Origin of the sequence: Oceanicella actignis, assembly GCF_900111545.1 — a bacterium.
GTDB classification, from domain to species: domain Bacteria; phylum Pseudomonadota; class Alphaproteobacteria; order Rhodobacterales; family Rhodobacteraceae; genus Oceanicella; species Oceanicella actignis.
In genome coordinates, this window is sequence record NZ_FOHL01000005.1 from 57,478 (window position 1) to 113,269 (window position 55,792).

The following is a 55,792-nucleotide window of genomic DNA, read 5'->3' on the forward strand; positions in this document are numbered from 1 at the left end:
CGATCGCCGCCAAACAGGGAGAGAGACATGAAACGCACCTTCGTCATGGCCGGGGCGCTGGCCCTTGCGGCGCTGACCATGCCGGCCAAGGCCGACAAGCTGGACGACATCATCGCCTCGGGCACGCTGCGCTGCGCGGTGGTGCTGGACTTCCCGCCCATGGGCTTTCGCGACGAGAACAACCAGCCCGTGGGCTTCGACGTGGACTATTGCCGCGACCTGGCAAAGGCGCTGGGCGTCGAGGCCGAGATCGTCGAGACGACCTTCCCCGAGCGCATCCCCGCGCTGATGTCGGGCCGGGTGGACGTGGCCGTGGCCTCGACTTCGGACACGCTCGAGCGCGCCAAGACCGTGGGCTTCACCATTCCCTACTACGCCTTCGAGAACGCCGTGGTCGCCAACGAGAAGTCCGGCATCGAAAGCTGGGAGGACATGAAGGGCAAGACCATCGGCGCGACCGCCGGCACCTATGAGGCGATCTGGATCGAGGGCCGCCTGAAGGAGTGGGGCGCGGGCGAGTTCCGTCCCTATCAGAACCAGGCCGACGTCTTCCTGGCGCTGAGCCAGGGCCAGATCGACGCCACCGTCTCGACCGTCGAGGTGGCCGAGGCCAACGTCAAGTCCGGCAAGTTCCCCGGCATCAGGATCGTGGACAAGGCGCCCATGGTGCCCGACTATGTCGGCCTGATCACGCTGCGCGAGGAATACGGCCTGATCAACTACATGAACCTGTTCATCAACCAGCAGGTGCGCACCGGCCGCTATCAGGAGCTTTACCGCAAGTGGGTGGGCGACGGCGAGCCGGCCGATCTGACCGTCAAGGGCGTCTATCGCTGAGGCCGGGCGCGGGGCGCGGCGCAAGCCCGCCCCGCGACGGCGCCGGCGACGGCCGGGCGGCGCGCGCCTTTTGGGGGCCGGCCCCGGCGGCCCGGCGTTCGGGCGGCGGGCCGGCCCGGCCTCCGGTTCCGGGCGGCGGCGCGGCCGGGGCGGCTCCTTGGCGGGCCGCCTTCGCAGGCCCGGGGCGCAAGGCGCCGACGGGCGTCCGCGGACGGACGCGGGGGATCGCGCCAAGCGCGCCGCCGCGGGGCAGGAGGGGAACATGTTCAACTACACATTCCGCTGGAACCAGGCGCTGAACTCGCTGCCCCAGATGCTCGAGGGCGCGCTGGTGACGATGGAGATCGCCATCCTCTCGATGGTCATCGGCATCGCCATCGCCATCGTGCTGACGCTGTTCCGGCTGTCGCCGCTGCGGCCCCTGCGCGCCGTGGCGGCGGTCTGGGTCGAGATCGCGCGCAACACGCCCGCGCTGTTCCAGATCTACATGGTGCATTTCGGGCTGGGCAGCTTCGGCATCCACCTGACGCCCTATCTGTCGCTGCTGATCGGCATCGCCTACAACAACGCGGGCTACCTGACCGAGAACTTCCGCGGCGCCCTGTCCGCGATCCCCGAGACGCAGACCCGCGCGGCGCGCTCGCTGGGGATGACCTCGCTGCAGGCGTTCCGCCACGTCGTCATGCCGCAGATGCTGCGCATCGCCTTCCTGCCCATGACGAACCAGATGGTGTGGGCGATCCTGATGACCTCGCTGGGCGCGGTGGTGGCCATGAACTCGGACCTTTACGGCGTGGCCAACGACCTGAACGCGCGCACCTTCCGCACCTTCGAGATCTTCGCGATCGCGGCCGTGATCTTCTACCTGATCACCAAGACGATCACCATCTCGGCCCGGCTGCTGGCCGCGCGCCTGTTCCGCTACTGACGGGGGCCGGGATGTTCGACACCGCACTGACCGTCAACGACCTGCTGTTCCTGGCCCGCGGCGCGGGCATGACGCTGCTGGTCACCGCCATCGCCGTGGGGCTGGGCACCTTGATGGGGATCGTCTTCGGCGTCGTCCGATACCAGGTCGGCCCGTGGTGGGGCGCGCCGCTGACCTTCTTTCTGGACATCTTCCGCTCGATTCCGCTGCTGATCCAGCTGGTGCTGGCCAACGCCTTCGTCACCACCGTGCTCGGCTTTCGCGTGTCGGGCTTCACGGTGGCCTGCGGGGTGCTGTCGCTCTACACCGCGGCCTATTGCGCCGAGATCGTGCGCGGCGGCATCGAGGCCGTGCCGCAGACCGTGCGCCGGGCCGCGCGCTCGCTGGGCATGAGCTGGGGGCAGGACATGACCTACATCGTCCTGCCGCTGGCCACGCGCGTGGCGCTGCCCTCGTGGATCGGCCTGGCGCTGGGCGTGATGAAGGACACCTCGCTGGTCTTCGTCGTCCAGGTGGTCGAGCTGCTCAAGTCCACGCAGATCCTGATCACCCGCTTGCAGGAGCCGCTGTTCCTGCTGCTGATCTGCGGTCTGTTCTACTTCCTCATCTCCTTCCCGATCGCCCGGTTCGGCGGGTACCTGGAAAAGAAATGGCTGGCCAATGATTGAGATCGAGAACGTCCGCAAATCCTTCGGCTCGCTCGAGGTGCTCAAGGGCGTCTCGCTGACCGTGCCCAAGGGCGAGGTGCTCACCGTCATCGGCGGTTCGGGGTCGGGCAAGTCCACGCTGCTGACCTGCATCAACGGGCTCGAGCCCATCGACTCGGGCCGCATCCTGGTCGACGGCGTCGAGGTGCACGCCAAGGGCACGGATCTGAACCGCCTGCGGCGCAAGATCGGCATCGTCTTTCAGCAGTGGAACGCCTTCCCGCATCTGACGGTGCTCGAGAACGTGATGCTCGCCCAGCGCAAGGTGCTGGGCCGCTCGCGCGCCGAGGCCGAGGCCGAGGCCGTGCGCCAGCTCAAGCATGTGGGGCTGGGCGACAAGCTGTCGGTCTATCCCTCGCGCCTGTCGGGCGGCCAGCAGCAGCGCATGGCCATCGCCCGCGCGCTGGCCATGTCGCCCGACTACATGCTGTTCGACGAGGTGACCTCGGCGCTCGATCCGCAGCTGGTGGGCGAGGTGCTGGACACGCTGCGCATGCTGGCGGCCGAGGGCATGACGATGATCTGCGTCACGCACGAGATGAAGTTCGCGCGCGAGGTCTCGGACCGCGTGGCCTTCTTCCACCAGGGCGTGATCGCCGAGATCGCCCCGCCCGAAGAGCTGTTCGGCGCGCCCCGAACGCCCGAGCTGCAGAAGTTCCTGGCGGCGACGGTCTGAGCGGGCCATGTCCGATCGTCCCGACGTGATCGTGGCGGGGGCGGGCGTCGTCGGCCTGTCGGCGGCGCTGGCCATGCAGGCGCGCGGGCTGCGCGTGGCGGTGCTGGACCGCGATGGGCCGGCCGCCGGCGCCTCGGCGGGCAATGCGGGGGCCTTCGCCTTCACCGACATCCTGCCGCTGGCCTCGCCCGGCATCCTGCGCAAGGCGCCGCGCTGGCTGCTCGACCCGCTTGGGCCGCTCAGCATTCCGCCGGCCTACGCGCTGCGCATCGCGCCCTGGCTGCTGCGCTTCTGGCGCGCCTGCGCGCCGGCGCGCGTGGCGGCCTCGACCGCGGCGCAGACGGCGCTGATGGACCTGTCGCGCGCCGAGCTCGAACCCTTTCTGGCCGCCACGGGCACGGCCGGGATGCTGCGCCGCGAGGGCAATCTTCAGGTCTACGAATCCGAGGCCGAGTTCCGCGCCAGCCTGCCCGGCTGGCAGGCGCGGGCCGAGCACGGGATCGAGTTCCGCCACATGGACCGCGACGAGATGGCCGCCCTGCAGCCGGGCCTGTCGCCGCGGCTCGTGAAGGGCACCTTCACGCCGGGCTGGCGCTCGATCGAGGACCCGCTGCGCTACACCCTGGCGCTGGCCGAGCGCTTCGTCGCCCAGGGCGGCGAGCTGGCGCGGGCCGAGGTCGCGGCGCTGGTCCCGCGCGAGGACGGGGTCGAGCTGCGCCTGCGGGGCGGCGGCGCGCGGCGCGCGGGCATGGCGGTGGTGGCGGCGGGGGCGCATTCGCACCAGATCGCCCGCACCCTGGGCGAGCGCATTCCCCTCGAGACCGAGCGCGGCTACAACACCACCCTGCCGCCGGGGGCGTTCGATCTGCGCACCCAGATCACCTTCGGCGGCCATGGCTTCGTGGTCACGCGCCTGTCCTGCGGCATCCGTGTGGGCGGCGCGGTCGAGCTGGGCGGGCTGCGCCTGCCGCCCAACTGGCGCAGGGCCGACGCCATGCTGCGCAAGGCCGCCGAGTTGCTGCCCGGCCTTGCGACCGAGGGCGGGACGCGCTGGATGGGCATGCGCCCCTCGCTGCCCGACAGCCTGCCGGCCATCGGCCGCGCGCGCGCCACGCCGCGCGTCATCTACGCCTTCGGCCACGGGCATCTGGGGCTGACGCAGTCGGCGGGCACGGCGCGCATCGTCGCCGACCTGGCGACCGGCGCGCGGCCGCCCATCGACATCGCCCCCTATTCCCCGCAACGTTTCTGAGGACGTCCATGGCCTCTAACGCCTTCTTCTGCATCGACGGCCATACATGCGGCAATCCCGTGCGGCTGGTCGCCGGCGGCGGCCCGCGGCTCGAGGGCGCGGACATGCTGGCGCGACGCGCCCATTTCCTGCGCGACTACGACTGGATCCGCACGGGGCTGATGTTCGAGCCGCGCGGGCACGACATGATGTCGGGCGCGATCCTCTACCCGCCCACGCGCCCCGATTGCGACGTGGCGGTGCTGTTCATCGAGACCTCGGGCTGCCTGCCCATGTGCGGGCACGGCACGATCGGCACGGTGACGCTGGGCGTCGAGCACGGCCTGATCGCCCCGCGCAGGCCGGGGCGGCTGTCGCTCGACACGCCGGCGGGCAAGGTCGAGGTCGAATACCGCCAGGAGGGGCGCTTCGTCGAAGAGGTGCGCCTGACCAACGTGCCCGCCTTTCTCTACGCCGAGGGGCTGAGCGCCCATGTCGAGGGTCTGGGCGAGATCGTCGTGGACGTGGCCTATGGCGGCAACTTCTACGCCATCGTCGAGCCGCAGAGGAACTACCGCGACATGGCCGACTTCACCGCCGGCCAGCTGGTCGAGCTGTCGCCGAGGCTGCGCGCGGCGCTGAACGAGAAATACGAGTTCGTCCACCCCGAGGATCCGCGCATCTGCGGGCTGACCCACATCCTGTGGACCGGCGCCCCGACGCGCCCCGACGCCGACGCGCGCAACGCGGTGTTCTACGGCGACAAGGCCATCGACCGCAGCCCCTGCGGCACCGGCACCTCGGCGCGCATGGCGCAGCTGGCCGCGCGCGGGCGCCTGCGTCCGGGCGACGAGTTCCGCCACGAAAGCATCATCGGCTCGGTCTTTCACGGCCGCGTCGAGGCGCCGGCCGAGGCGGGGGGCCGCACGGCCATCATCCCCTCGATCGCGGGCTGGGCGCGGATGACCGGGCTCAACACCATCTTCATCGACGATCGCGACCCCTTCGCGCATGGCTTCGTGGTCCGATGAGGGGGCGGGTCGTTCTTCCCGGCCGGGCCGAGGGCGAGGTGCTGGCCTCGGACGAGCCGCTCAGCTTCTGGGGCGGGGTCGATCCGGCCGCGGGCCGGGTGATCGACGTGCGCCATCCGCTGGCGGGGCGCGAGCTGGCGGGGCGGGTGCTGGCGCTGCCGGGCACGCGCGGCTCGTGCACCGGCTCGGGGGTGCTGCTGGACATGGCGCTGGGCGGGCGGGCGCCGGCGGCGCTGGTCTTTCGCGACGAAGAGGACGTGGCGACGCTGGGCGCGCTGGTCGCGGCCCAGCTGTTCGACCGCCCGCTGCCGGTGCTGCGCCTTGACGCCGAGGCCTTCGCCCGCCTGTCGCGCGCCCGCCGCGCCGTCATCGGCCCCGACGCGATCGAGACCGATCTGGGCGCCGTGCCGCTGGACCCGCCCGCCGCCGACCTGCTCGAGCTGAGCGCCGAGGACCGTGCCATGCTCGACGGCGCGCACGGACCGGCGGCGGCGCTGGCCATGCGCATTCTGCGCGCCATGGCCGCCAATCAGGGCGCCGAGCGGCTGATCGACGTGGCTCAGGCCCATATCGACGGGTGCATCTACGCCAGCCCCGCCAATCTGACCTTCGCCGAGCGCATGCTCGAGCTGGGCGCGCGCGTGCGCATTCCCACGACCATGAACGCCATCTCGGTCGATCACGCCAACTGGCGCGCGCAGGGCGTGGCGCCCGATTTCGGCGGCCCGGCCCAGCGGCTGGCCGACGCCTATGTGCGCATGGGCTGCCGGCCCAGCTTCACCTGCGCGCCCTATCTGCTGGAGGACGCGCCGCGGCCCGGCCAGGCCGTCGGCTGGTCGGAATCGAACGCCGTCATCTACGCCAACTCGGTTCTGGGCGCGCGCACGGCCAAGCATCCCGATTTCCTCGATCTGTGCATCGCGCTGACCGGGCGCGCGCCCCTGTCGGGCCCGTATCTCGAGCGCAACCGCCTGGCGCGGCGGGTCATCGAGGTCGAGCTGCCGGACGGGATCGACGACGCCTTCTGGCCCTTGCTGGGCTGGCTGGCGGGCAGGCTCTCGCCCGACCGCATTCCGCTCTTGCGGGGGCTGGCGGCGGCCAGGCCGGGGCCCGAGGCGCTCAAGGCGCTGTGCGCGGCCTTCGGCGCGACCTCGGGCGCGCCCATGCTGCATGTCGAGGGCGTCACCCCCGAGGCGCATCTGCTCGATCCCGACGCCGACCGCGCGCGCATCGACCGCGCGGCGCTGCGCGAGGGCTGGCGGGCGCTGAACCGCGGCCCCGAGCAGATCGACCTGGTGGCCGTCGGCAGCCCGCACGCCTCGGCCGAGGAATGCCGCGCCCTGGCCGATCTGATGCAGGGGCGCAAGGCGCGCGTTCCGCTGATCGTCACGCTCGGGCGCGGGGTGTTGGAGACCATCCGCGCCGAGGGCGTGCTGGCGCGGCTCGAGGCGGCGGGGGCGCGGGTCATTCCCGATCTGTGCTGGTGCTCGATCGTCGAGCCGGTCTTTCCGCCCGAGGCGCGCGCCGTCATGACCAATTCGGGCAAATACGCCCATTACGGCCCCGGCCTGTCGGGGCGGGCGGTGCGCTTCGGCGCGCTGGCCGCCTGCGCCGAGGCCGCCGCCACGGGGCGCGCGCCCCGCGATCTTCCCTCCTGGCTGAGCTGAGGCGCCATGCGGTCGAACAGGATCATCCACGTCATCTCCGCCCATGCCGAGGGCGAGGTCGGCGACGTCATCGTCGGCGGGGTCGCCCCGCCGCCGGGCGAGACGCTGTGGGCGCAGTCGCGCTGGATCGCGCGCGACGAGGCGCTGCGCAACTTCGTGCTCAACGAGCCGCGCGGCGGGGTGTTCCGCCATGTGAACCTGCTGGTTCCGCCCAGGGACCCGCGCGCGGACGCCGCCTTCATCATCATGGAGCCCGAAGACACGCCGCCCATGTCCGGCTCGAACGCGATCTGCGTGGCGACGGTGCTGCTGGATTCGGGCATCCTGCCCATGACCGAGCCCGAAACGCGCCTGACGCTCGAGGCGCCGGGGGGGCTGGTGCATGTGCGCGCCCAGTGCCGCGGCGGCAAGGCCGAGCGCATCTTCGTGCGCAACGTGCCCAGCTTCGCCGCCCGGCTCGACGCCGCGCTCGAGGTCGAGGGGCTGGGCGCGCTGACGGTCGACACGGCCTATGGGGGCGACAGCTTCGTGATCGTAGACGCGCGCGCGCTGGGCTTCGCGCTGCGCGCGGACGAGGCGCGCGACATCTCGGCGCTGGGCATGCGCATCACCCGCGCCGCCAACGAGCAGCTGGGCTTCGCGCATCCGCTCAATCCCGATTGGGATCATGTCTCGTTCTGCCTTTTCGCCGGTCCGATCGAACGGCGCGGGCGCGAGCTACGCGCCGGTTCGGCGGTGGCGATCCGCCCGGGCAAGGTCGACCGCTCGCCCACCGGAACGGGGGTGTCGGCGCGCATGGCGACGCTGCATGCGCGCGGCCTGATGGGCCCCGAGGACCGCCTGACGGCGGTTTCGCTGATCGGCTCGACCTTCTCGGGCCGCATCGTCGAGACCGGCGCGGTCGGCCCGCTGCCCGCCATCATCCCGGAGATCTCGGGCCGGGCGTGGATCACGGGCACGCATCAGCACATGCTCGACCCCGACGACCCCTGGCCGCAGGGCTATCGGCTGAGCGACACCTGGGGCGCGGGCTGAGCGCGGCGGCCCGGTCCGGGGCCGCCCCGACGCATCGGCCAGCCATGGGGGCGCCGTCCGCGGGGGGCGGGGGGATGCGGCGCAGCCCGACGCCCCGCGCCGCCATGGGGCGGGCCTCGCGGGTCGGGGGGCGGGTTTGGCGGGCGGGCGGTCGCGCGGGTTTGGCGGGCGGTTGGACGCGCGGGCGAGAAGGCGCGCTCAGCGCCGCGACAGGCGCCTGCGCCCTGCGCGTTCGTAGCGGCGGGCCAGGCGCTCGGGGTCGGCGCCGGCAAGGTAGAGCGCCAGCGTGCTCAGATTGATCCAGCCGCGCCGCAGCCAGCCGTCGCGCAGATAGCGCGCCGCGCTGGTGGTCGCCCCGGCGTCGAGCGGGCGCATGCGCAGCCGCCGCGCAAGGGCCACGTCCTCCATCAGCGCCACGGGCGGATGCCCGCCCGCGGCGCGATAGACCTGCGCGCGCACCAGGAGCCCCTGATCGCCATAGGGCAGACCGAACAGCCGCGCGCGCAGGTTGGCCCATCCGGCGGTCCAGCGCGCGGCGGCGCCCGGCGCGTCGAAGCGCAGGCGGAACCAGCCGGCCGCGTCGGGATGCGCGCGCATGTGGCGGCGCGCCGCCGCGCTCCAGCCGGGATCGAGCACCGTGTCGGCGTGCAGGAACAGCAGCCACGCGCCCCGCGCCGCCTGCGCCCCCGCGGCCAGCTGGCGCCCGCGCCCGCGGGGCGCCGCGACCAGCCGCGCGCCGATCTCCTCGGCCAGCCAGGCGATGTCGTCCTCCGAGCCGCCGTCGGCGATGACGAGCTCGGCGATCAGCCCCTCGCGCAGGCCCTCGGTCAGGGAGGCCAGCGTCGGACCCAGCCCCGCGGCGGCGTTGAGCGTCGGGATGACGACCGAGATGGGCGCGGGCATGGTTGCGCTCCTGCCTTGGATCGCGCCGCGTTTGCGGCGGCGAAAGCCTCGATAACAGGATGCGCCGCGCCGCGCGACGGCTATATTGCCCGCCATGCGGCGCGGCCCCGACGCGGCCGCCGCCGGAACGTCGGAAGAGAGGTCGCAAGATGAACGAAACGGTCGAGGAACGCGCCCCCGCGGCGCCCGCCGGCCTGCGCGGCCGCGTCGCGCCCGAGCGCGCGGTGCTTCGGATCGATGGGGATGATCCGCGCGGATTCCTGCAGGGCCTGGCGACCAACGACATGCGCAGGCTCGAAAGGGGGCCGGTCTATGCGGCGCTGCTGACCCCGCAGGGCAAGTATCTGTTCGACTTCATCGTCACCCCCGCCCCCGAGGGCGACGGCGTGCTGCTGGACCTGGCCGCCGACCGCGCGCCGGCGCTGGCGGCGCGGCTGGGCATGTATCGCCTGCGGCGCAAGCTGACCATCGCGCCGGCCGATCTGCAGGTCGTGCAGCTGTGGGGCGAGGGGTGGGAGCGCGCGCCCGGCGTCCTGCCCGATCCGCGCCATCCGGGGCTCGGCGGCCGCGTGCTGACCGCCGAGCCCGAGGCCGCGCTGGCCGGCGCGGCGCAAGCCGACGCGCAAGAGCGGCTGGCGCTGCGCGTGGCGCTGGGCGTGCCCGCTTCGGGCGTCGATCTGATCCCGGAAGAGACCTACATCCTCGAGGCCGGCTTCGAGCGCCTGAACGGCGTCGATTTCCGCAAGGGCTGCTATGTGGGGCAGGAGATCGTGGCGCGCATGAAGCACAAGACGCAGCTGCGCAAGGGGCTGGCGCGCGTCGCGCTCGAGGGCGCGGCCGCCCCCGGCGCCGAGCTCACGACCGAGGACGGGCGCGCCGCCGGGCGTCTGGGATCGGTGGCGGGGAAGGTTGCGCTGGCCCATCTGCGCTTCGACCGGGCCGAGGATCCGCTGCGCGCGGGGGCGGCGCGGGCGCGGCTGCTCGAACGGCTGGTTCCGGGCGAATAAGCCCGCGCTTACGCCCCGTTTGCGGCCGCGCAGAAGGCGCGGCGGGCGCGCTCCTGCGCGGCCTGGCCCCGTTCTTGCGGGCTTTGGCGCATAAGCGCGGGCTTGCGGCGGCGGGCGCAAGCCGCGCGCCTATTCCCGGCGCGTCCGGCCCGCGCCATGTGTGGCGGGCCGGCGCGGACGGTCCGCGCCGAGGCGACCGGAACCAAGGAGAGACCCCATGCGCAAACTTGCGATCGCCGCTCTGGCCATGACGCTGGCCGCGCCCGCTCTGGCCGAAGTCCCGAGCATGGACACGATGCTGGGCAAGACCGAGCAGGAGGTCCGCCAGACCCTGACCTCGATGGGCTTCGAGGTGCGCAAGCTCGAGCGCGAGGACGGCATGATCGAGGCCTACTTCGTCGGCCAGGGCAAGATGGGCGAGGTCTACGTCAACCCGCAGACCGGCAAGCCGGCCAAGCTGAAGATGAAATGAGGCAGGCCATGGCCGTGTCCGACCTTTCCGCAAGCGGGCGCCACGGCGCCCGCGAGATCCGGGTCTGGGACCCGCTGGTGCGCATCATCCACTGGTCGGTGGCGCTGGCGGCGCTGATCAACTCGTTCCTCGACGGCGAGGCGCTGCTGCACCACTGGCTGGGCTATGCGGCGGCGGGGCTGGTGGCGCTGCGCATGGTGTGGGGCGTCGTGGGGCCGCGGCCGGCGCGGTTCTCGTCCTTTCCGCCCAGCCTGTCGGCGGCGCGCGCGCATCTGGCCGAGCTGGCGGCGGGGACGCGGCGCGTCCATCTGTCTCATAACCCGCTCGGCGCGCTGATGGTCTGCAATCTCTGGGCGACCCTGGCCGCCCTGGCGGCGACCGGCTACATGATGGGAACGATGACGTTCTTCGGCGTCGAATGGGTCGAGGAGCTGCACGAAGCGGCCTGGAGCTGGCTCATGATCTCGGTGGCGCTGCATGTGGGGGGCGTGATCTTCGAAACCTGGCGCACGGGCGTGCCGCTGGTGCGGGCGATGATCGACGGGCGCAAGCGCATTCCCGAGGGGTTCGAGGCCGAATGATCGGCGCATGGCGACGCGCGGATCGGCGAGAGCGGCGGGCGGCGACGCTGGCCGCGATCATCGCCGCGCAGGCCCTGTGCGCCATGTTCTTCATCGGCGACGTGATCGTGGATTACGGTGAAACCGGCCATCTGGACGAGGTGCACTTGGCCGTCGAGGCCTTCGCCGCCCTGGCGCTGAGCGGCGGCGTCGCCTTCCAGATGGTCGAGCTGCGCCGCCTTCTGGCCCGCATGGACAGCATGGAGACCGGCCTGCGCGCCGCGCGCGGCGAGATGGCGCAGCTGGTCGAGGGCTTTTTCGACCGCTGGGGCCTGACCGCCGCCGAGCGCGAGGTGGCGATGCTGCTGCTCAAGGGGTTCGACAACGAAAGCGTGGCCGAGATCCGTGGCACGGCCAAGGGCACGGTCCGCGCCCAGACGGCGGCCATCTACGCCAAGGCGGGGGTGGACGGGCGCGCGCAGCTCATCAGCCTGTTTCTCGAAGAGCTTCTGGCCGACCCCCAACCCCAGTCCCGACCCGCGCCCGGCGTCCGCTGAGGGGCGCGCGAGGTCAGCCGCCGGCGGCGCGCTCTTCGGCCAGCAGCGCGGCCAGCCCGGCGCGGTAGTCGGGATAGGCCAGCTCGACGCCCAGCTCCTCGCGGATGCGCCGGTTCGAGGTGCGCTTGCTTTCGGCGTAGAAGCTGCGCGCCATGGGGGTCATCTCGGCGGTCTCGAAATCCTCGGCCGGGGGCAGGGGCGCGCCCAGCAGCCGCGCGGCCTCGGCGATGACGTCCTCGGGCGGGGCGGGCAGGTCGTCGCACACATTGTAGGCGGCGCCGGGCGAGGGGCGGGCCATCGAGGCCTCGAGCGTGCGCGCCACATCCTCGACATGGATGCGCGAGAACACCTGCCCCGGCTTGACGATCCGCCGCGCCTTGCCCGCGCGCACCTTGGCGAAGGGGCCGCGGCCGGGGCCGTATATGCCCGCCAGGCGAAAGATGTGCAGCGGCAGGCCGCGCTCGCGCCAAAGGGCGCTCCATGCGTCCTCGGCCGCCACGCGCAGCGCGCCGCGGGCGGTCGAGGGGCGGCGCTCGGCGCGTTCGTCGATCCATGCGCCGCCGCGGTCGCCATAGACGCCGGTGGTGGACAGATAGCCGACCCAGGCGAAGTCCCCCGCGCGCGCGGCGATTGGCGCGCGCAGCCGCGCCAGCACGGGGTCGCCCTCTTCGGGAGTCGGCGCGGCCGAGATCAGCAGATGCGTCGCCTGCGACAGCGCCTCGAGCGCCGGGGCGGGGTCGTCGCCGGGCCAGAGCAGGGGCTCGACGCCGCTTGCGGCCAGGGCGCGGGCCTTGTCGGGGCTGCGCGTCGCGCCGATCACGCGCCAGCCGCGCGCCAGCAGGCGCGGCGCCAGATGGGCGGCGCAATAGCCATGGCCAAGGGTCAGCATCACGGGCATTTGCGCGGGTCTCCTCCAACGGCTACGGTCCGGCCCGGAACATAGAGCGGAGCGCAAGCGAATGCGACACATCACCCGAAGGCGCCGGGCGGCGGCGCCGGCCGCCGCGCTGGCGGCGGCGCTGGCCGCCGGGCTGGCCGCCGCGCCGGCGGCGTGGGCCGAGGGGCGGGCGCCCGCATCGGCGCAGGCCCCCGCGGGGCAGGGAGCCCCCGCGCGCGTGCGCGACTACGCGGCGTGCGTGGCGCTGCTCGACGCCGATCCGGCCGCCGCGCGCGAGGCCGCGGCCGAGTGGCGGCGCTTCGGCGGCGGCGCCCAGGCGGGCATCTGCGAGGCGCTGGCCCTGTCGGCGCTGGGCGCCCAGGCCACGGCCGCCCGGCTGCTCGATCAGCTGGCCGCCGAAGAGGCCGGGTCCGCGCCGCCCGAGCGGCTGCGCGCCATGCGGGCGCTGGCGGCCGATCTGTGGCTGGCCGCGCGGCGGCCCGAACAGGCGCTGGCCTCGCTTGCGGCGGCGCTGGACGTGGCGCCGGGCGATCCGGCCCTGCTGGCCGCGCGCGCGCAGGCGCGGGCGATGACGCAGGACTGGGCCGGCGCGCGCGCCGATCTGGACGCCGCCCTGCGCGCCGCGCCCGGCGCGCCGGCGCTGCTCGTCGCGCGCGCCCAGGCGCGGGCGGCGCTGGGCGACGCGGCCGGCGCGCTGGCCGACGCCGAGGCCGCGCTGGCCGCCGCGCCCGAGGACACGCAGGCCTGGCTCGAGGCCGGTCGTGCGCTCGAGGCGCTGGGCCGGCGCGACGCGGCGCGCGAGCGATACCTGGGCGCCATCGCCCGCGACCGCCAGGGGCCGACCGGCGCCGCGGCGCGCCGCGCCTTGCAGCTGATGGAGGCCGGGGGCTGAAGGGGCGCCCGGGCGCTCAGCCTTGCCCGAGGCCGCATGCGGGGGCGCAGGCGGCGCGCCATTCGTCCAGCACCTGCGGGTCGCGTTCGTCCGGCGGGGGGCCGAGTTCGGCCAGCGCCCGCGCTCCCACAAGCCGGCCCAGCGCCCATACCGCCGCGCCGCGCACCAGGGGGTCGGCGTCGCCGAGCAGGGCGCGCGCGCTGTCCGCCAGGGCCCGATCGCCGGAATTGCCGATGGCGACGAGCACGTTGCGCACGAAGCGTCCGCGTCCGATGCGCTTGACCGGCGAGCCCGAGAACACCTCGCGGAAGGCGCCGTCATCCAGCGCCGCCAGCTCGGCCAGGCGCGGGCGCGTCAGCTCGGGCCGGTGCAGATAGCCGATCTCGGCCGCGGCGCCGGCGAACTTGTTCCACGGGCAGACCGCCAGGCAGTCGTCGCAGCCATAGATGCGGTTGCCCAGAAGCGGGCGCATGGGGCGCGGGATGGGGCCCTTCAGCTCGATGGTCAGATAAGAGATGCAGCGCCGCGCATCGAGCTGGAACGGCGCCGGAAAGGCCGCGGTCGGGCACACGTCGAGGCATCGCCGGCACGAGCCGCAGCTTTGGGGCGCGGGCGCGTCGGCGGGCAGCTCGAGCGTGGTGAAGATCGCGCCGAGGAAGAACCAGCTGCCCAGCTCGCGGCTGACAAGGTTGGTGTGCTTGCCCTGCCAGCCCAGCCCGGCGGCGGCGGCGAGCGGCTTTTCCATCACGGGGGCCGTGTCGACGAAAACCTTGATCTGGCCGCCCGCGCGCTCGATCAGCCAGCGGCCCAGGCGCTTGAGCCGCTTCTTGACCAGGTCGTGATAATCCTTGCCGCGCGCATAGCACGACACCACCCCAAGCTCGGGCCGCGTCAGCGGCGCCCAGGGCGCGGGGTCGGGCTGGTAGGGCTCGGCCAGCATGACGACCGAGCGCGCCTCGGGCCACAGCGCCGCCGCCGAGCCGCGCCACGCCGCGCGCTCGGCCATCCACGCCATCTCGCCATGGCGGCCCGCGGCCAGAAAGGCGCGCAGCCGCTCGGCCGCTTCGGGAACCGCGTCGGGGCGGCACACGCCCATGGCGGCGAAACCCTCGGCGCGGGCCTGCGCGCGCAGCGCCTCGGCCAGCGCGCGGGCGTCGGCGGCGGGCGCGGGCTGGGCCGCGGTCATGGCGCGGCGGCCCGCATGGGGGCGCGGCGGGTGCTCATGCTTCAGCTTGCGGGCGCGGGCGGTCAGAAATCAAGGTCGGCGTAATGGGGCGGCGGCGGAAAGCCCGACATCAGGTCCGACAGCAGCGGGCGGAAGGCGGGGCGCGACTTGACGCGGGCATACCACTCGCGCGCGGGCAGGCTGTGGTCCCAGTTCACGTCGCCGATGTAGTCAAGGCAGCTCAGATGCGCGGCGGCGGCGAAGTCGGCCACGGTCAGCTCGTCGCCGGCCAGCCATTTGCGCTTCTCGGCCAGCCAGCCGATGTATTCGAGGTGGATGGTCAGGTTGCGCAGCCCGGCGCGAATGCGCGCGCTGTCGGGATGCCCGCCGCCGCGCAGCTTCTTCATCACGCGCTCTTCGAGCAGGTTGGCGGTCACCTCGCGATGCATCTTGTCGTCGAACCAGGCGACCAGGCGGCGGGCCTCGGCGCGTTCGGCCGGGCTGCGGGGCAGCAGCGGGCGCTCGGGGCGCGTCTCTTCGAGGTACTCGAAGATGGCCGCGCTGTCGGCGACGACGGTTCCGTCGTCATCGACGAAGACGGGGGTCTGGCCGGCGGGGTTGAGGCGCAGGAAGTCCAGGTCCCGGGTCCAGGGGGTCTCCTCGGCCAGCACGGCCTCGATGCGCTTCTCGGCCAGAACCAGGCGGATCTTGCGGCAGAAGGGAGAGAGGGGCTGGTGGTGCAGACGTCGCATGGCGTGAGCGGACTCTCGTTGGGAGACGCCGGGGCGAGGCCCGGTTCGCGCCGGACCCTGCCCGAGCGCGCGGCGCGATGCAACAGCCGGGGCGCAGGGGCGGCCCGCGAAGCTTCGGCGCAGACCCTTGGCGCGGCGGCCTGCGCCGGGATGAGCGGCGTGGTGCGGAGGCGGGGCGGGGGCGGGGGACGACGCGGGGGCGGGGCGACGGCCCGGCGGCGCGGCCGCCGCCTTCGCGCCGGGCGGGCGGCGTCGTAGGCGTCGTGGGCGGCGCGATGCGGCCGTTGCGGGGCCTGTCGCGGGGGCGGCGCGGGGCGGGGGCGACGGCCCGGCGGCGCGATGCGACCATTGCTGCGCCTGTCGCGGAGGCGGCGTGGGGGCCTGCGCCGCCATGGCGGCGCGGAGGCGGCTGCGCGGCGGGCGTCAGCCATGCGCGCCGGCGCGCAGGATCGCGGCCGCGCGCCGAACGTCCCAGCCGCCGTCGCGCGATGTCAGCCTGGCGAGGGCGGCGCGCACCGCGCCGGCGGTTGCCGGGCGCGGGTCGGCCTCGGCCATGTCGCAGGCGATGCGCAGCGCGATGGTCGCCGCCTGCGTGCGCCGCGCCGCGCCAAGCGCCCGCCCACGAAGGCGCCGGGCCGCCTTCCCGTCGCCCTGCGCCGCCGCAAGGCGCGCGCGCATGCGCAGGACCTCGGCGCAGGTCCAGGTCTCTTCGGTGCGGGCCTCGGCCTTTTGCGCCTCGGCAAGCGCGATCTGCGCCGCGGGCAGGTCGCCCGCGCGAAGATGCGCCTCGGCCAGCACCGAGTTCAGCAGCGGAACGTAGTTGAACGGGTTCGCGGCGCGGAACTCGGCCACGCGCGACGCCAGATCGGCCATCTGCGCGGCGGCGGGGGCGTCGGGCTGCAGGCACAGCCCGCCGGCGAAAGGAAACAGCCGCGCGGCGGCGCGCATCACGCGAATGCCGTGCTTCTCGGACAGCGCGACGCCCTCGGCGGCGAGCTCGGCCATCTCGGCTCCTTGCCGCGCCAGCGCCCCCCACATGACCCTGAACGAGATCGCCTGCGCCAGCGAATGGGCGTGGTCGATGGCGCGCGCATGCGCGATCGCCCAGGCGCCCATCCGGCGCGCGCCGCGCAGATCGCCGCCGATCCACAGCGACATCGCCAGCAGGGCGGCGCAGATCTCGGCGTGATCGTATCCGTGCGCGTGCGCCAGCGGCAGATGCGCGTCGCGCTCATACTGCGCCAGCGCCCGCTCAAGCCTGCGCCGGGCCGTGGCCTGATCGCCCCGGTGCAGGGCCACCGCGCCGATCGCGCGCCCGCCGATCATGCGGAAGTCGTCGTCTGCGCATCGCTCGGCCGCCTTGCTAAGGGCCTTCGCGAAGCTGTCCGCGCGGCGATAGTCGGCGCGCACGAGCGCGTGGGAGTAAAGGCCGTTGAGCGCCAGAAGCTCGGCCTTCGCGTCGCCGACCGCGCGCGCAAGCGCGACCGCCTGCCGGCCCAGCTCGGCGCTGCGGTCCGACGCGATCCCGAAGCGCGAACGCTCGACCGCGGCCAGGCCCGCCACCGCGCGCAGCCGGTCGCGGTCGACCTCGGGCCCGGCGGGCAGCCGCGCCAGGGCGTCCATCGCCATGTCGAGATGGCGCCCCGCCTCGGGCAGGGCCGAGCGCACAAGGTATCCCAGCCCCGCTTCGAGCGCATGCCGCGCGGCGTTGGCCCAGTCGCGGCCGGCAAGCGCATGCCGGGCCAGAATGTCGGGTCGATGGGGCGCGCCGCCCTCGCGCGCAAGCGCGCGATAGACCGCCAGGTGCAGCCTTTCTCGCGCCGGTCCGGCGAGCCGCTCGAGGACCACGTCCCGGCACACCTGATGGCGGAACGCGATCGTCTCGCGGCCGTGGGCGAGGGTGCGCTCGATCAGCCCGGCCCGGTCGAGCGCGGCAAGCGCGGCGTCGACCGTGCCTGCGTCGGCGCGCAGGATTCGCCCCAGCAAGGCGGGATCGGCCGGCGCCCCCAGCGCCGCCAGCGCCTCGATCGCCTCGCGGCCCGCGCTCAGGGCGTCGAGCCGCATGGCGACCGATTCGTAGATCGTGTGCGGAACCTCGACCGCGTCCGCCAGCTCGGCAAGCCGGCGCCGGCGCAGCGCGTGGCCCAATGATTCGAGCATCAACGGATTGCCGTCCGAGCGGCGAAGGATGTGCTCTCGGACCGACTGGGGAATCGGCGCGCCGGACAGCGCGCGATCGAGCAGAAGATTGGCGGCGTCCTCGGGCAGGGGCGGCAGGGCAAGCGCCCGATCGCGGCCCTGATCGAAGCCGGGCGGGGGGGCGTCGTCGCGTGTGACGACGATCATCAGGAACCGACTCCCCTCGAGCTGCGCTTGCCGGGCGGCGCGGCTCAGCAGCGCGCGGGTGGCGTCGTCGGCCCATTGCGCGTTCTCCAGAACCGCCGCCGTCGGCCGGTCGTCGCCCGCGACGATCCAGCGGGCGAGCAGATCGAGGATGGCGGCGCGCTCGTCCGCGCCCGATCCGGCGTCGCCTTCGGGCGCGGCGGCCAACCCCACGAAGCGCGCCGTGCGTTCGGCGCTCTCGGGGGCGGCGCCCAGAAGGGCGGCGAGCGCGGCGGGCGGCGGGTCGGGGCCGGTCAGCTCGGCCAGGGCCTCGGCCACCGGCCGCAGGGGCGAGTGCGTCGCCATCGCGCTGGCCCGAAGGCGGATGACGCGGGCCGAGGGGCCGACCTCGCGCGTCAGGAAGTGCTGGACCAGGGCGGATTTTCCGATCCCCGGGCCGCCATGGATGGTCAGCGTCGCCGGATGCCCGCGCCGCGCGCGCCGCCACAGCTTGCGCAAGAGCGCCGTTTCCGCCGCGCGATCGAGCAGCGCGACCGGCCGATCCGCCGCCGGGGCGGACATGCCGACGACGCGAAACACCTCGGCCGGCTCGGAAAAGCCCCGCAGGCGGACCGATCGCGGCGCGCCGTATGCCACCGCCGCCGCGGTCAGCTCGCGCGTGGCGCGGTCGACGATGATGGCGTTGGGCCGCGCCAGGGCCTGAAGTCGGGCGGCCCGGTTCACCGCCGGTCCGACCAGGTGGACGCCGCCGGGGGCGTCCTCGCCCCGTTCCCCGACCAGGGCCTGACCCGAGGCGATGCCGATCCGGGTGGCGATGCGCACGGGCGCGCGCCCGGCGAAGGTCACGGGCGCGCGCGCCAGCGCGCCTTGCAGCTCGGACGCCGCCGCAACGCAGCGTTCGGCGAACCCCTCGACGACGCGAGGATAGCCGAACAGCAGCACCAGCCCGTCGCCTTGCGACATGGCCAGGTGGCCGTCATGGCGCGCCGCGATCCGTTGCGCGGTCTGGCAATAGCGCTGAAGGACGATCTGCATCCGGTCGATGCCCAGCTCTTCGCCCAGGCGCGTCGCGCCCACCATGTCGCAGAACAATACGCTCAACCTGCGCAGCTGGACGGCGCCCGCAAGCGCGTCGTCCCGGGGCGGCGCGCCGCCTTCGGCGCGCGCGCCAAGCTCGGCCACGGCCCTGAGCAGGCGCTTGCGCTCTCCGAGGTTGAGGCCAAGCCCCTTGAGGTCCTCCTCGTCGAGCAGCGGCAGCACGGACATGTCCACATCCTCGGCCGCCAGCCGGTCGCGCAGCCGCTCGAGGCCGATGCGGGAAAGAAACTCGGACAGCCGTCCAGGCCCCTGGGTCACGTCGCCGATCCTTTCCACTCCGCGCGGCCTGGGCCGGATGCACGAGCGTCATCCTAGCACGAGAGCGGCCGCGCGCGGACCGCAAAGGCGCCGATCCGCGCCGCCGGAAGGCGCGGGGAGCGGGGGCGGGGGCCTGGGCGCGCGTGGGCCGGCCCGGGCGCGCCGCGTCGCGCGCCCAGCCTGCGCGTGTCGGGCGTGTGCGGCGCGGGCGCCCGGCGCCGATGCGCCGCGCGCGGCCCTCAGGCGGCCTTCGTCGCGGGGCCCGCGGCGTCGAGCCGTCCGGCGGCGATCGCCGACAGCGCAATCATGAGCGTCGCCGTCCCCAGCATCAGCGCCAGCCCGCCGACCTGGTAGGTGAGCCCGGAGAGGGCGGTTCCAAGCAGCCGTCCCGCCGCGTTCGCCATGTAGTAGAAGCCCACATCCATCGTCACCCGTTCGGTCCTCGAAAAGGCCAGGATCAGGTAGGAATGCAGCGCCGAGTTGATCGCGAAGATCGCGCCGAACGCCAGCAGCCCCACCGCCAGCGCGGCGGTGAACCAGGGCTGCGGCCCGTCCGCGGCCAGCGCCGCGGCGGTCAGCGCGCCGGGGATGACCGCCAGCGCCCAGGCCCAGCCGCGCGCTCCGGCGATCAGTTCGCGCTCGGAGCGCTCGCCCGCGCGCAACAGCCCGGGCGCCAGGGCCTGCATCGCGCCATAGAGAACGACCCACAGCGCCATGAAGGCCCCGACCGTGAAGAAGGCCGCGCGCGCGCCCTCGGCCGAGCCGTCCGAAAGCGCGGCGTGAAAATGGATCGGCACGCCGACCACGAACCACACGTCCCGCGCGCCGAACAGGAACACCCGCGCCGCCGACAGCCGGTTGACGTTCGCCGAGGTGGAGAAGATCTCGGCGAATTTCGCCCCCTTGCGCCCCCTTGGCAGGTTCGGCGGCATGGCCGCCAGCGTGGCCGCAAGGATCGCCGCCAGCGCCGCCGCCATCCCCAGCACGGCCCCCGCGAAGCCGACCGTGGCCAGCAGCGACGCGCCCAGCGCAAAGCCCAGCCCCTTGACCGCGTTCTTCGACCCCGTGAGGATCGCCGTCCAGCGGAACAGGGCGCCCCGCGCGTCCGGCGCAAGGATCTTGACCGCCGATTTCGAGGACATCTTGGCAAGATCCTTGGCCACGCCGCTCACCCCCTGCACGAGCATGACGAAGGCGACCGAAGGCCCCACGCCCCATGCCGGGTCGAGCTGCGCCAGCGCCGCAAGCGCCGCGACCTGAAGCGCCAGCCCCGCGTAAAGCGTCGAGGCCAGACCGAAGCGCGCCGCGATCCAGCCGGCGGACAGATTGGCCGCCATGCCCGCGATCTCGTAAAGCAGGAACAGATAGGCCAGCTGGACCGGCGTGAAGCCGAGCGTGTGAAAATGCAGCAGCACCAGCATGCGCAGCGCGCCGTCGGTCAGCATGAACGCCCAGTAGGCCGCGGTGACGGCGACATAGGCGCCCAGGCCCCGAGGGCGCGCGCTCACAGCGACGCTCCGACCATCAGCGCCACGTCCACGAGGCGGTGGGCATAGCCCATCTCGTTGTCATACCAGGCGAAGACCTTCGCCTGCGTGCCGTCCACGACCATGGTCGAGGGCCCATCCACGACGCCCGAGCGCGTGTCGTTGACGAAATCGGCCGAGACGAGCGGGCGCTCCTCATAGCCCAGAACGCCCCGCAGCGGGCCCTCGGCGGCGGCCTTGAACAGCGCGTTGACCTCTTCGGCCGTCGTCGGCCGGCGCAGCTCGAACACGCAATCCGCCAGCGAGGCGTTCAGAAGCGGCACGCGCACCGCATGGCCGTTCAGGCGGCCTTCGAGCTCGGGATAGATCAGCGTGATCGCCGTCGCCGAACCCGTGGTGGTCGGGATCAGCGAGTTGAGCGCCGAGCGCGCGCGGCGCAGGTCCTTGGCGGGCCGGTCGGCGATGGTCTGGGAGTTGGTCGCGTCATGGATCGTCGTCATGGAGCCATGACGGATGCCGATCGCCTCGTGCAGAACCTTGACCACCGGCGCAAGGCAGTTGGTGGTGCAGCTGGCCGCCGTCACGATGCGGTGGCGCGCGGGGTCGTAGCTGCGGTGATTGACGCCGTAGACGATGTTCGCCGCCTCGTCGTCCTTCACCGGCGCCGAGACGACCACCTTCCTGACCCCCGCGTCGAAACAGGGCGCCAGCCGGGCCGCCGTCCTGAAGGCGCCGGTGCAGTCGATGAGGACGTCCACGCCCGCGAGCGGCAGCGCCCCGAGCTCGCGCGCGCCGACGAAGGGCAGCCGCACGCCGTCGATGGTCACGCTTTCGCCGTCATGGGCGAAGCGGGCGTTCCATCGGCCATGGACGGTGTCGAACTCGAGCAGATGCGCGTGCATCGCCGGATCGCCCGCCGCATCGTTGATCCAGGCGATCCGGGCGCCCCTTTCAAGAAGCGCCCGCAGGGCCAGCTTGCCGATGCGGCCAAGGCCGTTGAGAGCGTAGACGGTCATGCGTGCGTCTCCTTGCGGCCGGTCGCGGCGGCCGCTCCTTGCGAGTGAAGCCTGCCCGGCGCATCGCGCCCGCCGGCCCGTCGGGCCCGGCCGGGCCGCGCGCGGCGGGGCGGGGACGGCGCCTGGCGCTGGCGGCGGCTCATGTCCGGTTTCCCTTGCAGATGCGGATCATGGGCGCGGTCCGCCCGCGCGGACTTGCGCCGCCGCATCACTGAGCCGATTCGTGTGACAGTCGCAATCGCGCCGCGCCCGCCGCCGGCGCCCGGGCGCGGGCGGATGGCTCGGCGGGCGCCGCGCTCCCGCCCCTGGCGGCGAGGGCGCGGCGCGGGTTGGCGGCGGCGCGGTCCTGGCGCTCCGCGCGCAGGGCCCCGGCCTGCGATCCGCCGCGACGGGGGCGGGGCGGCGGGGCAGGCCGGCGGGGCGGTCGGCGGGGAGGAGCGTCGGCCCGCCGAAGGACCTGCCGCGCGCTCGGCGCGCGTTCGCCGCGCTGGGGCGCGGCTCCGGTCGGCTGGACGATGCGCGGCGCCGGCCCGCGCCTTCGGCGCGCGCATGGGCGCGGGCCGAGCACGCGCGCGGGCCTGCGCAGGCTGCCGGCGCCTTCGGCGCGGGCATGGGCGCGGGTCGGCCGCGCTTCGCCGCGACAGGCCGGGGCGCGGCGGCCGGCCCCGGCGGCGGGTCACGCGGCGGCGAAGGCGTCGCGGTAGCGCTCGCGCAGCAGGTTCTTCTGCACCTTCCCCATGGTGTTGCGCGGCAGCTCGTCCACGAAGACGTATTCGCGCGGGTGCTTGAAGCGCGCCAGCGCCGCGCGCACGGCCTGCTCCAGCGCCGCGCGCTCGGGCCTGGCGCCCTTTTCGGGCACGATCACCGCCAGCGGGGTTTCGCCGAAATCCGGGTGCGGCACGCCGATGACGGCGCTTTCCTTCACCCCCGGCTGGGCGTCGAGCACAAGCTCGATCTCCTTGGGATAGATGTTGTAGCCGCCCGAGATGATCAGGTCCTTGTTGCGCCCGACGATGTGGATGTAGCCGTCGGAATCGACCATGCCCAGATCGCCCGTGATGAAGAACCCGTCCTCGCGCAGCTCCTGCGCGGTCTTCTCGGGCATGCGCCAGTAGCCCTTGAACACGTTCGGCCCGCGCACCTCGATCTGGCCGATCTCGCCGGGGGGCAGCTCGGCGCCCGTCTCGGGATCGGTGATCCTGATCTCGACCCCCGGCAGCGGAAAGCCGACCGTTCCGGCCCGGCGCTCGCCGTCATAGGGGTTCGAGGTGTTCATGTTCGTCTCGGTCATGCCGTAGCGCTCGAGAATCCGATGCCCCGTGCGCTCTTCGAAGGCGCGGTGCGTCTCGGCCAGAAGCGGCGCCGAGCCCGAGACGAACAGGCGCATGTGCGCCACCAGCTCGCGCGTCAGGCGCGGATCGTCCAGAAGGCGCGTGTAGAAGGTCGGCACGCCCATCATGGCCGTCGCGCGGGGCAGGTTCTCGATGATCTGGTCGATGTCGAACCGGGGCAGGAAGATCATGCTCGCGCCCGCGGCCAGCACGACGTTCGTCGCCACGAAAAGCCCGTGGGTGTGGAAGATCGGCAGCGCATGCAGCAGAACGTCGCGCTCGGTGAAGCGCCAGACCTCGGTCAGGGTCAGCGCGCTGGACAGAAGGTTGCCCTGCGTCAGCATCGCCCCCTTCGAGCGGCCCGTCGTGCCCGAGGTGTAGAGCAGGGCGGCCAGGTCGTCCTCGTCGCGGTCGACGGTGGCGAAGCGGTCGCTCCGGCCGGCGGCGCGCTCGGTCAGCGAGCCGCTTCCGTCGGCGGCCAGCGTCTCGAGCCGCGCGCCCAGACGCCGGGCCATCGCGCCGATCTCGTCCTTGCGGGCCGGGTCGCAGACGATCAGCCCCGCGCCGCTGTTCTCGATGAAGTAGCTCAGCTCGTCCGAGGTGTAGGCGGTGTTGAGCGGCAGGAACACAAGCCCCGCCCGCACGCAGGCGGCGTAGAGCATCAGCGCCTCGGGCGACTTCTCGACCTGCGCCGCGACCCGGTCGCCCGGCGCAAGCCCCATCTCGGTCATGGCGCCCGCGATCTGCGCGCTGCGGCTCAGGAACCGGGCGTAGCTGATCTCGCGCCCGTCGGGCAGGCGGATGAACGGCTTGGTCTTGCCTTCGTGGATGGCGAAGAGGCGGTCGTAAAGCGGGTTGGCCATGGCGTCATCGTTCCTCGGTGGGGCTGATCTGGGCGCGCTCGGCAAGCGCGCGGACTTCGGCGCTTGCGCGAACCTCGCGCCGGGCGACGAAAGCCTCGTGATTCTGCGCGACCTTGCCAAGGTCATACAGGTAGTTGACCATCGCGCCGCCCGATTGCGCGCGTCCCTTGGGCGAGACGTCGGCATCGGCGTGAACGGCGTGCACGATCGCGCCGTTGCCCAGGTGAAAGCGCGCGACGGGGTCGAAGGGCATGCCGTCGCGCCCCTTGGCGTTGAGCAGATACCACGCGGCCAGCCTGCGCATGCGCTCGGGGTCGGCGGGATCCCACGCGACGCCCTCGCGCTCGAGCCACTCGACCAGCCGCGGGATCGGCGAGAGCGTCACGAAGGTCGAAAGCTGCGGCAGGTCGGCGGCAAGGTCGGCCGCCACCTGCTTGATCAGCGAGTTGCCGAACGAAATCCCCGACAGGCCCTTCTGGCAGTTCGAGATCGAGTAGAAGACCGCCGCGTCGGCCTCTTCGGCGGGCAGCGGCGGGCGGTCCTCGGCCAGAAGCGCCTGGATCGAGCTGGGAACGCCGCGCGTCAGCGCCACCTCGACGAAGATCAGCGGCTCGTCCGGCATGGCGGGGTGAAAGAAGGCGTAGCAGCGCCGGTCCTCGGGCTGAAGGCGGCGGCGCAGATCGTCCCAGCTGTCGATGGCGTGCACCGCCTCGTAGGCGATGATCTTCTCGAGGATGTGCGCCGGGCTTTCCCAGCTGATCCTGCGCAGCACCAGAAAGCCGCGGTTGAACCACGAGGCGAACAGGTGGCGGAAGTCCTGGTCCAGCGCCTCGAGCGGCGGATCGCCGCGCCCCAGCCGCAGAAGGTCGGCGCGCATGCGCACAAGGCGCGTCGTCGCCCCCGGCGCCTGGTTGAGCCGGCGGATCAGCTCCTGGCGCGGCGGCTCGGCGGCGGCGGCGAAGGCCTGGTAGGTGTCGCGGGCGGGGCGCGCCTCGTAGCCCTCGAGCGCGGCGCGCACGGCCCGCGGGTCGATGTCCATCGTGCGCGCGACCTCGGACAGGAAGTCGCGCCGGCCCGCGTCGTCGAGCGCCTCGTAGCGGGCCAGAACGGCCTCGGCCAGCGCCAGCCCCGACGCCTCGCCCGCCGAGCCCAGCAGCGCATGGGCCAGCTCGGGCAGGGGCCGGTCCTCGAAGCGGGGCCGCACGCGCTCGCCGCGCTGGCGGCGCTCGAAGACGGTGGCCAGAAGATCGGCCAGCCGGGTCATTGCGCCGGCCCCATCACCGCGTCGGGCAGCCAGGTGGCCAGGCCCGGAAAGAGGCACAGCAGGATGATGGCCAGCACCATGCACCCCACATAGGGCAGCGAGCCGACCAGGATGGTGCGCAGCGAGATGTCGGGCGCGATGCCGTTGATGACATACAGGTTCAGCCCCACGGGCGGCGAGATCAGCCCGATCTCCATGTTGATCGTCAGCACCACGGCGAACCAGATCGGATCGAAGCCGGCGGTGGTGATGATCGGCAGCAGGATCGGCGCCGCCATCAGGATCACCGCCACGGGCGGCAGGAAGAAGCCCGCGACCAGCAGGAACAGGTTGACCGCGCCCATCAGCACCCAGCGGTTCACCTCCAGCGTGCCGATCCACTGGGCGATGGACTGGGTGATGAACAGGGCGCTGAGCATGTAGGAGAACACGCCCGCGGCGGCGATGATGAACAGGATCATCACGCTTTCGCGCGTGCTGTCGCGCAGCACCGCCCAGATCGCGCGCGGGTCCCACATGCGATAGATGACGATGGCGATCAGAAGGCACAGCAGCGCCCCCACCGCCGCCGTCTCGGACGGCGTCGCGACGCCGCCATACATGGCGTAGAGGACGCCCATGATGATGGCGACGAAGGGCAGCACGCGCGGCAGGATCTCGAAGCGCTCGGCCCACGAATAGCTGCGCGGGGCCAGCCGCGCCGCGTCGCCCGAGGCCCAGGTCGAGTAGAGCGACCAGGCCATGAACAGCGCCACCAGCAGCAGCCCCGGAACGACGCCGGCAAGGAACAGGCGGCCGATCGAGGTCTCGGTCGCGATGCCGTAGACGATCATCGTCACCGAAGGCGGGATCAGGATGCCCAGCGTGCCCCCCGCCGCGATCGAGCCGGCGGCCACGCCGTCGGGATAGCCGCGCTTGCGCATCTCGGGAATGCCCATCTTGCCGATGGCCGCGCAGGTGGCCGGGCTTGAGCCCGACATGGCGGCGAACAGCGCGCAGGCGCCCAGATTCGACATCACCAGCCCGCCGGGCACCCTGGTCAGCCAGCGCTCGAGCGCCTCGTAAAGGTCCGCGCCCGCCCGCGTGGACGAGATCGCCGCGCCCATGATGATGAACATCGGGATCGACAGCAGCGCAAAGTTGTCGAGCTTGCCGAAGAAGATCTCGGGCATCAGCTCGAGCGAGCGCGCGCCGTCGAAGATCATGAGGAACGCCGCCGACACGATCAGCAGCCCCAGCGCCACCGAGACCCCCGAGAACAGCACCAGGATGGTCGCGGCGGCCACGAGGGCGCCCAGAAGCAACGGATCCATCAGGCGGCCTCCAGTCCGAAGGGCTTGTCGTCGCCGGCGATCAGCGCCGCCAGATCCGCCGTCAGCTGCAGCAGCAGCAGCCCGAAGCCCACCGGCAGCGACAGGTAGGGAATCCACAGCCGCACGCCCCAGACCGTGTCCGAGCGCCAGCCGCGCTCCCACGCCACGTGCCAGTATTCGAAGCCGTGGAACAGCATCAGGGCGACGATGGCGATCGAGCCGATCGAGGTCGCCACCGCCAGCGCGAAGCGCGCCCGGCGGGGCAGGGCCAGCGGAACGAGGTCGACGTTGACATGCCCGCGCAGCAGCTGGACGTAGGGCAGGCCGACGAGCGTCGCGGCGACGACCAGGTAAACCACCGCCTCGGTTTGCCAGACGGTCGAGCCGTTCAGGACGAAGCGGATGAAGATCATCTGACAGGTGATGGCCACCGCGGCCAGGATCATGCCGGCGGCGCACCAGCCGGCGGCTTGCGAGATCGCCGCCACGACGCGCACGAAGGCCATGGGCGAGGGGGCGCGGGGCTGGGTGGACGGAGTTGCGGTCATGCGATGCTCCGGGGCGTGGAATGGGTTTGCGCAGGCGCCGGGGCGCCGAAGGCGACGACGGGGCGGCGCGCAGGCGCGGCCGCCCCGCCTCGCGTCACCGGATCACTCGACCGACAGGGCCAGATCCAGCAGCCGCTGGCCGTCGGGAACCTCCTCGACGAAGGCCTTGTAGGAGGTCCGGCGGGCGATCTCGCGCCATGCCTCGAAATCCTCGGGCGTCATCTCGGCGATCTCGACGCCCGCCTTGCGGAAGACCTCGACCGACTCGGCGTCCTGCTTCTTGGCCTCTTCAAGGTAGAAGGCCTCGGCCTTGGCGGCGGCGTCGCGCAGGGCCTTCCGCTGCTCGGGCGTCAGGCTTTCGAAGGTGGACTTGTTCATCAGGAGCGGCTGATACATGAACCACAGCGCCACGTCGCCCGCGGGGGTGTAGCAGCTGGCCACCTCGTAGATGCGATAGCTGACGAAGGACGAGGACGAGGTGTTCGCGCCGTCGAGAACGCCGGTCTGGAAGGCGTTGTAGATCTCGGACGAGGCCATGGACGCGATCGAGGCGCCCGCGCCCGCCAGCATCTGCTCGAACGACTTGCCCGCGGCGCGCATCTGCAGGCCCTTCACGTCCTCGGGGCCGGTGATGCACTTGTCCTTGCCCGCGAAGCCGCCCGCCAGATAGCCGTGGACCAGGACCATGACGTCGTCCTCGGCCATCTTCTTCTCCAGCTCCTTCATGAAGGGCGAGCGGACGAGGCGCGCGGCGTGGTCGTGGTTCTTCACCAGCCCCGGCATCAGGGTCAGGTTGTAGGCCGGCTGCTGGCCGGCGGCGTAGGCCAGCGGCAGCACGGTCATGTCGAGCTGGCCGCGCGAAAGCGGCTTGTATTGCTCGCGCGGCTTGAACAGGCTTTTCGAGCCGTAGATCTTGATCTCGAGCCCGACATTCGCCTTGGCGACCTCGTCGGCGACCATCTGCGCCACCCTGTGGCGCACGTCCTGGTTCGACCATTGATGCGACAGGCGCAGCTCGCGCGCCTCGGCGGCGCCGAGCGCGACGGCGGCGGCCGTCGCGGCCGCGAACGCCGTTGCAACGAACGATTTCATGGCTTTCCTCCCATGTGGCTTCGGTTCCGGTCCGCCGGTTCTGCGCCGGCTCGGGGGGCAGCATAGGGGCCGCGTGTTTTCCTGGTCAACTTTTTTGTATACAAGAACGCCGGGATTGCGTTCCAGAGGGTGGGATGATAGCCTTTTCCGCATGCAGGAAAGACGCGCCGACATCATCGCCCGCGAGCTCGAGGAGCGGATCTTCGACGGAACCCTTCCGGCCGGCGCGCGGCTGGACGAGGTGCGTCTGGCCGAGCATTTCGGCGTCTCGCGCACGCCGCTGCGCGAGGCCCTTCAGGGGCTGGCGCGCTCGGGTCTGGTCGAGCTGGTGCCCCGGCGCGGCGCCTTCGTGCGCAAGCTCGGCCCGGTCGAGCTCATGGAGATGTTCGAGGTCATGGCCGAGCTCGAGGTGGTGTGCGGGCGCCTTGCGGCCAAGCGCATCTCCGAGGCGGCGCTGGACGAGCTTCGGGCGGCCAACGCCCGCTGCCGCGCCGCGGTCGAGGCTGGCGATCCCGAGGCCTACTACGCCGGGAACGAGCGCTTTCACGGCATCATCTACCGCGAGTCCGGCAACGGCTTTCTCGAGGGCGAGACCCGCGCGCTGCACCGGCGCCTCAAGCCCTTTCGGCGCCGGCAGCTGCGGCTGCGCGGGCGCATGGCGCAGTCGATGCAGGAGCACGAGGCCATTCTGGCGGCGCTCGAGGCGGGCGACGAGGCGATGGCCGCCGAAGCCCTGCGCGGCCATGTGGCGATCCAGGGCGAGAAGTTCTTCTGCCTCATGTCCAGCCTGAAGCCCGCCGCGGCGGAGTGACCCGCGCGCGTCGCCGCGGGCGGGCGGCGTGCGCGTCCGTCAGACGCCGCGCCCCGCGGCCGAGGGGACGCCGCCCGCGGCCTTGCGCCCGCGCCGGGCCGGCCCCGGCTGCGCCCGACGCCGGCGCGCGGCGCGCCCGAGGGCGCGACGAGCCGCTCCGGCGGCGCATGAGCGGCGCGCGGGGGCGGGGGTCACTCGTCCTCGTCCTGGCGGATCAGCTTGATCGTGCCCTGCTTGGCCAGGGTCAGGATCGCCTGGATGACCTCGCCCTGCGCGGCCTCGCCTTCCTTCTGGCGGATGTCGTCCATCATCTCCATGTCCTCGATCAGACGCTCGGACAGGCGCTTGGGGATGTTGTTGAGGATGAAGTCGGCGGCGGGGTCCTGCGCCGCGCGCGCGGTCTTGAGCGCGGCCAGCAGGACGGGCTCGTCGACCGCCTTGACGATCTGCGCCACGTCGCGCGCCGCCACGCGGTCGGCGATGTCGGCGAAGGTGAACATCAGCTTCTGCACTTCCTGCGCCAGCTTGGCGTCGGTCTCCTCCATGTGCTTGAGGAGCGCTTCGCGCACCTCGCCGCCCACATGGTTCATGAGGTTGGCGATCACCTCGGTCGGCTTGCGCACGCCCTGCGTGCGCTCGGCGGCCACGACCACGTCGCGCTCGATGATGGCCGAGACGATCTCGAGCGCCCTGGGTTCGATGCGCGGCGCGCGGCCCATGCGCAGAACCACCTCGCGCGCCAGCGCATCCTCGAGCCGCTCGAGGATGCGCGCGGCCTGAACCGAGCGCAGCTTGGACAGGATGACGGCGATGACCTGCGGATGCTCGGTGTGCAGCCAGTTGGCCAGCTGCGGATCGGGCGTGTCGCCAAGCCGCGTCCACAGCGAGCGGCCGCCCTTGCCGCTCAGATCCTCCATGATGCGCGCCACGCCGTCGGGGCCCACGACCTTGACCAGGAAATTGCGCGCCGCCTCGGCGCCGCCGCGCAAGGTCAGCTCGTCGCCGACCAGGGCCAGGAATTCCTCCAGCACCTCGACGACCTGGTGGTGGGGCACCTGATCGATGCGCGAGACGGTGCGCGCGAACAGGCGCACGCCGTCGTCGCCCATGGCGCCCAGAATTTCCTTGGCCGTCTCGGGGCCGAGCGCCACCAGCACCACCGCCGCCTTCTCGGCCAGCGTCAGGGGGCGCGCCGGCAGGGCGGGGCGCGCGGCGACGGCCACCTCGGCGCGGGGGGCGACGGCGGGCAGGTTGGCGGTCTGGGCGGCAGCCTCGCTCATTGGCCATAACCTCGGACAAGCGCGCCGGCCAGCAGCGACCATCCGTCGGCGACCACGAAGAAGGCCAGCTTGAACGGAAGCGACACCACGGCCGGCGGAACCATCATCATGCCCATCGCCATCAGGATCGAGGCGACGGCCAGGTCGATCAGCAGGAAGGGAAGGAAGACGAGGAAGCCGATCTCGAAGGCGCGCTGCATCTCGCTCAGCAGAAAGGCCGGCGCAAGGATCGACAGCGGCGCCGGATCGGCGGGCGGCGCGGCCTCGCGCCCCGGCGCGACCGCGGCCATCTCGGCCAGCGTCTGGGGGTCCACGCGCGCCTCCATGAAGACGCGGAAGGGCGCAAGGGTGCGCTCGAAGGCCGTTTGCGCGTCGATCTGCTGCGCGAACAGGGGTTCGAGCCCCTGGGTCCATGCGTCGACGAAGACCGGCTCCATCACGAAATAGGTCAGGAACAGCGCCAGGCTGACGATCATCATGCTGGGCGGCGCCTGCTGCACGCCGATGGCCTGCCGCAGGATCGACAGAACCGTGACGATGAAGGGAAAGCAGGTGGCCATCACCGCGATGGCCGGGGCCAGGCTGAGCAGCGTCACCAGCCCGAACAGCTGGACCGCGCGCAGCGTCAGCGAGCCTTCGCCGCCGAGGTCGATCGAGACCTGCTGCGCGGCGGCCGGCGCGGCGATCAGAACCGCCGCCGCCAGCGCGCACAGCGCGGCCGCTCGCCTGACCCGTTCAGACGCCATTCGACAGATCCGCCACCTCGGTCAGCCGCACGGCGAGGCGGCCGCTGTTGTCGTCCATCTCCTGCAGCTCGCCGCGCGCGATCAGCTTCTCGCCGATATAGATCTCGACGGGGTCCTCGATGCTGCTGTCCAGCGGCAGCACCGAATCGCGGCGCAGGTTCACCAGCTCGGAGATCAACGGGCGCGCCTTGCCGACCGAGACCACGACCTCGATCGGGACGCTGAGCACCGCCGCGGCCTTGGACGGCCTGGCGGCGGGCTGGGGGGATTCCTCTTGCGCGGCGGCGACGTCCTCAGCCATTGGCCTTCATCTCCTTGCGGGGTTGGAAATGCGCATCGATCGCGGCGTGCGCCTCGGCGATGCAGGTGTCGAGGTCGATCTTGTCCACGCCCTCGTCCCACTCGACGAGGGCCGAAATGGGCGACAGCTCGGGGTCGGCGGTCAGTTCGGCCTTGACGCCGGCGTAATCCAGCGCCTCGCGCACATTCTGCTCCTGGGCGGGGGCGACGCGGATGCGCAGGGGCGACTGCGGGACGCGGCGCAGCGCGTCGGCCGCGACGCGGGCGACCTCGTCCGCCAGGCCAAGCCGCGCGAAGGCCGGCGCGACCGCGGTCAGAAGGGCGTTGGCGACGCGCTCGAGCCCGGCCGCCGCCTCTTCCTGGGCGCGGGCGCGGATCAGCTCGACGTCGCCGGCGCGCTCGGCGATCTCGGCCAGAAGCAGGCGCATCTCGGCGAAGAAGTCGGCCTCGGCGCGGGCGACGCCTTCCTCGAAGCCGGCGGCGCGCCCCTCGCCGCGGGCGGCGGCGATCATCGCGTCGAGCTCGGCGCGCGTCATGGGCGGGGCCATCTCCTGCGCGCCGGCGGGCTGGGGCGGCGGGGCGGCGGGGCGCGGCGCCTCGCGCACGACCGACAGCGCCGGACCCGAGGCGGCCCTGGCCTCTCGGGCGGCCTCGAGGTCGGCGTCGAAGCTTTCCCACTTCAGGGCATGTCCGCTCATGCGCGTTCTCCTTCGGCTTCGGCGGTTTCAAGCCAGCTGCGCAGAACCAGCGTGGCGTCCTCCTTGCGCGCCTCGACGGTCTTGCGCAGGGCCTCGACATGGTCGACGGCCACGTTGCGCGCGTCGATCACCTCGCCCGCCGCTTCGAGCGAGCCGGCGACGTCGGGCGTCTGTCCGGGCAGGGCGGGGGCGTTCTGCTCGTTCCCGGACGGGTTGATTTCGGTCAGCCTCGGCTGGGCCGGGGCCGTGATCATCGGGCGCAGCACCAGCAGTCCGAGCGCCAGCGCAACGGCGCTGAGCACGCCCAGCTGGATCAGGGTCATGGCGTTGGCGGCCAGGAAGTCGACCGCGTCGGCCTCGGCCGCCACGCCCTGCTCGGCGGGGCGGGCGAACTCCATGCTCTCGATCGAGACCACGTCGCCGCGCGAGGGGTCGAAGCCCACCGCCGTCTGCACGAGCTCGCGCAGGGCGTCGAGCTCTTCCTTCGGGCGCGGCGTCCACACCTCCTGCCCGTCGGGGCCGACGGTGCGGATGCCGTCCACCAGGACCGCGACCGAGATGCGGGTGACGGCGCCGGGCGCGGTCACGCGCTCGCGCAGGACTTCCGAGACGTCGTAGTTCATGCGCTCGCGCGTGGTGGCGGCGTTGCGCTTGGACTGCCCGCCGCCATTCGCGTCGCCGTCGGGCAGGTTCGAGGCGACGGTGACGTTGGCGGTCGTCCCGGTCTCGGATTCGTTCGTCTCTTCGGTGTCGGAATGGATGGCGACGCGGCTCTGGGGGTCGAGCACGCGCTCGGTGACCTTCTCGGATTCGGTGCGGGTCTCGACCGACACCTCGACCACCGCCGCGCCTTCGCCCACGCGCGCGGCCAGAAGGCGCTCGACATTGGCCTTGAGGATGGCGGCCTTTTCCTCGGCGATCGAGCCGGCGCCCTGCGCGGGCGCGTCCTTGCCCGGCGCCAGGATGACGCCGCCCTCGGCGTCGACCACGGTGACCGCTTCGGGCTGCAGGCCGGCCACGGCCGAGGACACCAGATGCCGGATCGCCTGCGCCTGCGGCTTGCCCAGCACGCCCGAGCGCATGGCCACCGTCACCGAGGCCGTGGGCTCGACGCGGCGCTCGAAGGGCTTGCGGGCGGGGTTGGCGATGTGCACGCGCGCGCGCCGCACGCCGGGCAGGGCCAGGATGGTGCGCGCCAGCTCGCCCTCCTTCGCGCGCCAATAGGCGGCGTCGAACATCTCGGAGGTGGTGCCGAAGCCGGACAGATCGTCGAGCAGCTCGTAGCCCGCCGCGCCGCCCGAGGGCCGGCCTTCGGCGGCCAGCGACATGCGCAGGCGGTCGCGCTCGGATTCGGGCACGTAGATGGCGTCGCCGCGCACCTCGTAGGCGACGCCGCGCGATTCGAGCGCGGTGACCACTTCGCCCGCGGCGCCGGGCTCGAGCCCGGCATAGAGCAGCGCCATGGCCGGCTGCGAGGCGATGCGCAGCAGCCCCGCCACGGCGATGATCGCCGCGATGGCCGCCAGTCCCGCGACCAGCCTTTTGCCGGGGTCCATGCCCCGCAGTGTCTGGATCAGGTTCACGCCGTTCTCTCGCCTTGCGTATCCGGGTGGTTACGGATCGGCCTTTCTGGCCTATGCGCAGCTTTGGCCCCGCAGGCTTAAGATTTGGTTATCGCGTTGAGAAACCTTCGGCCGCCTCGGCGCGCCGCCGCAGGTCGCCGGGGTCGAGCCGGGCGCCGATCCGCGCGGCCTCGTCGGCGATCATCGCGGCCAGTTCGGACTTGAAGCGCCCGGGGCCGAAGCCCATGGCGTGGGCGCGGATCGGGTCGGGGTCCATGCGCGCGCCATGATCGCGCTCGAAGCGCAGAACCGCTTCGGCCAGCGATTCGGGGGTCTGCTCGTTGAAGAACAGTCCCGTGCGCCCCTCGACCACCGTGTCCAGGGCGCCGCCCCCGCGATAGGCGATGACGGGGCGCCCGCACGCCATGGCCTCGAGCGGGACGATGCCGAAATCCTCGACCCCCGGGAAGATCAGCGCCTTGCACGAGCGGTAGAGCGCCGCCATCCGCGACGCGGGCACGCGGCCAAGGAATCGCGTGCGCGGGCCTGCCATGGCCTCGAGGCGGCCGCGTTCGGGGCCGTCGCCCGCCACCGTCAGCGGCAGGTCCAGCGCGCGGAACGCCTGCACGGCGATGTCGGCGCGCTTGTAGGGGACCAGCTCGGACAGGAACAGGTAGCCCGCCTCGCCCTCGGGCGGGCCGGGGGCGTAGGCCTCGAGGTCCACCGGCGGATGGATGACGCGCGACTCGCGCCCCCAGCAGCGGCGGATGCGGCGCTGGATGAAGCGGGAATTGGCCGCGATGGCGTCCACGCGCGCCGCGCTGGCCGCATCCCACAGGCGCAGGCGCGGCGCGGCGGCGGCGAAGACCGCCCGCCCCAGCGGCCCCAGCGCCGCGCGGTATGCGTGATGCTGGTCCCAGATGTAGCGCATGGGCGAGTGGCAATAGCACAGATGCAGCGCGTCCGGCGGCGCGATCACGCCCTTGGCCGGGCCCGATTCGCTGGACAGCACAAGGTCGTAGCCGCTCAGGTCCAGCTCCTCGAGCGCGCGGGGCATGAGCGGCAGATAGCGTTGATAGGCCCGCCGGGCGCCGGGAAGGCGCGCGATGAAGGTTTCGCGGATGCGGTGGGCGCGCAGGCGCGGGCTGATGTTCTGCGCAATGCAGACATGGGTGAAGATGTCGGCCTCGGGAAACAGCTCGCAGATGCGCTCGAGCACCCGCTCGCCGCCGCGCATTCCGACCAGCCAGTAGTGAATGACGGCGACCTTCACGGGCGCCTCCTTGCGCGCATTCGCCGGCTCAAAGCCCCGTCGGCCGGAGCAACACCCGCACGGTGCGCCGCAACAGCCGAAGGTCGAGCGCCAGGCTGACCCGGCGGCTGTAGTCGAGGTCGATGGCGACGCGCTCGGCATAGCCCGTCCGGTTGCGCGGCCCGGTCTGCCACAGCCCGGTCAGACCCGGGCGCAGGGGCAGGTAGGCCTCGGGGGCGGCGGCGTAGTGGACCATTTCCTCGGCGGTGACGGGGCGCGGGCCGACCAGGCTCATGTCGCCGCGCAGCACGTTCCACAGCTGCGGCAGCTCGTCGAGCGAGGTCTTGCGCAAGAAGCGCCCGAGCGGCGTCACGCGCGGGTCGGGGTCGAGCTTGCCGCGCTCGCGCCAGCGCCGCGCCGCCTCGGGGTCGGCCCGCAGCAGGCGTTCGAGCGCCACGTCCGCGTCGGGGCGCATGGTGCGGATCTTCCAGCAGCGGAACGGGCGCCCGGCCCGGCCGATGCGCGCATGTCCGAAGAAGGGCGCGCCGCCGTCCGCCGCCGTGGCCAGCGCCAGCAGCGCGATGACGGGCAGCGCCACGGGCAGCATCAGCAGAACCAGCGCGATGTCGAGCGGGCGCTTGAGCCGGCGGGCGTAGAAGCCGTGGGCCCCTCCGCGCAGGATGGCCAGGCGCATGTTCGGCGCGGCGGAGGTGCGGGGGGCGTTCGCAAACGGCATCGGCAAAAATCTCGACTCGAAAAGACCGGACGCGCGCGCGGCGTCGCCTTGGACGAGCATATCAGCCCAAATTCACATAAAATTCAACGCAAATGACGGTTAACCGCGGCGGCGACGGCGGCGGCGGGCGCGAAATCTTGGCCCGGAGCGCCGCCGGCGCTTAACAGGACTTGCCCGCGATGCTATGCCCGAAAGCCGATGGTCGGCGTGCGCCGGGGCGCGGCGCGTCAAGGGCAGGGAGCGACGAGATGAAGAAGGCCGTGTTGCTTGCGGCGTTGGCGGCGGCGGGATGCGGGGCCGTATACACCTCGCCCGCGGTGCACGAGACGGGCGCCGGGCTGGCGTTGGGCGCCGCGTCGGATCTGGATGTGCGCGTGGTGCCGCTGACCCATGCCGCCGTGGTCGAGGCGAACATGAGCCCCTACGCGCCCCCGCGCCTGCCCGACGCCTTCCGGCCCCGCCCGGGCGCGCAGGCGCCGGCGCTGGGGCCGGTGGATGCGCGCATGCCGGAACTGCCCGCGCCGCAAGCGGCGGGCGCCGCAGGCGCCGAAGCGGCCGCAGAGGATCTGCCCGCCCTCGCCACCCAGCCCGCGCCCCCGCCCGGGCGCCCGGCGCTGCGCCTGCCGCCTGCCGCGCCGCCCGAGCCCTACCGCATCGGCGTGGCCGACGTGATCCTGCTGTCGGCCGACACCTCGAACGCCACGCTCGATCAGGTGCCCGGGCTGATCGCCGCGCAGACCAAGCGCCAGGGCTACATCGTCCAGGACGACGGCGCGGTGGCGATCCCCGATGTCGGGCGCGTGCGCATCGCGGGCCTGACGCTGGAGGAAGCCGAGGCGGCCATCTTCCAGGCCCTCGTCGAGAAGCGCTTCGATCCCTCGTTCAGCCTCGAGATCGCCGAGTTCAACTCGCAGCGCGTCAGCATCGGCGGCGCGGTGCGCGAGCCGCGCATCGCCCCCATCACCCTCAAGCCGCTGCGCCTGTCCGAGGCGCTGCAGATGGCCGGGGGCGTGAACGCCGACGGCGACTACGTCGTGATCCGCCTGTTCCGCGACGGCGAGGTCTATCAGATTCCCTTCGACCGGCTTTACGACCGCGACGGGCTCAACGACGTGACGCTGCGCGACGGCGACAGCGTGTTCGTCGACCTGTCCTACGACGTCGAGCAGGCGCGCGCCTATTTCTCCGAGCAGCTGCGCCGGCGCGAGGCCGAGCTGCGCGAGCGCGAATTCGCCTTCCGCCAGCGTCAGGCCGACATCGACGAGGCCCGCTTCGCCCTGACCATCGCCCAGTTCGAGGCGCAGAAGGTCCAGCTGCGCAACCAGCTGGCGCAGCTGCGTCTTGCAGCGGCGCAATACGAGGCGGCGCGCAACGCCGACCGCCGCGCCGACGAGGCCGCCCAGCGCGCCGCCTTCCGCGACCGTCTCGAGCTGGGCGCCGCGCCGCGCGGCTACGCCTATCTGGCCGGCGAGGCGCGCCGTCCGACCCGTCTGCCGCTGCCCTTCGAGGGGCGCGCCCATCTGGCGGACGCGCTGTTCAACGGCGACGGGCTGAGCATCCAGACCGCCGATTACGGCGAGATCTACGTGCTGCGTGCCTCGTCCCGGCCCGAAGAGTTCGGCGCCGTCACGGCCTATCACCTGAACGCGCGCAACGCCGCCAACCTGGTCAACGCCGCGCGCTTCGAGCTGCGGCCGAACGACATCGTCTTCGTCGCCGAGCAGCCGATCACGACCTGGAACCGCGTGCTGTCGCAGCTGACGCCGACGGTGTTCACCCAGGCCGCCGCGCTGGCCACGAACTGACCGCTCGGGGGCAGCCGGACGGCGCCTTTCGAGGGGCTTCGGGGGCGGAGCCCGGCCGCGGGGCGCCCACGGCGGGCGTTCGGCATGGCGCCCGGCTTCGCCCGGAGCGGGGCGGAGCAGTCGGCATCCGCCTGGCCCGGCCAGGACCGGAGCGTTCGCCGCCGGGCGGCCGCCGCCTCGCGGATCGGCCCGCGTGGGGGCGTTGGGGGACCCGCCCGCCCGGGGCCCCTCGCCGCGTCGCGCCGGCCGGGGCGCGTCGGCCGCGTCGCGTCGCGTCGGCCGGCCGCGGCGCGGGGCGCTCAGCCCCCGACGCGCCCGCGCCGGTCGGCCCGCAACGCCGCGTAAAGCACGTGATTGCGCCAACGCCCGGCGATCTGAAGATAGGCCTGCGCCACGCCCTCATACTTGAACCCGCAGCGTTCGAGCACGCGGCGCGAGCGGGCGTTCTCGGGCAGGCAGGCGGCTTCGAGGCGGCTCAGATCCATCGGCCCGAAGGCATGGTCGCGCGCCGCGCCCAGCGCCTCGGTCATCAGCCCGCGCCCGGCCTGCTCGGCCGCGATCCAGTAGCCCACCGTCGCCGCCTGCGCCGGGCCGCGGCGCAGGTTGTCGATGGTCAGCGCCCCGATGACGCTCGCGGGGTCCTCGCGCAGGAACAGCAGCAGCGGCAATCCGCGGTCGTCGTCGATCAGCCGCCGCGCCCAGGCGACGCGGTTGCGAAAGGCGCGCACGCTCAGGTGATCGGGCGCCCAGGCGGGCTCCCAGGGGACCAGATGCTCGGCGCTTTCGCGCCGCGCCCGCGCCCATGAGGCGTGATCGGCCAGGCGCGGCGGGCGCAGGATCAGGCGCTCGGTCTCGATCGCCGGATCCTTGCGCAGCCGGAACAGCATGCCGCCCGCCGCTCAGGCCGCCATGCGCGACTTGAGCGCCTCGATGTCGGGCGCGTCGGCCACGGGACCGTAAAGCGCCGCGGCCAGCGCCTCGGACTGCGCCAGCTTGCGCGCGGCTGCGCGCGCGGCGGCGGCGTCGACCGCGTCGATGCGCGCGATCGTGTCCTGCAGATCGGGCGCGCGGCCGTGGATCTGAAGCGTGCGGGCCAGGCGCTCGCACCGGCCGAAGGCGCTTTCCAGCCCCATCACCAGCCCGGCCTTGAGCTGGGCGCGCGCGCGGGCGGTCTCCTCCTCGTCGATGTCGCGCGCGGCGCGGCGCAGCTCGTCGGCCACCAGCACGGCCAGCTCGGCCAGCTGCTCGGCCGAGGCGCCGGCGTAGATGGTCATCGCGCCGGCGTCCTCGTAGGCCGAGGCCTGGGCGAAGATCGTGTAGCACAGGCCGCGCTTCTCGCGCGCCTCCTGGAACAGGCGCGAGGACATGCCCCCGCCCAGAAGCGTCGCCAGGACCTGCCCGGCGTGGAAATCCGGGTCGCGATAGGCCGGGGCGGGCAGCGCCAGGGCGAAATGCGCCTGCTCGAGCGGCTTTTCCACCCTGTGCTCGCCGCCGACGAAGCGCGCGGGCGCGACGGGCGGCGCCGCGCGCGCGGGCAGGGCGCCGAACAGCGCCTCGGCCTGCGCGGCCAGGCGGTCGTGATCGACCGCGCCGGCGGCGGCCAGGATCATGCGGTCGGGCGCGTAATGGCGCGCGACGAAGCGGCGCAGATCCTCGCGCCCGAAGGCGCGCACGCGCTCGGCCGGGCCAAGGATCGGGCGGCCGATGGGCTGGCCGGGAAAGGCGGCCTCCTGCAGCCAGTCGAAGATGATGTCGTCGGGCGTGTCCAGCGCCTGGCCGATCTCTTGCAGGATGACGCCGCGCTCGACCTCGATGTCCTCTTCGGCGAAGACCGAATCGAGCAGGATGTCGGCGATCAGCTCCATGGCCAGCGGCACGTCCTCGGCCAGGACGCGGGCGTAATAGGCGGTGGTCTCGCGGCTGGTGTAGGCGTTCAGGTAGCCGCCGACATTCTCGATCGTCTCGGCGATCTGCGCGGCGCTGCGCGTGCCGGTGCCCTTGAAGGCCATGTGCTCGAGGAAATGCGCCAGGCCGTTCTCGGGCTCGTCCTCGTGGCGGGCGCCGGCCGCGACCCACACCCCCAGCGCCGCCGAGGCCAGGCCGGGCATGCGCTCGGTGATGACGCGCATGCCGTTGGGCAGGGTGTGGAGGCGGATCTCGGTCATGCGCCGTCTCCTTCGAGGGCGGACAGCACCGCGCGGCGCAGCGCGTCCAGGTCGTTGGGCAGGTCGCGCACGCGCTCGGGGCGCTCGAACAGATCGGCCATGCGCGCGGGCAGGGCGGGGCGCACGCCGCAGGCGCGCTCGACCGCGTCGGGGAACTTGGCGGCGTGGGCCGTGCCCAGAACCACCATCGGCGCGGCGCGGTCGCCGCGCGCGGCGCGCGCGGCGTGCACGCCGACGGCGGTGTGCGGGTCGATGACGAGGCCGGTCGCGGCGTGGATGTCTGCGATGGTGGCCAGCGTCTGGTCCTCGTCGCAGCGGGCGCTGTCGAATTCGGCGCGCAGGCGCTCGAGCGCGCCCTGGGGCAGCGAGAAGCCGCCCTGTCCGCGCAGCTCGTCCATCAGGCGCGCCACGGCGGGGCCGTCTCGGTCGAGCAGGTCGAAGAGCAGGCGTTCGAAATTCGAGCTGACCTGGATGTCCATCGAGGGCGAGATGGTGGGCGCCACGCCCTGCCTGCGGTGCTCGCCGCTCTGCACGGTGCGGTGGAGGATGTCGTTGCGGTTGGTCGCGATGACGAGCCGCCCGATCGGCAGCCCCATGCGTCGCGCCACGTATCCGGCGAAGATGTCGCCGAAATTGCCCGTGGGCACCGAGAACGAGACCGCCCGCCAGGGCGCGCCCAGCGCCGTCGCGGCGGTGAAGTAATACACCGTCTGCGCCAGCACCCGCGCCCAGTTGATCGAGTTGACCGCCGCAAGGCGCGCGCGGTCGCGGAAGGCGTGGTCGTTGAAGGCGGCCTTGACCAGCGCCTGGCAATCGTCGAAGTCGCCCTCGACGGCCAGGGCGTGCACGTTCGCGTCGGCCGGGGTGGTCATCTGGCGGCGCTGCACCTCGGACACGCGGCCCTTGGGGAAAAGGATGAAGACCTCGGCCGCGTCCAGCCCGCGGAAGGCCTCGATGGCGGCCGAGCCCGTGTCGCCCGAGGTGGCGCCGATGATCGTCACGCGCTCGCCGCGCCGGGCCAGCGAGGCCTGGAACAGCCGTCCGATCAGCTGCATGGCCACGTCCTTGAAGGCCAGGGTGGGGCCGTGGTGCAGCTCCTGAATCCACTCGTTGGCGCCGATCTGCACCAGCGGGCAGCGGGCCGGGTGGTCGAACGACGCATAGGCGTCGGCGATGATGGCGCGCAGCTCGTCCTCGGCGAAGGCGTCGCCGACGAAGGGGCGCATGACGCGATGGGCGACCTCTTCGTATTCGAGGCCGGCAAGGGCCGCGATCTCGTCCCGGCTCATCCGCGGCCAGCTTTCGGGCACGTAAAGGCCGCCGTCGCGGGCGAGGCCGGTCAGCATCGTCTCTTCGAAGGACAGGGCGGGGGCGGCGCCGCGGGTGCTGATGTATTTCACGCGCTGGATCCTTGTCTGCAAGCTCCGCTCCGCAGTAGCGGATTGGCGGGCGCGTCACAACATCGCTTGCGCGCGGCGGGCTTGCCTTGGCCGCGGGCGGCGGCCAGAAAGGGCCGCGCGCAACCCCCAGGACCGAGAGGACAGGCATGACCGACGACCCGACCCCCGCGGCCGCCCCGCGCACGCAGACGCAAGGCGCGGCCGACGCCGCCGCAAACCCCGCCGAACGGGCGCTGCTGGCGCGGCTGGATGCGCTGGGGGTGGCGTGGCGGCGCCATGCGCACCCGCCCCTGCACACGGTCGAGCAGAGCCGCGCCCTGCGCGGGGTCATGCCCGGCGCGCACACCAAGAACCTGTTCCTGAAGGCGCGCGACGGCGGCTTCTGGCTGGTCTCGACGCGCGAGGACAGCCGCTTTTCGGTCAACGATCTGGGGCGCGCGCTGGGCGCGGGGCGCGTCTCCTTCGGCGCGGCCGAGGACATGGCGCGCCTTCTGGGCGTGCGGCCCGGCGCGGTCACGCCCTTCGCGCTGATGAACGACGCCGAGGGTCTGGTGCGCTTCGCTCTCGACCGGCGCCTTGCCGAGGCCGAGCTGGTCAACTTCCACCCCCTGCACAACGAGGCGACGCTGGCCCTGACGCCCGAGGGGCTGATGCGCTTCCTGTCCGATCTGGGGCGCGCGCCGCTGATGCTGGACCTTGCGCCGCTCGAGGCCCGCGCCGCCGCGCGCGAGGCCGCGGCGGGCCAGGGCGGGGACCGCGAGGCGGACTGACGCCGGGCGCGGCCCCCTGGCCGCCGTTCCCGTTGCCCATCGCGCGGCGCGGCACTACATCTGTGCCTGACGCAAGACGACAAGCCCGGGGCCGCGCCCTGCGCGCCCGCCCGCCGGCCGCGCGCCGCGCCCCGCGCGAAACGGAAAAGGGAAACCCATGCTTGAACTCGGCTCGTCCTCCGCCGCCCCCGCCGGCGATCTGGTCAAGGACGTCTCTGAAGCGACCTTCATGGCCGATGTGGTCGAGGCGTCGCGCACGACGCCGGTGATCGTCGATTTCTGGGCGCCGTGGTGCGGCCCGTGCCGCGCGCTGGGTCCGGCGCTCGAGGCCGCGGTGAAGGCGCAGAAGGGCAAGGTCCGCATGGCCAAGGTCAATGTGGACGAGAACCAGATGATCGCCGCGCAGATGCGCATCCAGTCCATCCCGGCGGTCTACGCCTTCGTCGACGGCCAGCCGGTCGACGGCTTCATGGGCGCGCTGCCCCCGGCCGAGGTCGAGGCCTTCGTCAAGCGCGTGGCCGCGCTGGGGAGCCCGGACGCCGGCATGGAAGAGGCGCTGGCCGCCGCCGAAGAGATGCTGGCGGAAGGCCAGTTCGCCGACGCCGCGCAGGTGTTCCGCGCGATTCTCGAGGAAGACCCCGAGAACCTGGACGCCGTCGGCGGGCTTGCCCGCGCCCATCTTGCGGCGGGCGAGATCGACCGCGCCCGCGCCGCGCTCGACGCCGTGCCCCCCGCCAGGCGCGACGCCGCGCCCATCGCCGCCGCCCGCGCGCAGATCGAGCTGGCCGAGCTGAGCGCCGGCGCGGGCGAAGAGGGCGAGCTGCGCGCGCGCCTCGCAGCCGACCCCGACGATCACGAGGCGCGGCTGGCGCTGGCCGATGCGCTCATCGCCAAGGGCGACGCCGAGGGCGCGATCGACGAGCTGCTCGAGCTGTTCCGCCGCGATCGCGAGTGGAACGACCAGGCCGCGCGCAACCGCCTTCTCAAGCTGTTCGACAGCCTCGGGCCCAAGAACCCGGCCGTCGCGCGCGGACGGCGCCGGCTCACCTCGATGATCTACGCCTGAGGCATGGCGCGCCGCTTCGCCCCCGCCGACCTGCCCGACGCGCTCCCGGTGTTTCCGCTGCCGGGGGCGTTGCTTCTGCCGCGCGGGCGGTTGCCGCTCAATATCTTCGAGCCGCGCTATCTGACCATGCTCGAGGATGTGATGAAGACCGAGCACCGCCTGATCGGCATGGTCCAGCCGCTGGAATCGCGCGCGGGCGAGCCGCCCGAGCTGCGGCGCATCGGCTGCGCCGGGCGCCTGACGGCGTTTTCCGAGACCGAGGACGGGCGCTATCTGATCACGCTGTCGGGGGTGTGCCGCTTTCGCGTCGCGCGCGAGCTCGAGGGCTTCGCCCCCTATCGGCGGGTCGAGGCGGACTGGCGCTCGTTCCTGGGCGATCTCGAAGGCGAGGAGGACGACCCCGGCCTTGACCGCGACGCCTTTCTCGAGCTGCTCATGCGCTTTTTCCAGGTGGCGCAGCTCAGCTCGGACTGGGAAAGCCTGCGCAAGGCCGAACCCGAGATGCTGGTCAACTCGCTGGCCATGCTGTGTCCCTTCTCGGTCGAAGAGAAGCAGGCCCTGCTCGAGGCGCCCAGCCTGTCCGAGCGGCGCGAAACCCTGACCGCCCTGATGCGCTTCGCCATCGTGTCGGGCGGCGACGAAGGATCGGTGCAATGACCGCCCCCAGCCATCCGAACGCCAAGGACCCGAACGCCGCAAACCCCGACGCCGCCGCGCCCGGCGCAAGCTCCGATCGCGCCGCCGATGCGGGCCCCGGGCCGGGCGTGGAACCGGGCGCCGGGCCGGGCGGGGAGACGGGCGCCGGGCCGGGCGTGGAACCGGGCGCCGCGCCGGGCGGGGAGACGGGTGTCGAACCGGGCATGGAATCGGGCGCCGCGCCCGATCCGGCCCTCGCCGCCCGCGCCGATCAACGCCTGCGCGCCGAGCGCAGGATGCTCGAGGCGCTGGTCTGTCCGGTCACCCAGGGGCCGCTGGTCTATGACCGCGCGCGCCAGGAGCTGGTCTCGCGCGCCGCAAGGCTGGCCTTTCCGATCCGCGACGGCATTCCGGTGATGCTCGTGTCCGAGGCGCGCCGGCTCGAGGACTGAGCGCCTCAGGCCACGCGCCCGCCGGCCAGCACGCCGCGCCAGGTCAGCAGCCCGCCCCCGCGCCGCAGCTGCGCGGCGGTGCGCACGAAGGCCTGCGCGGCCGGCGAGGCCGGCGCCCCCGGCAGCAGCGCAAGCCCCACCGAGCGCCGCCGCGGCGGGTCCAGCGGCTTGACCGCGAAGCCCTCGAAGCCCGCGACGGGCGGCATGGCCAGCTCGGCCACCACGGCCGCCCCCTCGCCGCGGCTGACCATGGCCAGCGTGCTGAGCACCTGCGCCGTGCGCGCGTGGATCTTCGGGCGCAGCCCGGCCTCCGAGAACAGCCGCCCGATCACCCCTTGCGAGCCGGCCTCGGTCATGATGAAGCGCCGCGCGCACAGCTCGCGCAGCGTCACGGCCGGCTGCGCGGCCAGCGGATCGTCCTGCGGCAGCAGCGCGACGAACTGGTCCTCGATCAGCGGGTGGGCGTCGAAGCGCTCGTCGGGCAGCACGGCGAAGGCCACGTCCACCCGCCGCTCCTCGAGCCAGCGCAGCACGGTCTCGTCGTCGCCTTCCTCGACCAGCACCTCGACGCCGGGCCAGTCGGCGCGGAAGGCGGCCAGCAGATTCGGCAGCAGGTGCAGCGTCGCCGTCGGCCCGAAGGAGCCGATGCGCAGGCTGCCCAGCCGCACGCCGCGATAGGCCGCGGCCTCTTGCCGCATGGTCTCGGCCAGCCCCAGCACCGCCCGCGCCCGCGTCAGCAGCAGCGCCCCGATCTCGGTCGGCTCGGGGCGGGCCTTGGCGCGGTTGACGAGCGGCACGCCCAGATCGGCCTCGAGCGCCCTGATGGCGTGCGACACCGCCGACTGGCTGATGCCGAGCCGCGCGGCTGCGGCGGTGAAGCCGCCCGCATCGGCCAGCGCGGCAAAGATTTCGAGCTGTCCGAACGTCATGAGCAAATCCTTGTTTGACCATGACCGTGCATAACTGAAAACACATGCCGCGACCAGCGCCCCCAAGGCAGGAGCCCCCATGACCGCCGCATCGCTCGCCCACTCGCCCGCGCCATCCGCCCCGACCGAAGGCGCGGTGCGCCGCAAGCTGATCCTGGCCGCGATGCTGTGGGGCGGCGGGTTCTCGGCCGGGCGCGTGGCCGCCGAGTCCTTCACGCCGCTGGGCGCCGCCGCCGCGCGCTACGCGCTGGCCGCGGCGATCCTGCTGTGGCTGGCGCGGCGCGCGCATGGGGGCCTGCCGCGCCTGAGCCTGCGCCAGGCGGCGCAGACCTTCGTTCTGGGCGCGACGGGGGTGTTCGCCTACAACCTGTTCTTCTTCGCCGCGCTGGCGCGGATGCCGGCCTCGCGCACGGCGCTGTTCGTCGCGCTCAGCCCGGTAGCGGTGGCGCTGGTGGGCGCGCTGTGGACGCGCGAGCGGCTGGGCGCGCGCAAATGGGCGGGCATCCTCGCGGCGCTGGTCGGGGCGGCGATCCTGGCCAGCCGCGGCGCGCCGGGGGCGATGCTGGCCGACGTGGCGGCCTCGTTCGGGGCGGGCGAGCTGTTCATGCTGGGCGCGGTGGCGGCCTGGGCGGCCTACACGATGGTGGGGCGCGCGGCGCTGACGGGGCTGACGCCGCTGACCGCCACGGCCTATGCCGCCGCCTGGGGCTTCGCGCTGCTGGCCGCCACGCTGGCGCTGAGCGGGGCGCCGGCGCTGGTCGGCGCGCCCGGCGCCGCCGCCTGGCTGACCGTGCTGTTCCTGGCCGTGGGCGCGACGGTGGTTCCCTTCGTGTGGTATTACGAGGGCGTGCGCGCGCTCGGGCCCACCCGCGCCGCGGCTTTCGGCAATCTGGTTCCCTTCTTCGGCGTTCTGTTCGGCGTCGTCCTGCTGGGCGAGAGTCTGACGCCCGCCATGCTGGCGGGCGGGGCGATGATCGTTCTGGGCGTGTGGCAGACCACGCGCCCCCCGCGCTGAGCGCGCCGGCCGCTGCGCGCCCTGGCGGCGCGGGTTGTTGCGCGCCTGCCCGCCGGGGGATTATGAATGTTGCGGAACGCCGTTTCGACGGCGCGCAACCGCCAGGAGCGCCCCATGTCCGAACCCCAGGCCGCCGCCCAGGCCCCGCGGCGCATCGTCCCCAAGCCGATGGATGCCCCGCTCGAGCCCTTCATCCCCCGCCTGCGCGCCCATGCGCGCGCGCGCCCGGACGCGGTGGCGGTCATCGACGGCGCGCGCCGTCTGAGCTGGGCCGAGCTGATCGATATGGTCGACCGCATCGCCGCCCGTCTGGCCGCGCTGGGGCTGGGACGGGGCGACGTGGTCGCCACGCTGGGCGAGGGCTCGGCCGAGCATCTGGCCGTTTACCTGGGCGCGATCGCGGCGGGGGCCTGCGCGGCGCCGCTGCCCTCGGGGATGCGGCCCGAGGTGCTGGCCGCGATGCTCGAGAACGCCGAGGCGAGGCTGCTCTTCGCCACCGACGCGGCCATGGCGCAGGCCCGCGCGGCCGCCGGCGCGGCGCCGGGCTGCGCCGATGCGCCCGTCGCGCTGGACGCGCTCGAGGACTGGCTGGCCGGCGCCCGCGCGCAGGACGCGCCCGAGGCCCCGGCGGGGCTGGACGATCCGTTCGACATGATCTTCTCGTCCGGCACCACGGGCGTGCCCAAGGGCATCGAGCACGACCACAAGTTCCGCCTGCGCCAGCTGCGCCGCATGGCGCTGTTCGGCTACGGGCCCGACGTGGTCTCGATCGCCTCGACGCCGCTGTGCTCGAACACCACGCTCGTCGCGGCGCTGCCGACGCTGGCCGAGGGCGGAACGCTGGCGCTGATGCGCAAGTTCGACGCCGAGGGCTTCCTGCGCCTGGCGCAGGCGCATCGCGCCACCCACGCCATGCTGGTGCCCGTCCAGTATCGCCGCATCCTCGACGCGCCCGGCTTCGATGCGGCCGACCTGTCGTCGTTCCGGGTCAAGCTCTCGACCAGCGCGCCGCTGCCCGTCGCCCTCAAGCGCGAGATCCTGGCCCGCTGGCCGGGCGAGCTGATCGAGATCTACGGCATGACCGAGGGCGGGCTGTCCACCATCCTCGACTGCCGCGCCCATCCCGACAAGCTGCACACCGTCGGCCGCCCCGCCGAGGGCGCCGACATCCTGATCGTGGACGAGGAGATGCGCCCCCTTCCACCCGGCGAGGTGGGCGAGATCCTGGGCCGCTCGCCCATGATGATGACCTGGTATCGCAACGCCCCCGACAAGACGCGCGAGGCCATCTGGCGCAGTCCCGAGGGCGAGGACTGGATCCGCACCGGCGACATGGGCCGCCTTGACCCGGATGGTTTTCTCGAGCTGCTGGACCGGCGCAAGGACATGATCATCTCGGGCGGGTTCAACGTCTTCGCCGCGGATCTCGAGCGCGAGCTGCTGGCCCATCCCGACGTGGCCGAGGCGGCGGTGATCGGCGTGCCCTCGCGCGAGTGGGGCGAGACTCCGCTGGCCCTGGTCGTGCCGCGCGCCGGGGCGCGCCCCGATCCCGAGGCGCTGCGCGAATGGGTCAATGCGCGCCTTGGCAAGGTCCAGCGCATCAGCAAGGTCGAGCTGCGCGAGTCGCTGCCCCGCTCCGAGATCGGCAAGGTCCTCAAGCGCGAGCTGCGCGCGCCCTACTGGAAAGAGGCCGCCGGCGGCTGAACCGCCCCGCGCGCGGGGGGCGGAAGGGGCGCATGGGCGCGGGGGCGAGGGTCAGAGCGGGCGGCCCTCCATCAGCCGCGGCAGCTCGCCCGACAGGCCCGCCGCCTGGCGCATGAAGAAGCGCCGCGCCGGCGCGAAAGCCGTGGCCAGCGCCATGCCGACGTCGCGCGCCGGACGCAGAAGCGGACCGTCGTTCGAGAACAGCCGGTTGGTCAGGTCGAAGCCGAAGGCGGCCAGCGTGTCGTCGAAGCGCCGCCATCGCTGGTAGCGTTCGAGCGCGGCGAAAGAGCCGGCATCCTCGCCGCGCCGGCGCGCCTCGACCACCACCTGCGCCAGCGCCGCCGCATCCTTGAGGCCCAGGTTCAGCCCTTGTCCGGCGATGGGGTGCACGCCGTGCGCCGCGTCGCCCACCAGCGCAAGGCGCGGGCGCACATACTCTTCGGCCAGCGACAGGCGAAGCGGATAGGCGTAGCGCTTGCCCGCCAGGGCGATCCGGCCCAGGAAGCCGCCCATGCGCGCGCGCAGCTCGTCCAGATAGGCCGCGTCGGGCAGGGCGGCGATGCGCGCGGCCTCGTCGCGGCGCTCGGACCACACGATCGAGCTGCGGTCGCCGGGCAGGGGCAGCACGGCGAAGGGCCCCGCGGGCAGGAACTGCTGCCAGGCGCGGCCGCCATGCGGGCGCTCGTGCTCGATGGCGCAGACGAGGCCCGACTGGCCGTAATCCCAGCCCACGCGGTTGACGCCCGCGGCGCGGGCGATGGGGCTGTCGCGTCCGTCGCAGGCGGCCAGAAGGTCGGCGCGCAGGGCGGTTCCGTCGTCAAGCCGCACCTCGATCCCGGCGTCGTCCGCCGCGAATCCCGTCACCCGCGCCGGCGCGCGATGGTCGATCAGCGGCTCCCGGGCCATGGCCTCGAGAAGGGCGGCGCGCAGAAAGCGGTCCTCGACGATCTGGCTGACGGGGCCCTCGTCCATCTCGGCATGGTCGAAATGCGCGAAAAAGGGGCTTGGCGCCGCGCCGGGGCGGGCGTCGGTGACGGTCACTTCGCGCACGATCTGGGCATGGGGGGCGACGCGCGGCCATACGCCCAGCGCCTCGAGCATGCGGCGCGAGCCGAGCGAGAGCGCATAGGCGCGCCCGTCGAATTCGGGATCGGCGCGGGTCTCGGGGGGCAGGGCGTCGCACAGGATCGTGCGCAGCCCCCCTTGCGCCAGGGCCAGTGCCAGGGCGGGGCCGTTCAGGCCGCCGCCGACGATGATGACGTCCGCATCCTTGCTCATGGCCCTGCACTATGGCGCGCGAGGGGCGCTTGTCCATGGCGCGATGCGTCGCGCGGCCCGGGCGGCGCGGATGCGCCGCGCCCGCCGCAGCGCCCCGCCCGGCCGATTGCCCGCACCGCTCGGCCCCGCTAGCCTGCGGCGACGAGTCGGGGACGCGGGAGGACAAGCGCATGACCGAAGCCGATTGGCAGCGCATGACGGCGAGCGATCTGGGCCGGGCGATCGAGGCGGGGCGGCTCGATCCGCGCGATCTGACCGAGGGTTTCCTGCACGCGGCGCAGGCCCATCCCGACGGCGCGCGCATCTACGCCCGCCTGACGCCCGAGCGCGCCCGCGCCGAGGCCGCCGCCGCCGCCGGCCGCGCCCGCGCGGGGCTGCGGCGCAACCTGCTCGACGGCGTTCCGATCAGCTGGAAGGACCTGTTCGACACGGCCGGGACCGCCACCGAGGCGGGCTCGGCGCTGCTGCGCGGCCGCGTGCCCGCGCGCGACGCCGAGGCGCTGGCCCGCGCCGCGCGCGCCGGGCTGGTGTGCCTGGGCAAGACGCATATGAGCGAGCTTGCCTTCTCGGGGCTGGGCGTGAACCCCGTGACCGCGACGCCGCCCAACCGGCATGACCCCGACTGGGCTCCGGGGGGCTCGTCCTCGGGGGCGGCGGCCTCGGTGGCCTTCGGGCTGGCGGCGGCGGCGGTGGGGTCCGATACGGGCGGCTCGGTGCGCGTTCCCGCCGCCTGGAACGACCTCGTCGGGCTCAAGACGACGGCGGGCCTGATCCCCAATGACGGCGTCGTGCCGTTGTCCGAGCTCTTCGACACGATCGGCCCGCTGTGCCGCTCGGTCGAGGACGCGGCGCGGCTGACGGCGATCATGGCGCGCGCCAAGGCGCCGGATCTGGAGGGCGCCTCGCTGCGCGGCGCCGTCTTCGCGGTGGACGAGGGCGCGCTGCTCGAAGGGGTCGAGGACGCTCCGCGCGCCGCCTTCGAAGAGGCGCTGCGCAGGCTCGAGCGCGCCGGCGCCCGCATCGCGCGCCTGCGCCTTGATCACGTCGCGCAGGCGCTCGAGCTGAGCGCGCCGCTGTTCGGGGCCGAGACCTGGGCGCTGTGGGGCGAGCGCATCGCGCGCGACGGCGCGCTGATGTTCGAGCAGATCCGCGCGCGCTTCGAATCCGGGCGCGAGGTCAACGCCGCCGATTATCTGCGCGCCCGCCGCCGCATGGAGGCGCTGCGCCGCGAACATGCCGCCCGCCTGGCGGGCCATGACGCGCTGCTGGCGCCGACCGCGCCGATTCTGCCGCCCTCGGTCTCGCGGCTGCTGTCCGATGGCGACTACTACCGCGACCGCAATCTGATGGCGCTGCGCAACACGCGCGCGGGCAACCTTTTGGGGCTGTGCGCGCTGAGCGTGCCGACGGGTGTTCCCGCCTGCGGACTGATGCTGATGGCCGCCCCGCGGCGCGAGGGCAAGCTGGCGCGCCTTGGCGTCGCGGTCGAGCGGGCGCTGGCCTGACGCCGCGCGCGCCCGTCCGCGCACGGGCGGGCGGCGCGCTCAATGGGCCGGGATCGCCGGCCGCGCATGAATCGCCGGGGCGCAGCGCGTCCGGCTCCGCGGGCGACACGCACCCTCTGCCCCGCGGGCCGTCGCCCGGCTCGGGCGCCCGCCCGCCCTTGGCCGCCTGACGCGCGATGTGCAGGCGTCCCCTGTTCCGCCCTCCGGCGCGCTGACTCGAGCGTCGCAACGGCGGCTGCCCAAGGGCGGGCCCGGGCGTTGCGACGGCGGCCGCGCAAGCCTGCGCGCGGCGGCCCGGCCGATCCATACGCGGGCGTCGAGGCGGCCCGCAGGCCGGGCGGCGGCGGCGCGTGGTCGGCGCGGGCGGGGCGGCGCCATGGCCGCATCGCGATCGGCGGCGGCTTGGCCGCGCCGGTCGTCTTCAGGCCGGGCCGGGGTCCGGGCATTGCGGGCGCGGTCCCCGGCGTTGCGGGCGCGGCCCGTGCATTGCCGGCGCCGCCGCCGGCGTCGAGGGCGCGTCCCGGGGCGCTGCGGGCGCGGCGGGTTCCGGGCGGCCCGCCGCGGGGAGGGGACAGCCTGCGCAAGGGTGCGCTCGTGACATGAGGCGCATGCGCGCCGGCGGGCGCCTGCCTTTCCGGTCGGTTGAATGCGCGCATCTGCACTCGCCCATGGGGCGGGCTTCTGGACCTGCGCGCGCCGCTCGGCTATCGTGAGCGCCGACGCCCCGCGCCAGATGGGGCGCGAGGATCGAGGCGGTTTCGCATGCAGATGCCCGAGCGGTTCCAAGACCTGCCGGACTACGCTTTCCCGCGGCTGCGGGCGCTGCTTGACGCGCATGCGCCCGGCGGCCCCGTGCTGGCCATGTCGATCGGCGAGCCGCGTCACCCGCCGCCGCCCTTCGTCGCCGAGACGCTGGCGCGGCACGCGGACGAATACGGCCGCTACCCGCCCAACGAGGGAACGCCCGGCCTGCGCGACGCCATCGCCGCCTGGCTGCGCCGCCGCTACGGGCTGAGCGAAGAGCGCGCCGACCCCGACCGGCATGTGCTGCCGCTCAACGGCACGCGCGAGGGGTTGTTCGCCGCCTGCCTCGCCCTGTGTCCCGAGCGCAAGAACGGCGCGCGTCCGGCGGTGCTCATGCCCAACCCCTTCTACCAGTGCTACGGCGCCGCGGCGCTGGCCGCCGGGGCCGAGCCGGTCTACGTCCCCGCGACGCCCGAAAGCGGGCATCTGCCCGACTACGCCGCGCTGCCCGCCGATCTGCTGGCGCGCACGGCGGCGGTCTATGTGTGCTCGCCGGCCAATCCGCAAGGGGCGGTGGCCTCGGCCGAATGGTGGCGCGCCCTGATCGACCTGGCCGAGCGGCACGATTTCCGCATCTTCGCCGACGAGTGCTACGCCGAGATCCACCGCGGCGACCCGCCCCCCGGCGCGCTCGAGGCTGCGCAGGCGGCCGGCGCCGATCCCGAACGGGTGCTGGCCTTTCACTCGTTGTCCAAGCGCTCGAACCTGCCGGGGCTGCGCTCGGGCTTTTGCGCGGGCGGGCCGAAGACCATCGCCGCCATGCTGCGCCTGCGCGCCTATGGCGGCGCGCCGCTGCCGCTGCCGGCGCAGCACGCCGCCGAGGCCGCCTGGCGCGACGAGGCGCATGTCGAGCGCAACCGCGCCCTTTACCGCCGCAAGTTCGACGAGGCTGACCGCATCCTGGGCGATCTGCCCGGCTACGCCTCTCCGGCCGCGGGCTTTTTCCTGTGGCTGCATGTGGGCGACGGCGAGGCGGCGGCGCTCGAGCTGTGGCGCGGCGAGGGCGTGCGCGCGCTGCCCGGCGCCTATCTGTCGCGCCCCGCGCCCGACTGGCTGGGCGGCGGCGATCCGGGCGCGGCCTGGCTGCGGGTGGCGCTGGTCGCCCCCGAGGACGAGACGCGCCGCGGGCTCGAGGCCATCCGCCGCCGGCTTGGGCCGATGATGGCGCGCGCCGCCGAGAAGACCGGGCGAGAGAACGGACGATGACCGCGTTGATTGACCCCGACCGCGACGACGACGTGATCGAGAGCAGCTTCCTGCCCCCGGCCGCCGCCCGCGCCCTGCGCCGGCGCCTGATCGAGCTGGCGGGCGCGGGGCTGTTCGCCGCAGGCCTTGCGACGGCGGCCATGCTGGGCAGCTACGACCCGGCCGATCCCAGCTTTTTCAACGTCGGGGCCGAGGCGCCGCGCAACCTTCTGGGCGCGCCCGGCGCGTATCTGGCCGATCCGCTGGCCCGCTTTCTGGGCTGGGCAGCCTGGGGGCTTGCTGCGGCGCTGCTGGTCTGGGGCGTGCGGCTGGCGCTGCATCGGGGCGAGTGGCGCATCTGGTCGCGGCTGGGGCTCTTCGCGCCCCTGGCGGTGGTGGTGGGAGCGGCCTTCGCCTCGCTGCACGCGCCGCCCGAGGGATGGCCGCATCCCTACGGCCTCGGCGGCTGGATCGGCGACGCGCTGGCGGGCGGGCTGCTGCGCCTTGCGCCCCTCGACGCGGGGACGGCGCTGCTGGCGCTGACGCCGGCGCTCGGGGCGGCGACCTTGGGGCTGGGCGGCGTGGCGCTGGGGCTTGACGGGGACGAAACGCGCGCCCTGGGCCGCTGGATGGGGGCGGGCCTTGGCGCCGCGGCGCGGCTGGCCGGTCGCGCGCTGGCGCGGGCGGGGCTGGCGCTGGGCCGGCGGCTGCGCCGCGCGCTGACGCGGCCGCGCTCGCAGCGGCTCGAGCCGCCCGCGGCGGTGGGCGCGGCGCGCCAGGCCGAGCCGACGCTGCGCGCGGGCGCGGCCGCGGCTTCGGGCGCGTCCGAGGCTCCCGAGGCCGCCGACGCCCCCGACGCCTCCGCCGAGGGGGACGAGCGGCAGAGCGCCTCGCTGGCCGCGCGCCTGGCGGCCGCCGCCTTCAGGCGCGCCAATGCGCGCGAGGACGGCGAGGCCGACGCCGACCCCGCGCCCGACCCCGCGCAGACGGCCCCCGCCCCGCGCGTCGAGCGCGCGCGCAAGAGCGCCGCCGTCAGCCGCAAGGCGCGCGCCGAGGCCGAGCCCAGGCTGCCGCTCGACCCCGACGCCGAGCCCGAAGGCTATCAGCCGCCGCCGCTCTCGCTCTTGCAGAACCCGCGCGAGATCGTGCGCAACCAGGTCTCGGACGAGGCGCTCGAGGAAAACGCCCGCATGCTCGAGACGGTGCTGGACGATTACGGCATCCGCGGCGAGATCGTGCGCGTCTCGCCCGGGCCGGTGGTGACGATGTACGAACTCGAGCCCGCGCCCGGCCTCAAGGCCAGCCGCGTGATCGGGCTGGCCGACGACATCGCGCGCTCGATGTCGGCGCTGTCGGCGCGCGTCTCGACGGTGCCGGGGCGCTCGATCATCGGCATCGAGCTGCCCAACGAGCGGCGCGAGAAGGTGCTGCTGCGCGAGATCTTCGAATCCCGCGCCTTCGGCGACGCCAAGGACGGGCTGCTGCTGGCGCTGGGCAAGAGCATCTCGGGCGAGGCGGTGGTCACGAACCTTGCGCGCATGCCGCACCTGCTGATCGCGGGCACCACCGGCTCGGGCAAGTCGGTGGCCATCAACACCATGATCCTGTCGCTGCTCTACCGGCTGTCGCCCAAGCAGTGCCGCATGATCATGATCGACCCCAAGATGCTCGAGCTGTCGGTCTATGACGGCATCCCGCACCTGCTCAGCCCGGTGGTGACCGACCCCAAGAAGGCGGTGGTGGCGCTGAAATGGGTCGTGGCCGAGATGGAGGAGCGCTACCGCAAGATGTCGCGCATGGGCGTGCGCAACATCGAGGGCTACAACGCCCGCGTGCGCGACGCGCTGGCCCGCGGCGAGCCCTTCACCCGCACCATCCAGACCGGCTTCGACGAGGACACCGGCGAGCCGATCTTCGAGACGCAGGAATACGAGCCCGAAGAGCTGCCCTTCATCGTCGTGATCGTCGACGAGATGGCCGATCTGATGATGGTCGCGGGCAAGGAGATCGAGGCCTGCATCCAGCGCCTGGCGCAGATGGCGCGCGCCTCGGGCATCCATCTGATCATGGCCACGCAGCGGCCCTCGGTCGATGTGATCACGGGCACCATCAAGGCCAACTTCCCCACGCGAATCAGCTTCCAGGTCACCTCCAAGATCGACAGCCGCACCATCCTGGGCGAGCAGGGCGCCGAGCAGCTGCTGGGCATGGGCGACATGCTCTACATGGCCGGGGGCGGGCGCATCACCCGCGTCCACGGACCGTTCGTCTCGGACGAGGAGGTCGAAGAGATCGTCAACCACCTCAAGGCCCAGGGCGAGCCCGAATATGTCGGCGGCGTCACCGAGGGCCCCGACGAGGAGGCCGCCGCCGACATCGACCTGGTGCTGGGGCTGGGCGGCGAGAGCGCCGGCGACGACCAGCTTTACGATCAGGCGGTGGCCATCGTGGCGCGCGACCGCAAGTGCTCGACCTCCTACATCCAGCGCAAGCTCGCGATCGGCTACAACAAGGCCGCGCGCCTGGTCGAGCAGATGGAGGCGCAGGGCGTCGTCAGCCCGGCCAACAAGGTCGGCAAGCGCGAGATTCTGATCGGCGAGGTCTGATCGCCGCGCTTTTTTCAACCGGGCGCCATGCAATCGCCGCGCGGCGCGCCTAGATGACGGACATGATGAAACGAATCCCACGCTTCGCGCTTGCCGCGGCCCTGGCCGTCGCCGGCGCGCTTCTCGCCCCCGCCCAGCCCCGCGCGCAGGATGCGCGCGACCTGGCGCGGATCAGCGCCTATCTCAACGCCATGCGCACGGCCGAAGGCGCGTTCGTGCAGATCGCCCCGAACGGCGAGACCTCGGACGGGCGCTTCTACCTGTCGCGTCCGGGCAAGATCCGCTTCGAATACACGCCGCCCAACCCCACGCTGGTGGTGGCGGATGGCACCTGGGTGGTGGTGTTCGACCTGCGCGACTGCTCGCAGCAGACGCTGCCCCTGAGCCAGACTCCGCTCGACATCCTGCTGCGCGACCGGGTCGACCTTCGCAAGGAGGGCGCGGTGCAGTCCATCGAGCGCCGCGCGGGCCAGATGCGCGTCACTGCGGTGGACCCCGACGCGCCCGACCAGGGCGCGCTGACGCTGATCTTCACCGAGCAGCCGCTCGAGCTGCGCCAGTGGGTCGTGACCGACGCGCAGGGGCAGTCGACCACCGTCGCGCTGAGCGAGGTGCGCACGAATGTCGAGATCGGCATCGAAAAGTTCCTGCCCAAGCGGGTCGAGCTCGACATTTGCGCCCCCCGCCGCGCCCGCGGCGAGCTGCGCTGAGGCCTGCGCCGAGGCGTGCCCCCCGCGCCGAGCCTCGGCGCAGCCGCGCGGCGCCGGCGCGCACTCTTGCAACGACGCGCCGGCGCCCCCGCTTGCAACGCCACGCCGGCGCGCGCCTCGCTTGCAACGCCGCGACGGCGCGCCCGCTTACAGCGTCTCGGCGATCGCCGCCGCCGCCTGATCGGCGCGCGCGGGGTCGAGCCCGGCGAAGTTGATCCGCCCCCCCGGCGCCATGTAGACCCCGCGCCGCTCGCGCAGGGCGCGCACCTGCGCGGCGTCCAGCTCCAGCGTCGAGAACATCCCCCGCCCCTCGGCCAGCCGCGCCCAGCGCGCGTCGTTCGTCGCGCGCGCCAGGGCGCTGGCCAGAGCCGCGCGATTGGCCGCGACGCGCGCGCGCATGGCGTCGAGCTCGCCGATCCACATCGCGCGCAGCGCCGGATCGGTCA

The 55,792-nt window shown here is 73.3% G+C and carries 50 protein-coding genes (1 of these 50 cut by a window edge); 25 read left to right on the plus strand and 25 right to left on the minus strand.

All coding sequences use genetic code 11. From position 1 onward, the window contains the following. Nucleotides 1–27: 27 nt before the first annotated feature. The 8 genes from BMW67_RS09265 to BMW67_RS09300 all read left to right on the plus strand — a co-directional run bounded on the left by BMW67_RS09265 (nt 28) and on the right by BMW67_RS09300 (nt 8,112). Nucleotides 28–837 (plus strand): ABC transporter substrate-binding protein, encoded by an 810-nt coding sequence (locus tag BMW67_RS09265; RefSeq protein ID WP_072747264.1) that lies wholly within the window; start codon nt 28–30, stop codon nt 835–837. Between the two features lie 262 nt (nt 838–1,099). Then, nucleotides 1,100–1,765: an amino acid ABC transporter permease gene (locus BMW67_RS09270; protein ID WP_072747265.1), complete on the plus strand. Its 666-nt coding sequence runs from the start codon at nt 1,100–1,102 to the stop codon at nt 1,763–1,765. Between the two features lie 11 nt (nt 1,766–1,776). Next, on the plus strand, nt 1,777–2,433 hold the full coding sequence (locus BMW67_RS09275; protein WP_072747266.1) for an amino acid ABC transporter permease: 657 nt from the start codon (nt 1,777–1,779) through the stop codon (nt 2,431–2,433). Then, nucleotides 2,426–3,148, plus strand: coding sequence for an amino acid ABC transporter ATP-binding protein (locus BMW67_RS09280; RefSeq protein WP_072747267.1), 723 nt, complete (start codon nt 2,426–2,428; stop codon nt 3,146–3,148). Before BMW67_RS09275 ends, BMW67_RS09280 begins: the two co-directional genes overlap by 8 nt. A gap of 7 nt (nt 3,149–3,155) precedes the next feature. Further along, a complete protein-coding gene (locus BMW67_RS09285; RefSeq protein WP_072747268.1) occupies nt 3,156–4,400 on the plus strand; it encodes an NAD(P)/FAD-dependent oxidoreductase in 1,245 nt (414 codons plus the stop codon). Between the two features lie 8 nt (nt 4,401–4,408). After that, nucleotides 4,409–5,410, plus strand: coding sequence for a 4-hydroxyproline epimerase (locus BMW67_RS09290; RefSeq protein WP_072747269.1), 1,002 nt, complete (start codon nt 4,409–4,411; stop codon nt 5,408–5,410). Then, on the plus strand, nt 5,407–7,077 hold the full coding sequence (gene lhpI, locus BMW67_RS09295) for a cis-3-hydroxy-L-proline dehydratase (RefSeq protein ID WP_072747270.1): 1,671 nt from the start codon (nt 5,407–5,409) through the stop codon (nt 7,075–7,077). Before BMW67_RS09290 ends, lhpI begins: the two co-directional genes overlap by 4 nt. 6 nt (nt 7,078–7,083) lie before the next feature. Next, on the plus strand, nt 7,084–8,112 hold the full coding sequence (locus tag BMW67_RS09300) for a trans-3-hydroxy-L-proline dehydratase (RefSeq protein ID WP_072747271.1): 1,029 nt from the start codon (nt 7,084–7,086) through the stop codon (nt 8,110–8,112). A gap of 198 nt (nt 8,113–8,310) precedes the next feature. On the opposite strand, the gene BMW67_RS09305 is transcribed toward BMW67_RS09300, so the two are convergent. Continuing rightward, nucleotides 8,311–9,015 carry a TIGR04283 family arsenosugar biosynthesis glycosyltransferase gene (locus BMW67_RS09305; protein ID WP_072747272.1) on the minus strand — a complete coding sequence of 235 codons (705 nt, stop codon included), beginning with the start codon at nt 9,013–9,015 and terminating at the stop codon, nt 8,311–8,313. A 149-nt stretch (nt 9,016–9,164) separates the two neighbouring features. Between BMW67_RS09305 and ygfZ the strand changes: the two genes are divergently transcribed. From ygfZ to BMW67_RS09325, 4 genes are all read left to right on the plus strand, one after another. Further along, nucleotides 9,165–10,022: a CAF17-like 4Fe-4S cluster assembly/insertion protein YgfZ gene (gene ygfZ, locus BMW67_RS09310; protein ID WP_083581274.1), complete on the plus strand. Its 858-nt coding sequence runs from the start codon at nt 9,165–9,167 to the stop codon at nt 10,020–10,022. A gap of 217 nt (nt 10,023–10,239) precedes the next feature. Beyond that, nucleotides 10,240–10,494 carry a PepSY domain-containing protein gene (locus BMW67_RS09315; RefSeq protein WP_072747273.1) on the plus strand — a complete coding sequence of 85 codons (255 nt, stop codon included), beginning with the start codon at nt 10,240–10,242 and terminating at the stop codon, nt 10,492–10,494. A gap of 8 nt (nt 10,495–10,502) precedes the next feature. Next, a complete protein-coding gene (locus tag BMW67_RS09320; protein ID WP_072747274.1) occupies nt 10,503–11,075 on the plus strand; it encodes a cytochrome b/b6 domain-containing protein in 573 nt (190 codons plus the stop codon). Continuing rightward, on the plus strand, nt 11,072–11,611 hold the full coding sequence (locus BMW67_RS09325) for a helix-turn-helix transcriptional regulator (protein WP_072747275.1): 540 nt from the start codon (nt 11,072–11,074) through the stop codon (nt 11,609–11,611). Before BMW67_RS09320 ends, BMW67_RS09325 begins: the two co-directional genes overlap by 4 nt. Before the next feature lie 13 nt (nt 11,612–11,624). Here the strand turns inward: BMW67_RS09325 and BMW67_RS09330 are convergent, their stop codons facing one another. Continuing rightward, nucleotides 11,625–12,509: an SDR family oxidoreductase gene (locus BMW67_RS09330; RefSeq protein ID WP_072747276.1), complete on the minus strand. Its 885-nt coding sequence runs from the start codon at nt 12,507–12,509 to the stop codon at nt 11,625–11,627. Nucleotides 12,510–12,570: 61 nt separating this feature from the next. Here BMW67_RS09330 and BMW67_RS09335 point away from each other — a divergent pair, with 61 nt between their 5' ends. Continuing rightward, nucleotides 12,571–13,401, plus strand: coding sequence for a hypothetical protein (locus tag BMW67_RS09335; protein ID WP_072747277.1), 831 nt, complete (start codon nt 12,571–12,573; stop codon nt 13,399–13,401). A 16-nt stretch (nt 13,402–13,417) separates the two neighbouring features. On the opposite strand, the gene queG is transcribed toward BMW67_RS09335, so the two are convergent. The 10 genes from queG to dctP form a co-directional block, all read right to left on the minus strand. Further along, a complete protein-coding gene (gene queG / locus BMW67_RS09340) occupies nt 13,418–14,587 on the minus strand; it encodes a tRNA epoxyqueuosine(34) reductase QueG (RefSeq protein WP_083581276.1) in 1,170 nt (389 codons plus the stop codon). Nucleotides 14,588–14,649: 62 nt separating this feature from the next. Beyond that, nucleotides 14,650–15,318, minus strand: coding sequence for an FtsZ-binding protein FzlA (fzlA, locus tag BMW67_RS09345; RefSeq protein WP_072747278.1), 669 nt, complete (start codon nt 15,316–15,318; stop codon nt 14,650–14,652). A gap of 423 nt (nt 15,319–15,741) precedes the next feature. Further along, a complete protein-coding gene (locus BMW67_RS09350; protein WP_072747279.1) occupies nt 15,742–19,017 on the minus strand; it encodes an ATP-binding protein in 3,276 nt (1,091 codons plus the stop codon). Nucleotides 19,018–19,256: 239 nt separating this feature from the next. Then, nucleotides 19,257–20,525, minus strand: coding sequence for an organoarsenical effux MFS transporter ArsJ (arsJ, locus tag BMW67_RS09355; protein ID WP_072747280.1), 1,269 nt, complete (start codon nt 20,523–20,525; stop codon nt 19,257–19,259). After that, the gene (locus tag BMW67_RS09360) at nt 20,522–21,520 is read right to left on the minus strand and encodes an ArsJ-associated glyceraldehyde-3-phosphate dehydrogenase (RefSeq protein ID WP_072747281.1); all 999 of its coding nucleotides are present in this window, start codon (nt 21,518–21,520) and stop codon (nt 20,522–20,524) included. The genes arsJ and BMW67_RS09360 overlap by 4 nt, the downstream gene beginning before the upstream one ends. A gap of 676 nt (nt 21,521–22,196) precedes the next feature. Next, nucleotides 22,197–23,714: a malonate--CoA ligase gene (locus BMW67_RS09365; RefSeq protein ID WP_072747282.1), complete on the minus strand. Its 1,518-nt coding sequence runs from the start codon at nt 23,712–23,714 to the stop codon at nt 22,197–22,199. Between the two features lie 4 nt (nt 23,715–23,718). Beyond that, the gene (locus BMW67_RS09370) at nt 23,719–24,978 is read right to left on the minus strand and encodes a malonyl-CoA decarboxylase (RefSeq protein ID WP_072747283.1); all 1,260 of its coding nucleotides are present in this window, start codon (nt 24,976–24,978) and stop codon (nt 23,719–23,721) included. Beyond that, on the minus strand, nt 24,975–26,291 hold the full coding sequence (locus tag BMW67_RS09375) for a TRAP transporter large permease (protein ID WP_072747284.1): 1,317 nt from the start codon (nt 26,289–26,291) through the stop codon (nt 24,975–24,977). The genes BMW67_RS09370 and BMW67_RS09375 overlap by 4 nt, the downstream gene beginning before the upstream one ends. Further along, nucleotides 26,291–26,839: a TRAP transporter small permease gene (locus BMW67_RS09380; protein WP_072747285.1), complete on the minus strand. Its 549-nt coding sequence runs from the start codon at nt 26,837–26,839 to the stop codon at nt 26,291–26,293. The genes BMW67_RS09375 and BMW67_RS09380 overlap by 1 nt, the downstream gene beginning before the upstream one ends. Nucleotides 26,840–26,941: 102 nt before the next feature. After that, nucleotides 26,942–27,931 (minus strand): TRAP transporter substrate-binding protein DctP, encoded by a 990-nt coding sequence (gene dctP / locus BMW67_RS09385; RefSeq protein WP_072747286.1) that lies wholly within the window; start codon nt 27,929–27,931, stop codon nt 26,942–26,944. Between the two features lie 151 nt (nt 27,932–28,082). Here dctP and BMW67_RS09390 point away from each other — a divergent pair, with 151 nt between their 5' ends. Next, nucleotides 28,083–28,742 (plus strand): GntR family transcriptional regulator, encoded by a 660-nt coding sequence (locus tag BMW67_RS09390; RefSeq protein ID WP_072747287.1) that lies wholly within the window; start codon nt 28,083–28,085, stop codon nt 28,740–28,742. A gap of 191 nt (nt 28,743–28,933) precedes the next feature. Here the strand turns inward: BMW67_RS09390 and BMW67_RS09395 are convergent, their stop codons facing one another. The 7 genes from BMW67_RS09395 to BMW67_RS09425 form a co-directional block, all read right to left on the minus strand. Further along, entirely contained in the window at nt 28,934–30,022 is a 1,089-nt protein-coding gene (locus BMW67_RS09395) for a flagellar motor switch protein FliG (protein ID WP_072747288.1), read from the minus strand. After that, nucleotides 30,019–30,768 (minus strand): flagellar type III secretion system pore protein FliP, encoded by a 750-nt coding sequence (gene fliP, locus BMW67_RS09400; RefSeq protein ID WP_072747289.1) that lies wholly within the window; start codon nt 30,766–30,768, stop codon nt 30,019–30,021. The genes BMW67_RS09395 and fliP overlap by 4 nt, the downstream gene beginning before the upstream one ends. Then, the gene (locus BMW67_RS09405) at nt 30,758–31,069 is read right to left on the minus strand and encodes a FliM/FliN family flagellar motor switch protein (RefSeq protein WP_083581281.1); all 312 of its coding nucleotides are present in this window, start codon (nt 31,067–31,069) and stop codon (nt 30,758–30,760) included. The genes fliP and BMW67_RS09405 overlap by 11 nt, the downstream gene beginning before the upstream one ends. Continuing rightward, the gene (locus BMW67_RS09410; protein ID WP_072747290.1) at nt 31,062–31,766 is read right to left on the minus strand and encodes a hypothetical protein; all 705 of its coding nucleotides are present in this window, start codon (nt 31,764–31,766) and stop codon (nt 31,062–31,064) included. Before BMW67_RS09410 ends, BMW67_RS09405 begins: the two co-directional genes overlap by 8 nt. Then, the gene (fliF, locus tag BMW67_RS09415) at nt 31,763–33,349 is read right to left on the minus strand and encodes a flagellar basal-body MS-ring/collar protein FliF (RefSeq protein WP_342707609.1); all 1,587 of its coding nucleotides are present in this window, start codon (nt 33,347–33,349) and stop codon (nt 31,763–31,765) included. The genes BMW67_RS09410 and fliF overlap by 4 nt, the downstream gene beginning before the upstream one ends. Before the next feature lie 88 nt (nt 33,350–33,437). Then, nucleotides 33,438–34,601 (minus strand): glycosyltransferase, encoded by a 1,164-nt coding sequence (locus BMW67_RS09420; protein ID WP_072747291.1) that lies wholly within the window; start codon nt 34,599–34,601, stop codon nt 33,438–33,440. A gap of 28 nt (nt 34,602–34,629) precedes the next feature. Next, a complete protein-coding gene (locus BMW67_RS09425; protein WP_091764209.1) occupies nt 34,630–35,316 on the minus strand; it encodes a sugar transferase in 687 nt (228 codons plus the stop codon). Between the two features lie 248 nt (nt 35,317–35,564). Between BMW67_RS09425 and BMW67_RS09430 the strand changes: the two genes are divergently transcribed. Further along, on the plus strand, nt 35,565–37,121 hold the full coding sequence (locus BMW67_RS09430; protein ID WP_072747292.1) for a polysaccharide biosynthesis/export family protein: 1,557 nt from the start codon (nt 35,565–35,567) through the stop codon (nt 37,119–37,121). A gap of 299 nt (nt 37,122–37,420) precedes the next feature. Here the strand turns inward: BMW67_RS09430 and BMW67_RS09435 are convergent, their stop codons facing one another. Genes BMW67_RS09435 through thrC form a run of 3 tightly spaced genes read right to left on the minus strand, consistent with a single transcriptional unit; the run spans nt 37,421 to nt 40,686 of the window. Continuing rightward, nucleotides 37,421–38,005, minus strand: a complete 585-nt coding sequence (locus tag BMW67_RS09435; RefSeq protein ID WP_370426848.1) for a GNAT family N-acetyltransferase — start codon at nt 38,003–38,005, stop codon at nt 37,421–37,423. A 15-nt stretch (nt 38,006–38,020) separates the two neighbouring features. Next, nucleotides 38,021–39,286, minus strand: a complete 1,266-nt coding sequence (locus BMW67_RS09440; protein WP_072747294.1) for a M16 family metallopeptidase — start codon at nt 39,284–39,286, stop codon at nt 38,021–38,023. After that, nucleotides 39,283–40,686: a threonine synthase gene (thrC, locus tag BMW67_RS09445; RefSeq protein WP_072747295.1), complete on the minus strand. Its 1,404-nt coding sequence runs from the start codon at nt 40,684–40,686 to the stop codon at nt 39,283–39,285. Before thrC ends, BMW67_RS09440 begins: the two co-directional genes overlap by 4 nt. A 146-nt stretch (nt 40,687–40,832) precedes the next feature. On the opposite strand from thrC, the gene BMW67_RS09450 reads away from it, so the two are divergent. From BMW67_RS09450 to BMW67_RS09470, 4 genes are all read left to right on the plus strand, one after another. Beyond that, nucleotides 40,833–41,456 carry a prolyl-tRNA synthetase associated domain-containing protein gene (locus tag BMW67_RS09450; RefSeq protein ID WP_083581283.1) on the plus strand — a complete coding sequence of 208 codons (624 nt, stop codon included), beginning with the start codon at nt 40,833–40,835 and terminating at the stop codon, nt 41,454–41,456. A gap of 157 nt (nt 41,457–41,613) precedes the next feature. Next, complete coding sequence (gene trxA, locus BMW67_RS09455; protein WP_072747296.1) at nt 41,614–42,522, plus strand: thioredoxin; 909 nt, start codon at nt 41,614–41,616, stop codon at nt 42,520–42,522. Between the two features lie 3 nt (nt 42,523–42,525). Then, nucleotides 42,526–43,179, plus strand: coding sequence for an LON peptidase substrate-binding domain-containing protein (locus BMW67_RS09460; protein WP_072747297.1), 654 nt, complete (start codon nt 42,526–42,528; stop codon nt 43,177–43,179). Between the two features lie 275 nt (nt 43,180–43,454). After that, nucleotides 43,455–43,610 (plus strand): Trm112 family protein, encoded by a 156-nt coding sequence (locus BMW67_RS09470; protein ID WP_072747426.1) that lies wholly within the window; start codon nt 43,455–43,457, stop codon nt 43,608–43,610. A gap of 5 nt (nt 43,611–43,615) precedes the next feature. On the opposite strand, the gene BMW67_RS09475 is transcribed toward BMW67_RS09470, so the two are convergent. Continuing rightward, complete coding sequence (locus BMW67_RS09475) at nt 43,616–44,539, minus strand: LysR family transcriptional regulator (protein ID WP_072747298.1); 924 nt, start codon at nt 44,537–44,539, stop codon at nt 43,616–43,618. 79 nt (nt 44,540–44,618) lie between these two features. Between BMW67_RS09475 and BMW67_RS09480 the strand changes: the two genes are divergently transcribed. Both BMW67_RS09480 and BMW67_RS09485 read left to right on the plus strand, forming a co-directional pair. Then, a complete protein-coding gene (locus tag BMW67_RS09480) occupies nt 44,619–45,554 on the plus strand; it encodes a DMT family transporter (protein ID WP_072747299.1) in 936 nt (311 codons plus the stop codon). 114 nt (nt 45,555–45,668) lie between these two features. After that, complete coding sequence (locus tag BMW67_RS09485) at nt 45,669–47,258, plus strand: class I adenylate-forming enzyme family protein (RefSeq protein WP_072747300.1); 1,590 nt, start codon at nt 45,669–45,671, stop codon at nt 47,256–47,258. A gap of 51 nt (nt 47,259–47,309) precedes the next feature. Here BMW67_RS09485 and BMW67_RS09490 read toward each other — a convergent pair whose 3' ends face one another. Further along, on the minus strand, nt 47,310–48,536 hold the full coding sequence (locus BMW67_RS09490; protein WP_072747301.1) for an FAD-dependent monooxygenase: 1,227 nt from the start codon (nt 48,534–48,536) through the stop codon (nt 47,310–47,312). A gap of 170 nt (nt 48,537–48,706) precedes the next feature. On the opposite strand from BMW67_RS09490, the gene BMW67_RS09495 reads away from it, so the two are divergent. The 4 genes from BMW67_RS09495 to BMW67_RS09510 all read left to right on the plus strand — a co-directional run bounded on the left by BMW67_RS09495 (nt 48,707) and on the right by BMW67_RS09510 (nt 55,346). Continuing rightward, the gene (locus BMW67_RS09495) at nt 48,707–50,041 is read left to right on the plus strand and encodes an amidase (RefSeq protein ID WP_245728502.1); all 1,335 of its coding nucleotides are present in this window, start codon (nt 48,707–48,709) and stop codon (nt 50,039–50,041) included. Nucleotides 50,042–50,803: 762 nt separating this feature from the next. Next, nucleotides 50,804–52,051 carry an aminotransferase class I/II-fold pyridoxal phosphate-dependent enzyme gene (locus BMW67_RS09500; RefSeq protein ID WP_072747302.1) on the plus strand — a complete coding sequence of 416 codons (1,248 nt, stop codon included), beginning with the start codon at nt 50,804–50,806 and terminating at the stop codon, nt 52,049–52,051. Next, nucleotides 52,048–54,636: a DNA translocase FtsK gene (locus BMW67_RS09505; RefSeq protein ID WP_083581285.1), complete on the plus strand. Its 2,589-nt coding sequence runs from the start codon at nt 52,048–52,050 to the stop codon at nt 54,634–54,636. The genes BMW67_RS09500 and BMW67_RS09505 overlap by 4 nt, the downstream gene beginning before the upstream one ends. A 65-nt stretch (nt 54,637–54,701) precedes the next feature. After that, a complete protein-coding gene (locus BMW67_RS09510) occupies nt 54,702–55,346 on the plus strand; it encodes a LolA family protein (protein ID WP_072747429.1) in 645 nt (214 codons plus the stop codon). 147 nt (nt 55,347–55,493) lie between these two features. Here the strand turns inward: BMW67_RS09510 and BMW67_RS09515 are convergent, their stop codons facing one another. Next, a protein-coding gene (locus tag BMW67_RS09515; protein WP_072747303.1) for an amino acid aminotransferase crosses the window boundary here: on the minus strand, nt 55,494–55,792 show its end. 874 nt of this gene lie beyond the right edge of the window; only the last 299 of its 1,173 coding nucleotides appear in the window; the start codon falls outside the window, past its right edge; the stop codon is at nt 55,494–55,496.

Coding starts and splice junctions, on each gene's coding strand:
- lhpI (WP_072747270.1), top strand. CDS start 5,407: ATGAGGGGGCGGGTCGTTCTTCCCGGCCGGGCCGAGGGCGAGGTGCTG.
- BMW67_RS09500 (WP_072747302.1), top strand. CDS start 50,804: ATGCAGATGCCCGAGCGGTTCCAAGACCTGCCGGACTACGCTTTCCCG.
- BMW67_RS09470 (WP_072747426.1), top strand. CDS start 43,455: ATGCTCGAGGCGCTGGTCTGTCCGGTCACCCAGGGGCCGCTGGTCTAT.
- ygfZ (WP_083581274.1), top strand. CDS start 9,165: ATGAACGAAACGGTCGAGGAACGCGCCCCCGCGGCGCCCGCCGGCCTG.
- BMW67_RS09285 (WP_072747268.1), top strand. CDS start 3,156: ATGTCCGATCGTCCCGACGTGATCGTGGCGGGGGCGGGCGTCGTCGGC.
- fliP (WP_072747289.1), bottom strand. CDS start 30,768: ATGGCGTCTGAACGGGTCAGGCGAGCGGCCGCGCTGTGCGCGCTGGCG.
- BMW67_RS09390 (WP_072747287.1), top strand. CDS start 28,083: ATGCAGGAAAGACGCGCCGACATCATCGCCCGCGAGCTCGAGGAGCGG.
- BMW67_RS09380 (WP_072747285.1), bottom strand. CDS start 26,839: ATGACCGCAACTCCGTCCACCCAGCCCCGCGCCCCCTCGCCCATGGCC.
- BMW67_RS09480 (WP_072747299.1), top strand. CDS start 44,619: ATGACCGCCGCATCGCTCGCCCACTCGCCCGCGCCATCCGCCCCGACC.
- BMW67_RS09450 (WP_083581283.1), top strand. CDS start 40,833: ATGACCGACGACCCGACCCCCGCGGCCGCCCCGCGCACGCAGACGCAA.
- BMW67_RS09300 (WP_072747271.1), top strand. CDS start 7,084: ATGCGGTCGAACAGGATCATCCACGTCATCTCCGCCCATGCCGAGGGC.
- BMW67_RS09275 (WP_072747266.1), top strand. CDS start 1,777: ATGTTCGACACCGCACTGACCGTCAACGACCTGCTGTTCCTGGCCCGC.
- BMW67_RS09375 (WP_072747284.1), bottom strand. CDS start 26,291: ATGGATCCGTTGCTTCTGGGCGCCCTCGTGGCCGCCGCGACCATCCTG.
- BMW67_RS09440 (WP_072747294.1), bottom strand. CDS start 39,286: ATGACCGAGATCCGCCTCCACACCCTGCCCAACGGCATGCGCGTCATC.
- BMW67_RS09490 (WP_072747301.1), bottom strand. CDS start 48,536: ATGAGCAAGGATGCGGACGTCATCATCGTCGGCGGCGGCCTGAACGGC.
- dctP (WP_072747286.1), bottom strand. CDS start 27,931: ATGAAATCGTTCGTTGCAACGGCGTTCGCGGCCGCGACGGCCGCCGCC.
- BMW67_RS09305 (WP_072747272.1), bottom strand. CDS start 9,015: ATGCCCGCGCCCATCTCGGTCGTCATCCCGACGCTCAACGCCGCCGCG.
- BMW67_RS09405 (WP_083581281.1), bottom strand. CDS start 31,069: ATGGCTGAGGACGTCGCCGCCGCGCAAGAGGAATCCCCCCAGCCCGCC.
- BMW67_RS09485 (WP_072747300.1), top strand. CDS start 45,669: ATGTCCGAACCCCAGGCCGCCGCCCAGGCCCCGCGGCGCATCGTCCCC.
- BMW67_RS09335 (WP_072747277.1), top strand. CDS start 12,571: ATGCGACACATCACCCGAAGGCGCCGGGCGGCGGCGCCGGCCGCCGCG.
- BMW67_RS09290 (WP_072747269.1), top strand. CDS start 4,409: ATGGCCTCTAACGCCTTCTTCTGCATCGACGGCCATACATGCGGCAAT.
- BMW67_RS09325 (WP_072747275.1), top strand. CDS start 11,072: ATGATCGGCGCATGGCGACGCGCGGATCGGCGAGAGCGGCGGGCGGCG.
- BMW67_RS09265 (WP_072747264.1), top strand. CDS start 28: ATGAAACGCACCTTCGTCATGGCCGGGGCGCTGGCCCTTGCGGCGCTG.
- BMW67_RS09430 (WP_072747292.1), top strand. CDS start 35,565: ATGAAGAAGGCCGTGTTGCTTGCGGCGTTGGCGGCGGCGGGATGCGGG.
- BMW67_RS09475 (WP_072747298.1), bottom strand. CDS start 44,539: ATGACGTTCGGACAGCTCGAAATCTTTGCCGCGCTGGCCGATGCGGGC.
- BMW67_RS09315 (WP_072747273.1), top strand. CDS start 10,240: ATGCGCAAACTTGCGATCGCCGCTCTGGCCATGACGCTGGCCGCGCCC.
- BMW67_RS09320 (WP_072747274.1), top strand. CDS start 10,503: ATGGCCGTGTCCGACCTTTCCGCAAGCGGGCGCCACGGCGCCCGCGAG.
- BMW67_RS09505 (WP_083581285.1), top strand. CDS start 52,048: ATGACCGCGTTGATTGACCCCGACCGCGACGACGACGTGATCGAGAGC.
- trxA (WP_072747296.1), top strand. CDS start 41,614: ATGCTTGAACTCGGCTCGTCCTCCGCCGCCCCCGCCGGCGATCTGGTC.
- BMW67_RS09425 (WP_091764209.1), bottom strand. CDS start 35,316: ATGCCGTTTGCGAACGCCCCCCGCACCTCCGCCGCGCCGAACATGCGC.
- BMW67_RS09410 (WP_072747290.1), bottom strand. CDS start 31,766: ATGAGCGGACATGCCCTGAAGTGGGAAAGCTTCGACGCCGACCTCGAG.
- BMW67_RS09360 (WP_072747281.1), bottom strand. CDS start 21,520: ATGACCGTCTACGCTCTCAACGGCCTTGGCCGCATCGGCAAGCTGGCC.
- queG (WP_083581276.1), bottom strand. CDS start 14,587: ATGACCGCGGCCCAGCCCGCGCCCGCCGCCGACGCCCGCGCGCTGGCC.
- BMW67_RS09365 (WP_072747282.1), bottom strand. CDS start 23,714: ATGGCCAACCCGCTTTACGACCGCCTCTTCGCCATCCACGAAGGCAAG.
- BMW67_RS09460 (WP_072747297.1), top strand. CDS start 42,526: ATGGCGCGCCGCTTCGCCCCCGCCGACCTGCCCGACGCGCTCCCGGTG.
- BMW67_RS09510 (WP_072747429.1), top strand. CDS start 54,702: ATGAAACGAATCCCACGCTTCGCGCTTGCCGCGGCCCTGGCCGTCGCC.
- BMW67_RS09280 (WP_072747267.1), top strand. CDS start 2,426: ATGATTGAGATCGAGAACGTCCGCAAATCCTTCGGCTCGCTCGAGGTG.
- BMW67_RS09395 (WP_072747288.1), bottom strand. CDS start 30,022: ATGAGCGAGGCTGCCGCCCAGACCGCCAACCTGCCCGCCGTCGCCCCC.
- BMW67_RS09370 (WP_072747283.1), bottom strand. CDS start 24,978: ATGACCCGGCTGGCCGATCTTCTGGCCACCGTCTTCGAGCGCCGCCAG.
- BMW67_RS09270 (WP_072747265.1), top strand. CDS start 1,100: ATGTTCAACTACACATTCCGCTGGAACCAGGCGCTGAACTCGCTGCCC.
- fzlA (WP_072747278.1), bottom strand. CDS start 15,318: ATGCGACGTCTGCACCACCAGCCCCTCTCTCCCTTCTGCCGCAAGATC.
- BMW67_RS09330 (WP_072747276.1), bottom strand. CDS start 12,509: ATGCCCGTGATGCTGACCCTTGGCCATGGCTATTGCGCCGCCCATCTG.
- BMW67_RS09495 (WP_245728502.1), top strand. CDS start 48,707: ATGACCGAAGCCGATTGGCAGCGCATGACGGCGAGCGATCTGGGCCGG.